48 protein-coding genes (1 of these 48 only partly in view) are annotated in these 57,195 nt (G+C 65.8%); 26 read left to right on the forward strand and 22 right to left on the reverse strand.

The genetic code is table 11. The features are described from left to right. Positions 1-132: 132 nt before the first annotated feature. Positions 133-1,296 carry an MFS transporter gene (locus tag LDO54_RS23510; protein ID WP_224013076.1) on the reverse strand — a complete coding sequence of 388 codons (1,164 nt, stop codon included), beginning with the start codon at positions 1,294-1,296 and terminating at the stop codon, positions 133-135. A gap of 109 nt (positions 1,297-1,405) precedes the next feature. Further along, on the reverse strand, positions 1,406-2,590 hold the full coding sequence (locus LDO54_RS23515) for an MFS transporter (RefSeq protein WP_224013077.1): 1,185 nt from the start codon (positions 2,588-2,590) through the stop codon (positions 1,406-1,408). A 364-nt stretch (positions 2,591-2,954) separates the two neighbouring features. Here LDO54_RS23515 and LDO54_RS23520 point away from each other — a divergent pair, with 364 nt between their 5' ends. Beyond that, positions 2,955-3,215 (forward strand): hypothetical protein, encoded by a 261-nt coding sequence (locus tag LDO54_RS23520; RefSeq protein WP_224013078.1) that lies wholly within the window; start codon positions 2,955-2,957, stop codon positions 3,213-3,215. Between the two features lie 175 nt (positions 3,216-3,390). Here the strand turns inward: LDO54_RS23520 and LDO54_RS23525 are convergent, their stop codons facing one another. Next, positions 3,391-5,175, reverse strand: a complete 1,785-nt coding sequence (locus LDO54_RS23525; protein ID WP_224013079.1) for a winged helix-turn-helix domain-containing protein — start codon at positions 5,173-5,175, stop codon at positions 3,391-3,393. Between the two features lie 208 nt (positions 5,176-5,383). Then, the gene (locus LDO54_RS23530) at positions 5,384-6,235 is read right to left on the reverse strand and encodes a crotonase/enoyl-CoA hydratase family protein (RefSeq protein WP_224013080.1); all 852 of its coding nucleotides are present in this window, start codon (positions 6,233-6,235) and stop codon (positions 5,384-5,386) included. Between the two features lie 116 nt (positions 6,236-6,351). Here LDO54_RS23530 and LDO54_RS23535 point away from each other — a divergent pair, with 116 nt between their 5' ends. Next, a complete protein-coding gene (locus tag LDO54_RS23535; RefSeq protein WP_405044940.1) occupies positions 6,352-6,900 on the forward strand; it encodes a plasmid fertility inhibition factor family protein in 549 nt (182 codons plus the stop codon). A 51-nt stretch (positions 6,901-6,951) separates the two neighbouring features. Here the strand turns inward: LDO54_RS23535 and LDO54_RS23540 are convergent, their stop codons facing one another. Further along, on the reverse strand, positions 6,952-7,986 hold the full coding sequence (locus LDO54_RS23540) for a LysR family transcriptional regulator (protein ID WP_224013081.1): 1,035 nt from the start codon (positions 7,984-7,986) through the stop codon (positions 6,952-6,954). A gap of 586 nt (positions 7,987-8,572) precedes the next feature. Here LDO54_RS23540 and aspT (LDO54_RS23545) point away from each other — a divergent pair. The 3 genes from aspT (LDO54_RS23545) to LDO54_RS23555 all read left to right on the forward strand — a co-directional run bounded on the left by aspT (LDO54_RS23545) (position 8,573) and on the right by LDO54_RS23555 (position 13,874). Beyond that, the gene (gene aspT, locus LDO54_RS23545; RefSeq protein ID WP_224013082.1) at positions 8,573-10,255 is read left to right on the forward strand and encodes an aspartate-alanine antiporter; all 1,683 of its coding nucleotides are present in this window, start codon (positions 8,573-8,575) and stop codon (positions 10,253-10,255) included. Between the two features lie 123 nt (positions 10,256-10,378). Beyond that, positions 10,379-12,064, forward strand: a complete 1,686-nt coding sequence (aspT, locus tag LDO54_RS23550; RefSeq protein WP_224013083.1) for an aspartate-alanine antiporter — start codon at positions 10,379-10,381, stop codon at positions 12,062-12,064. Between the two features lie 142 nt (positions 12,065-12,206). Beyond that, on the forward strand, positions 12,207-13,874 hold the full coding sequence (locus tag LDO54_RS23555; RefSeq protein WP_224013084.1) for a bifunctional aspartate transaminase/aspartate 4-decarboxylase: 1,668 nt from the start codon (positions 12,207-12,209) through the stop codon (positions 13,872-13,874). A 128-nt stretch (positions 13,875-14,002) separates the two neighbouring features. On the opposite strand, the gene LDO54_RS23560 is transcribed toward LDO54_RS23555, so the two are convergent. After that, positions 14,003-15,238: an MFS transporter gene (locus tag LDO54_RS23560; RefSeq protein WP_224013085.1), complete on the reverse strand. Its 1,236-nt coding sequence runs from the start codon at positions 15,236-15,238 to the stop codon at positions 14,003-14,005. Between the two features lie 496 nt (positions 15,239-15,734). On the opposite strand from LDO54_RS23560, the gene xdhA reads away from it, so the two are divergent. From xdhA to xdhC, 3 genes are read left to right on the forward strand one after another with little or no spacing between them, the layout of a single operon-like run. Continuing rightward, complete coding sequence (gene xdhA / locus LDO54_RS23565) at positions 15,735-17,288, forward strand: xanthine dehydrogenase small subunit (protein WP_224013086.1); 1,554 nt, start codon at positions 15,735-15,737, stop codon at positions 17,286-17,288. 38 nt (positions 17,289-17,326) lie between these two features. Continuing rightward, positions 17,327-19,681: a xanthine dehydrogenase molybdopterin binding subunit gene (gene xdhB, locus LDO54_RS23570; protein ID WP_224013087.1), complete on the forward strand. Its 2,355-nt coding sequence runs from the start codon at positions 17,327-17,329 to the stop codon at positions 19,679-19,681. Between the two features lie 39 nt (positions 19,682-19,720). Further along, positions 19,721-20,320, forward strand: a complete 600-nt coding sequence (xdhC, locus tag LDO54_RS23575; RefSeq protein WP_224013088.1) for a xanthine dehydrogenase accessory protein XdhC — start codon at positions 19,721-19,723, stop codon at positions 20,318-20,320. A 73-nt stretch (positions 20,321-20,393) separates the two neighbouring features. Here xdhC and LDO54_RS23580 read toward each other — a convergent pair whose 3' ends face one another. The 3 genes from LDO54_RS23580 to LDO54_RS23590 form a co-directional block, all read right to left on the reverse strand. Continuing rightward, complete coding sequence (locus LDO54_RS23580; RefSeq protein ID WP_224013089.1) at positions 20,394-21,368, reverse strand: LysR family transcriptional regulator; 975 nt, start codon at positions 21,366-21,368, stop codon at positions 20,394-20,396. Positions 21,369-21,561: 193 nt separating this feature from the next. Then, positions 21,562-22,212: a 2-hydroxychromene-2-carboxylate isomerase gene (locus LDO54_RS23585; RefSeq protein ID WP_224013090.1), complete on the reverse strand. Its 651-nt coding sequence runs from the start codon at positions 22,210-22,212 to the stop codon at positions 21,562-21,564. A 107-nt stretch (positions 22,213-22,319) separates the two neighbouring features. Further along, positions 22,320-23,927: a TAXI family TRAP transporter solute-binding subunit gene (locus LDO54_RS23590; protein WP_224013091.1), complete on the reverse strand. Its 1,608-nt coding sequence runs from the start codon at positions 23,925-23,927 to the stop codon at positions 22,320-22,322. 712 nt (positions 23,928-24,639) lie between these two features. On the opposite strand from LDO54_RS23590, the gene LDO54_RS23595 reads away from it, so the two are divergent. Beyond that, positions 24,640-24,996, forward strand: coding sequence for a BON domain-containing protein (locus LDO54_RS23595; protein WP_224013092.1), 357 nt, complete (start codon positions 24,640-24,642; stop codon positions 24,994-24,996). Between the two features lie 313 nt (positions 24,997-25,309). After that, positions 25,310-25,570: a hypothetical protein gene (locus LDO54_RS23600; RefSeq protein ID WP_224013093.1), complete on the forward strand. Its 261-nt coding sequence runs from the start codon at positions 25,310-25,312 to the stop codon at positions 25,568-25,570. Positions 25,571-25,664: 94 nt separating this feature from the next. On the opposite strand, the gene LDO54_RS23605 is transcribed toward LDO54_RS23600, so the two are convergent. Next, on the reverse strand, positions 25,665-26,453 hold the full coding sequence (locus LDO54_RS23605; protein ID WP_224013094.1) for a sulfite exporter TauE/SafE family protein: 789 nt from the start codon (positions 26,451-26,453) through the stop codon (positions 25,665-25,667). A gap of 383 nt (positions 26,454-26,836) precedes the next feature. On the opposite strand from LDO54_RS23605, the gene rarD reads away from it, so the two are divergent. Both rarD and LDO54_RS23615 read left to right on the forward strand, forming a co-directional pair. Then, on the forward strand, positions 26,837-27,730 hold the full coding sequence (gene rarD / locus LDO54_RS23610) for an EamA family transporter RarD (protein ID WP_224013095.1): 894 nt from the start codon (positions 26,837-26,839) through the stop codon (positions 27,728-27,730). Between the two features lie 174 nt (positions 27,731-27,904). Then, a complete protein-coding gene (locus LDO54_RS23615; protein ID WP_224013096.1) occupies positions 27,905-28,285 on the forward strand; it encodes a DUF5594 family protein in 381 nt (126 codons plus the stop codon). Between the two features lie 52 nt (positions 28,286-28,337). On the opposite strand, the gene LDO54_RS23620 is transcribed toward LDO54_RS23615, so the two are convergent. From LDO54_RS23620 to LDO54_RS23640, 5 genes are read right to left on the reverse strand one after another with little or no spacing between them, the layout of a single operon-like run. Further along, positions 28,338-29,228 carry a sulfite exporter TauE/SafE family protein gene (locus tag LDO54_RS23620; protein ID WP_224013097.1) on the reverse strand — a complete coding sequence of 297 codons (891 nt, stop codon included), beginning with the start codon at positions 29,226-29,228 and terminating at the stop codon, positions 28,338-28,340. Between the two features lie 47 nt (positions 29,229-29,275). Further along, on the reverse strand, positions 29,276-30,907 hold the full coding sequence (locus LDO54_RS23625; RefSeq protein WP_224013098.1) for a bifunctional protein tyrosine phosphatase family protein/NAD(P)/FAD-dependent oxidoreductase: 1,632 nt from the start codon (positions 30,905-30,907) through the stop codon (positions 29,276-29,278). Positions 30,908-30,936: 29 nt separating this feature from the next. After that, complete coding sequence (locus tag LDO54_RS23630; protein WP_224013099.1) at positions 30,937-31,386, reverse strand: YeeE/YedE family protein; 450 nt, start codon at positions 31,384-31,386, stop codon at positions 30,937-30,939. Between the two features lie 4 nt (positions 31,387-31,390). Next, positions 31,391-31,897 (reverse strand): YeeE/YedE family protein, encoded by a 507-nt coding sequence (locus LDO54_RS23635; RefSeq protein WP_224013100.1) that lies wholly within the window; start codon positions 31,895-31,897, stop codon positions 31,391-31,393. A gap of 13 nt (positions 31,898-31,910) precedes the next feature. Further along, complete coding sequence (locus tag LDO54_RS23640; protein WP_065057220.1) at positions 31,911-32,246, reverse strand: ArsR/SmtB family transcription factor; 336 nt, start codon at positions 32,244-32,246, stop codon at positions 31,911-31,913. Between the two features lie 348 nt (positions 32,247-32,594). Here LDO54_RS23640 and LDO54_RS23645 point away from each other — a divergent pair, with 348 nt between their 5' ends. The 3 genes from LDO54_RS23645 to LDO54_RS23655 all read left to right on the forward strand — a co-directional run bounded on the left by LDO54_RS23645 (position 32,595) and on the right by LDO54_RS23655 (position 34,860). Beyond that, a complete protein-coding gene (locus tag LDO54_RS23645; protein WP_224013101.1) occupies positions 32,595-33,500 on the forward strand; it encodes an MBL fold metallo-hydrolase in 906 nt (301 codons plus the stop codon). Positions 33,501-33,683: 183 nt separating this feature from the next. Further along, a complete protein-coding gene (locus LDO54_RS23650) occupies positions 33,684-34,652 on the forward strand; it encodes a quinone oxidoreductase family protein (RefSeq protein ID WP_224013102.1) in 969 nt (322 codons plus the stop codon). 31 nt (positions 34,653-34,683) lie between these two features. Continuing rightward, positions 34,684-34,860 carry a DUF1427 family protein gene (locus LDO54_RS23655; protein ID WP_224013103.1) on the forward strand — a complete coding sequence of 59 codons (177 nt, stop codon included), beginning with the start codon at positions 34,684-34,686 and terminating at the stop codon, positions 34,858-34,860. Positions 34,861-34,925: 65 nt separating this feature from the next. On the opposite strand, the gene LDO54_RS23660 is transcribed toward LDO54_RS23655, so the two are convergent. Beyond that, complete coding sequence (locus LDO54_RS23660) at positions 34,926-35,381, reverse strand: host attachment protein (RefSeq protein WP_224013104.1); 456 nt, start codon at positions 35,379-35,381, stop codon at positions 34,926-34,928. Positions 35,382-35,665: 284 nt separating this feature from the next. Here LDO54_RS23660 and LDO54_RS23665 point away from each other — a divergent pair, with 284 nt between their 5' ends. Further along, entirely contained in the window at positions 35,666-36,286 is a 621-nt protein-coding gene (locus LDO54_RS23665; protein ID WP_224013105.1) for a pyridoxamine 5'-phosphate oxidase family protein, read from the forward strand. Positions 36,287-36,406: 120 nt separating this feature from the next. Here LDO54_RS23665 and LDO54_RS23670 read toward each other — a convergent pair whose 3' ends face one another. Together LDO54_RS23670 and LDO54_RS23675 are read right to left on the reverse strand one after the other, a co-directional pair. Beyond that, entirely contained in the window at positions 36,407-36,541 is a 135-nt protein-coding gene (locus tag LDO54_RS23670; RefSeq protein ID WP_065057226.1) for an entericidin A/B family lipoprotein, read from the reverse strand. Between the two features lie 210 nt (positions 36,542-36,751). Beyond that, a complete protein-coding gene (locus tag LDO54_RS23675; RefSeq protein WP_224013106.1) occupies positions 36,752-37,858 on the reverse strand; it encodes an MraY family glycosyltransferase in 1,107 nt (368 codons plus the stop codon). A gap of 341 nt (positions 37,859-38,199) precedes the next feature. On the opposite strand from LDO54_RS23675, the gene LDO54_RS23680 reads away from it, so the two are divergent. Next, positions 38,200-38,940 (forward strand): GntR family transcriptional regulator, encoded by a 741-nt coding sequence (locus tag LDO54_RS23680; RefSeq protein WP_224013133.1) that lies wholly within the window; start codon positions 38,200-38,202, stop codon positions 38,938-38,940. A gap of 105 nt (positions 38,941-39,045) precedes the next feature. Here the strand turns inward: LDO54_RS23680 and LDO54_RS23685 are convergent, their stop codons facing one another. After that, on the reverse strand, positions 39,046-40,362 hold the full coding sequence (locus LDO54_RS23685; protein WP_224013107.1) for a calcium-binding protein: 1,317 nt from the start codon (positions 40,360-40,362) through the stop codon (positions 39,046-39,048). A 509-nt stretch (positions 40,363-40,871) separates the two neighbouring features. On the opposite strand from LDO54_RS23685, the gene LDO54_RS23690 reads away from it, so the two are divergent. From LDO54_RS23690 to LDO54_RS23700, 3 genes are all read left to right on the forward strand, one after another. After that, positions 40,872-41,987: a sugar transferase gene (locus tag LDO54_RS23690; RefSeq protein ID WP_224013108.1), complete on the forward strand. Its 1,116-nt coding sequence runs from the start codon at positions 40,872-40,874 to the stop codon at positions 41,985-41,987. Positions 41,988-42,161: 174 nt separating this feature from the next. After that, on the forward strand, positions 42,162-43,382 hold the full coding sequence (locus LDO54_RS23695) for a polysaccharide biosynthesis/export family protein (protein ID WP_224013109.1): 1,221 nt from the start codon (positions 42,162-42,164) through the stop codon (positions 43,380-43,382). 56 nt (positions 43,383-43,438) lie between these two features. Next, complete coding sequence (locus tag LDO54_RS23700; RefSeq protein WP_224013110.1) at positions 43,439-45,679, forward strand: polysaccharide biosynthesis tyrosine autokinase; 2,241 nt, start codon at positions 43,439-43,441, stop codon at positions 45,677-45,679. 422 nt (positions 45,680-46,101) lie between these two features. Here the strand turns inward: LDO54_RS23700 and LDO54_RS23705 are convergent, their stop codons facing one another. Further along, positions 46,102-47,172, reverse strand: a complete 1,071-nt coding sequence (locus tag LDO54_RS23705; protein WP_224013111.1) for an acyltransferase family protein — start codon at positions 47,170-47,172, stop codon at positions 46,102-46,104. 369 nt (positions 47,173-47,541) lie between these two features. On the opposite strand from LDO54_RS23705, the gene LDO54_RS23710 reads away from it, so the two are divergent. From LDO54_RS23710 to LDO54_RS23735, 6 genes are all read left to right on the forward strand, one after another. Next, entirely contained in the window at positions 47,542-48,645 is a 1,104-nt protein-coding gene (locus LDO54_RS23710) for a glycosyltransferase family 4 protein (protein WP_224013112.1), read from the forward strand. After that, the gene (locus tag LDO54_RS23715; protein WP_224013113.1) at positions 48,633-49,850 is read left to right on the forward strand and encodes a glycosyltransferase family 4 protein; all 1,218 of its coding nucleotides are present in this window, start codon (positions 48,633-48,635) and stop codon (positions 49,848-49,850) included. The genes LDO54_RS23710 and LDO54_RS23715 overlap by 13 nt, the downstream gene beginning before the upstream one ends. Before the next feature lie 99 nt (positions 49,851-49,949). Next, positions 49,950-51,347 (forward strand): hypothetical protein, encoded by a 1,398-nt coding sequence (locus tag LDO54_RS23720; RefSeq protein ID WP_224013114.1) that lies wholly within the window; start codon positions 49,950-49,952, stop codon positions 51,345-51,347. Then, positions 51,344-52,642: a polysaccharide biosynthesis protein gene (locus tag LDO54_RS23725; protein ID WP_224013115.1), complete on the forward strand. Its 1,299-nt coding sequence runs from the start codon at positions 51,344-51,346 to the stop codon at positions 52,640-52,642. The genes LDO54_RS23720 and LDO54_RS23725 overlap by 4 nt, the downstream gene beginning before the upstream one ends. An 18-nt stretch (positions 52,643-52,660) precedes the next feature. Then, positions 52,661-53,560, forward strand: coding sequence for a glycosyltransferase family 2 protein (locus tag LDO54_RS23730; RefSeq protein ID WP_224013116.1), 900 nt, complete (start codon positions 52,661-52,663; stop codon positions 53,558-53,560). Further along, positions 53,557-54,657 (forward strand): glycosyltransferase family 4 protein, encoded by a 1,101-nt coding sequence (locus tag LDO54_RS23735; RefSeq protein ID WP_224013117.1) that lies wholly within the window; start codon positions 53,557-53,559, stop codon positions 54,655-54,657. Before LDO54_RS23730 ends, LDO54_RS23735 begins: the two co-directional genes overlap by 4 nt. Positions 54,658-54,738: 81 nt before the next feature. Here LDO54_RS23735 and LDO54_RS23740 read toward each other — a convergent pair whose 3' ends face one another. After that, positions 54,739-55,908 (reverse strand): SGNH/GDSL hydrolase family protein, encoded by a 1,170-nt coding sequence (locus LDO54_RS23740; protein WP_224013118.1) that lies wholly within the window; start codon positions 55,906-55,908, stop codon positions 54,739-54,741. 63 nt (positions 55,909-55,971) lie between these two features. Continuing rightward, a protein-coding gene (locus LDO54_RS23745; RefSeq protein ID WP_224013119.1) for a condensation domain-containing protein crosses the window boundary here: on the reverse strand, positions 55,972-57,195 show its 3' portion. The gene runs 1,131 nt beyond the window's last position; the window shows 1,224 of its 2,355 coding nt (coding positions 1,132-2,355); its start codon lies off the right edge, out of view; the stop codon is at positions 55,972-55,974.

Below are 57,195 nucleotides of genomic sequence, written 5' to 3' on the forward strand. Positions count from 1 at the left end.
GGTGTGAGCGGCTTTCTTTTGCCTACTTTTCTTTGCCGCTGCAAAGAAAAGTAGGTGCCGCCCCGCACAGGGGCAACGCATGCAGACCGACATGAAAACAAGGAAAGGCCAACAAAACAGCAAAAAAACCGATCAAGCAATATGCGAAGCCTTAGCGATCCCACGCACACGCTCCCACCTCAAAGCCCCAAGAAACACAATCGCAGCGCCAAACAAAACCCAAAGCATGGCATCGCGCCCAGCATGCTCCATCAAAGCCCCAGTAATCATGGGCCCACCAAAACTAGCGACACTCCACGAAGCACTCACCAGCGCGCTAGCAGAAACCAGCGCCCCGCCTTCAAACCGCTCGCCGCAGGCGACAATCGCCAACGTATAAATCGACCCCGCAGCCGCCCCCAAAACAAACAACAAAGGCCACCGCAACCACGGCGTAGCAACAGCAAACGGCAGCAAGGGCAACAACACAACCACAATCAAGCCCATCAACCCATGCACGCGCTCGCGCCCAAGCCGATCCGCGAGCCACCCAATCGGAAATTGCATCGTCGTATCGCCGAGCAACACGACAGAAGCAAACAGCAAGGCCAACTCACTCCCGATCCCATGCCCCATCGCGAATAACGGCAGCAACGAAAGCGCCAGCGTATCGAACAACGCAAAAAAACCGGTCGCGATAATCAGCGCAGGCATCTTCGGCAACACATGCCGCCAACTGCCGTGCGGCTCGTGCAGATCCGTCGTATGCGGACTCGACCGAATGGCAAACAGCATCGGCAACGCGATCAAAAAAATCGCCCCGCAGATCGCAAATCGCCACGCCGCATAGCCCGCGATCTGGCTGACCAGCACGGGCCCCGACATCTGAAACAGGGTGAAAGTCGTCGCGTAGATGGCGACCACGCGTCCGCGATTGGAATCGTCCGCGAGTTCGTTGACCCACGCCTCGCCGATCGTGAACAGCAGCATGAGCGCCGCGCCGCACACCATCCGCAGCAGCGCCCATATCCACAGATCCGCGCAGGTCTGCATCAGCGCAGTGGCCGCCGCCACGGCTACGACCGAGCCGACGATCACCTGCCGCGAGCCGACGCGCGACGCGATCCACGCCGTGAGCGGCACGACGATCAGCCCGCCGAGCGCCTGCGCGGCGGTCAGCAGGCCGACGATGGCGGTGCCGTAGCCGGCGTCGGTGAGTGCGAGGGCGGTGAGCGGAAGGGTCGCGCCGGAGCCCAGGCCGACTACGGCCACGCTCAGGATCAGCGCGAGGAAATCGCGGGTCAGGACGGTTTTCATCGGGCGCCATCCTACCCTGGGCGCGCGAAAAAAGCGGCTGGGCGTGCCTTGCCGAACGTCATCGATTCATCGAGTCAGCGCATCGGGGCGAGGAGGCGAGGGACCTCGCTCAAACCACCGACGTCGGCCCCGAAACCGCCACGCGGCGCCGCGCGCGCCGGTCGAGCTGCGCCGAGACGAAGGTGAGCCCGAGCGCCGCGAGGGCCATCGCGAGCCCGACCCACGGCAGCGACGTCAGCGGCGCGCCCGCGCTGATCGCTACGCCGCCGATCCACGCGCCGCTCGCATTGCCGAGATTGAACGCGCCCTGGTTCAGCGTGGAAGCGAGGTTCGGCGCATGGCTCGCGCGGTTGACGATAAGGATCTGCAGCGGCGGCACGATCGCAAACGCCAGCACGCCCCACACGAAAATGGTCGCCATCGCGGCGATTTGATCGTGCATCGTGAACGCGAACACGGCGAGCAGCACGCCGATCATCGCGAGCAGGCTCAGCAGCGAGCGCATCAGCTTCCAGTCGGCGAGCTTGCCGCCGAGCGTGCTGCCCACCGTCAGCCCGAGGCCGAACAGCAGCAGCACGAAGGTCACTTCGTGCGGCGAGAATCCGCTCACGTCTTCGAGAATCGGCGTGATGTAGGTGAACACCGAGAACAGGCTCGCCGACGCCAGCACGCTCATGCCCAGCACCATCAGCACCTGCGGATTCTTGAGCACGCTGAATTCGTGCACGAGGCTCGCCTTCTGCATCTCGATGTGCTTCGGCAGGCACACCTGTAGCGCGAGCGCCGCGAACAGGCCGATCACCGTCACGGCCCAGAACGTCGTGCGCCAGCCCGCGAGTTGGCCGAGCGCGGTGCCGAGCGGCACGCCCAGCACGTTCGCGAGCGTGAGGCCCGTGAACATCAGCGCGATCGCCTGGGCGCGCCGGTTGGGCGCGACGAGGCCCGCCGCGACCACCGAGCCGATGCCGAAAAACGCGCCGTGGCAGAACGCGGTGACGATGCGCGCGGCCATCAGGATCGAATAGGTCGGTGCGAGTGCGCACAGCAGATTGCCGACGATGAAGATGCCGATCAGCCGCATCAGCGCCGCCTTGCGCGGCACGTTGGCAATCGCGATCGCGACGATGGGCGCGCCGATCGTCACGCCCAGCGCGTAGGCCGAGACCAGCATGCCGGCGGCCGGAATCGACACCGCGAGATCGCGCGCGACGTCGGGCAGCAGCCCCATGATGACGAATTCGGTGGTACCGATACCAAACGCGGCGACGGCAAGGGCGAGCAGGGGCAAGGGCATGGACGTGTGAACGGCGTGGTCGTTTCGGTTCGCGAGGCCCTGGGCGCGGCTCGCGTGCTTGTTTTCGTGCGGGTGTCGTGCTGACTTTGGCCTACTGATTAAGCCAATGCCGAATTGTACTGAAATGCGCCTCGCTGCATCCGGCACGCTTTTCTTGCGTTCTTCTTACGCAACACCGTCCGCGCGGGTGATGTCTTGACGATTTCTTCAGGTTACGTCGATGGTGCGTCACACGCGCGGGCCGCACCATCGTCTAACGATCCCATCCGCGCTAGCCGGCACGCCAGTTTTCGCGCGGATTGCCTCGTCCGCGACGCGCATCGCGGGCCGTATGGGGATGCGCGACACTTCCTGGAGCGATGACATGAACACCTTGAACACCGTACGCATCGCGGTGGCCTGCTCGGCCGCCTTGTTCGCAGGACTCGCATGGGCCGATTCGTCGACCGATACGGCGTCGACCTCGCCGTCGGCATCGCAGGACGTGGGCGGCATGCCCATGAGCAGCAGCGCTTCGGGCGGACCCGCAACGCTCACGCACGCACAGGTCTATCAGGATCTGGTGCGCTCCGAGCAGACCGGCGAACGCGCGCGTCTGAACAACGATATTTATCACGGCAACTGAGCGCCAGCCCGCAGGCGCGTTAGCAAACGCAAAGGCACACTCAAGGGCAAACTCGAACACGAACACACAAGAATCATCAGGGAGACCGGCAAGATTTCATCGACGCATGACTCGCCAGGACGTCCGCCCGAATCGAACGCGGGCGGCCAATCGGCGGCGGCCCGGCGCACGGCGTTCAGCGCGGCGGGCCGCCGCCGATGTGCTTTTCGATCAGGCGCATGCGTCCGCCCGGACGATAGGGCGCGAACCACGGATTCGAGCGCAGCTCGCATAGCCGCGAACTGCGTTCGGCGAGCGCGGCGTCGAGCCAGTGATACATCGGCTCGGGCTGCGCGAGCCGCGCGTAGAGTTCGGCGATCAGCAGCGGCGAGGTGTACTGGCAGCGCCGCCGCTCCAGCAGATCGTCGAGATACCAGTGCAGCACCGCGTCGTAGCCGCCCGCGTCCCATTGCGCGCGGATCGCCGCCGCGCGCGCGTGCTGATCGCAGCGCACCAGCGCTTCCTCGGTCGCGTCCACGGCCTGCGCGTAGAGCTTCTTCACTTCGAACGCCGTCGCCAGCACCTGGTAGACCAGCGGCGCGTGCTCGCGATGTCCCGGCGACAGATACTCGCTCGCCACTTCCGCATGCTTGCCCGCGAGCACCATGCCGAACGCGCGCGAGCCCTGAAACGCCAGCGGATCGATCTTCTCGGCGCGTTCGAGCGCCGCGTCGCCTTCCGCGCGCCGGCCCGCCGCGAGTAGCAGACGCGCATAGAGCCGGTGCGCCTCCGGGTAGCTCGGATTGCGCTTGAGCGCTTCCTTGCAGCCAGCCTCGGCGCGCGTCCAGTCCCACTCGAAAAAGTAGCGCACGGCCGCGAGCGCCTGATGCGCCTCGGGCAGATCGGGGTCGAGTTCGAGCGCGCTGTGCGCGAGCGCGCGCGCGAGCGGCCAGCCGTCGTCGGGGGCGTAGAGGCCGTGCACGACCGTCGATCCGTAATAGTTCGAGAGCCCTGCGTAGCCGAGCGCGTAGTTCGGATCGTGTTCGACGGCCGCTTCGAAATAGGCGCGGCTGCGCGAGAAGTCCTCGCCGTCGATGTTGTGATGCGCGCAGAACGCGGCGTCGAAATGCACGCGCCTGTACCAGAAGTAGCGGCCGCGCACGTAGGCGTCGTGCGCCGCCGGATCGACGGGCAGGCGGCGCGCGAGCAGCGAGCGCTGCTGGTCGGAGAGCGTGGAGGCGAGATCGTCGGCGAGCGCGGCGGCCACTTCCTTGGGCAGATCGAGCGCGCGCGGCGAAACCGGCTCGTGCGCGCGGCTCCAGATCTGCACTTCGTCGGCGCAACGGATCAGGCGCGCGAGGATGCGCGCGCGCTGCGCCTCGCGCGTGAGCGAGCCTTCGAGCACGTAATCGAGCTTCAATTCGCGCGCGATCTCGCCGATGCTCTTGGCCGTGTCGCGATAACGCGCCGCCGTCGTGCGCGCGATCAGGCGCAGCCGGTCGGCGCCCAGCGCGCCGAGCGTGGCGGAGATCTCGTCGGCGAGCGCGCTGCACAGACAGGCCTCGCGGCCGTCGCCGGTGAGGTTGGCAAACGGCAGCACCAGCACGCGCACAGCCGCGCGCGCGGCGGGCTCGCCGGACTCGCTGGGCGGCACGCCCGCGAAGCGCGCGCCGTCGAGCCGGTAGCCCTTGCCCTTCACGGTCACGAGATGGCGCGGCTTGAGCGGATCGTCGGCGAGCGCGATGCGGATCTTGCGGATCGCCGTGTTGATGCCGTTCTCGGTGTCGCGATAGGGATTGCCTTGCCACAGACGCTCGACGATATCGGCGCGCGAGATCAGCTCGCCGTGACGCGACGCGAGCAGGATCAGCAGGTCCATCGGCAGACGTTCGAGCCGCACGGCCTCGCCGTCGCGTCGAAGCTGATATCGCTCGACGTCGAGTTCGAAATCCGCGAACCGGATGACGCGATCCGACGACATGGGATCACTCCCTGATGCGCGTTCGGGGTTGTTGTTCGCGTCGGCGTCTCGTCTGAGGATTGCCCGCGGGGCAGCGGGCTGATGCAGTGGGGCGGGCGGCGCGGGCGGTGCATCGTGGCCACTGACAGATTCAATTTAGCGCCTTGAACCAGGGCCTTCAAGAATCCTGTGAAGCGTAGTTCAGCGCGCGACGATGCGCGCCGCGCGCTCAGAGCGGTTCGCCGTGCCGTCCCGCGCCCGCCGCGAAACGCGCGGCCATCGGCAGTCCTTCGTCGAGCGCCGCGCGATAGCCGCCCGCGCCTTCGCGGCGCAGCGCTTCGGCGAGATCGTCGAGCACGCTGTTTTCGTAGGCCGAGCGCCGGTCCGCGAGCAGCGCGCCTTGCGGAAACGCGGCGAGCGTGGCCGCGAGCGCTTCGGCTTCGGCGCGCGCGCGGCCTGTGGCGACGACGCGATTCGCGAGACCGAAGTCGAGCGCCTCGCGCGCATCGACGGCGCGGCCCGTGAGGATCAGATCGAGCGCGCGCGACAGGCCGATCAGGCGCGGCAGACGCACCGTGCCGCCGTCGATCAGCGGCACGCCCACGCGGCGGCAGAACACGCCGAGCACGGCGTCCTCTTCGACGATGCGCAGATCGCAGAGCAGCGCGAGTTCGAGCCCGCCCGCGACCGCGTGGCCCGTCACGGCGGCGATGAACGGCTTGGCGAGCGCCATGCGCGTGGGCCCGAGCGGACCGGGACCGCCGCCGTCCTCGCGCAACGCGTTGCGGCGCGTGTCGTCGTTGAGCGCGCCGAGGTCGGCGCCCGCGCAGAAGGTGCCGCCCGCGCCGAACAGCACGCCCGCGCGCCAGCGCGGATGCGACTCGACGCGCGCGAACGCGGCGGCGAGCGCATCGGCGGTCGGCCGGTCGATGGCGTTGCGCTGTGCGGGTCGATCGAGCACGATCGTCGCGACCTGAGCGTGCGCTTCGATGCGCACGGCGTCGCCAAACGTCTCTGTTATGACGGCGCCTGGCGTGTCTTCGCGAAGGCCTTCGTCATCGCGCTTGTCACCGTTGCTCATCGGTTTTTCCTCGCGCGCACGCGGCGTGCGCATCCATGCTGCATAGGTCACGAAACCGTCACGATACCCTCGTAGCGTAGGCCGCTTTTCCTCCCCGCGAGAGGCGCCTCACCCGCATGTCCCCGATGTCCCTGCCTACGCCCGACGGGCATTCTCCGAATCCGCCGGCACCGCTGCAATCCGCGTGCGGACAGCACTGGATCGTGTCCTTGCCCGATCATCAGGCTTACGACCACGTGCGCTTCAAGCGCGTCTTCACGACCGATGGCACGCGCCACGAAGTGGTGATCGTCGATCTGCACAAGCTGCTGCTCTGCGCCGACCGCGACGACACCGACTACGTGCTCAAGCCCGTCGACGACTGGCATGTCGGCAAGGTGCGCGGCATCCGCGAATTTCTCGATCCTGAAAACGAACGCGTGCCGCAGATGCCTTACGTGACGATCTCGAAGCGTCGCGCGGGGGGCGTTGCAGGCTGGCTCGGGCTCGCGCACGTGGGCGTGGTGGCGTTCCGCAACGGCCAGCATCGCGCGCGCTATCTGGCGTGGGCGGGCGCGCAGTGGATGCCCGTCGAGGTGCACGAGCGCGAGGTCGCGCTGCTGCGCGAGCTGTGCGGGGCCGCCGGTCTCGAAGGCGAGCCGGCGGAATACGGCGCGCCGGGCTGAGCGCTATCAGTGCGTGCGTCGATGTATCGATGCATCGACGCGCCGGTGAAATCAGCGCTCGTTCCTCGCCTGCAACACGGCGCTGGTGCCGGGCGCGCCGCTCATCGGCCGCCACGCCGATCCGCCTGACGCCGCTGCGTTCGGCATGTTCGGCAGGTTCGCAGCGGCCATGCCGCCGTGCGCGTGCTCGAAATGCTCGACCGCGTGATCGACGAAGCGCCGTGTCTTGGCGGACAAATACTGGCGGCTCGGATAGACGATCGACATGCGCGCCTCGGGCGCGTCGATCTCGTAGTCGGGCAAGAGACGCTTGAGCGTGCCCGCCGAGAAATCGTCGGCGACCAGCGGCGCGGGCACGATCGCCACGCCCATCCCCGCGAGCGCGGCGAGCCGCACCATCAGCATGTTGTTGACCGCGTAGGCCGGTTGCAGCGTGACCGGCTGCGCGTGCTCGCCGGCCTTCGCGAAGCGCCACGTCGCGCTGCGCTCCTCGGGCGGCAGCGTGACGGCCGCGTGCTCCGCGAGCGCGTCGGGCGTATTCGGCTCGCCGTGCTCCGCGAGCCACGCGGGCGAGGCGCAGGGCACGAACGAAGTGGTGCCGAGCGAGCGTTCGACCAGATCGCCGTTGGCTTCGGCGCGTTCCGGCGACGCCGCCACGATGCCCACGTCGAAACCGTCCTCGGCCAGATCGACGGGCCGCTCGGCGAGCGTGAGGCGCACGTGCACGCGCGGATAACGCCGCCGGTAACCGTCGATCAGCGGCGTGAGCGTGGCGAGCGAGAGCGCGCCCGCGGCCACCACGCGCAGCGTGCCGCTCGGCTCGCGTTCGGTGTGCGCGAGCGTGTGTTCGAGATGATCGAGTTCTTCCAGCACGCTGCGGCAGCCGTCGAGGTAACGCTGACCTGCTTCGGTAAGCGAAAGATTACGCGTGGTGCGGTTGATGAGCCGCGTGTGCAGATGCGCTTCGAGCATCGCGACCGAACGCGTGACGAGCGCGTTCGACACGTCGAGTTGCTGCGCGGCGCGGCGAAAGCTCTGTGATTCCGCAACCCTGACGAAGACGCGCATGGCGTGTATCTGGTTCATGGAAATTCGCCTCGCATGCTGAATGCATTTACCGGTTAAGGGGCGCGGCCCTCGAACGGAGCGGCCGGATGGGATTGAAATGCGCTTGCGGGTACTGCGGGACTGCGATGTTGAATGAAAATCATATTGACAGTCCTTCGAAATTACAATATCTATCGTAAAAAGCGGCATCGTTTCATCGTTGTAAAAGATTCAATATCGATGCTGGCATGGGTATTGAATGAGGCGGGAAAAAGAGGCGTGCTGCGTCAGCCGTTTGAGCATTTGAATTACACTCAGGCGGCACTCATCCAGCGGATAGCGGTTTTCCGGGTCTTGTACAAGCTTGCGAGGAATCGATGTCTGTCATGTCTACGGGGATTTCCCGGCGAAAAACGTTTGTTGTCAATGTATTGCGGACAATGATGTTATGCCGGTTTACGGCCTTTACATAAATAGCGAATAAAAGCGGTTTTCCGGTTTTATTGCGTATCGAGCAAATATCCGATACGGCCGGAAATAAAGGCGCACAGGCAAATGTGTACATGCCGTGTGCATGTTTTTTATGCGCTTTTGAGCAAAAAGAACGTAAATCGGCAGACCAGACATGATCGTCGAATTGCTGAAGTCGCAACCCGAGATTGCGCTGTTTATCAGCCTTGCGCTCGGTTATCTGATTGGCTCGGTCCGGTTTGGGCCGATATCGCTCGGCGGCGTGTGCGGCACGCTGATTGTCGCGCTCGTGCTCGGCCAGACCGGCGCGCGCATCGCGCCCGACCTCAAGAACATCGCGTTCGCGCTGTTCATCTTCGCGCTCGGCTTCACGGGCGGTCCGCAGTTCTTCGCGAACATCGGCAAGGGCTGGCGTTACGGGCTGCTGTCGATTGTCGAAATCGTCTCGGTGATGTCGCTCATCATGATTGCAGTCGTCCTGATGAAGCTCGACGCGGGCACCGCCGCGGGTCTGCTGGCGGGCGCGGCGACCGAGTCGGCGGTGATCGGCACGGCTTCCGAGGCGATCGCGCGGCTCGGCCTCAGCGCGGACCAGGTCAGCACGCTGCAGGCGCACGTGGTGACCGCCTATAGCGTGAGCTACCTGTTCGGCCTGATCACCATCGTGCTGTTCACGAGCCAGGTCGCGCCGCTGATCCTGCGCGTGAATCTGCGCGAGGAGGCCGCGCGGCTCTTTCGCAAGCTCGGCGGCGACGGCGTGCTCGACGAAGGCCAGCGTCTCGCGCTGCCGCCGCTGGTGGGCCGCGCGTTCATGGCCGGTCCGGCCGCCGGTCTTCAGGTCGCGCAGTTCGAGGCGCGCTACGGCAACAACATCACGGTCGAGCGCGTGCTGCGCGAGCAGCGCGAGATCGAGGCGGACGGCCAGCTCGTGCTGCAGACCGGCGACGTGATCTTCATCGCGGGTCGCCGCGAAAGCATGGTCGATGCGTCCGTCCACCTCGGCCACGAAGTCTCGGGCGAGGGCTTCACGAAGCTGCTCGCGCAGCGCGTGGACGTGATGCTCACGCGCCGCGACGCCGACGGCCTCACGCTCGCGCAGATGCGCGAACGCGTCTCGCCGGAAGCGGGGCGCGGCATCTACGTGGGCGCGATCACGCGGCTGGACACCACGGTGCCCGCGCTGCCCGGCACGGTGGTGCGGCGCGGCGACGTGCTCACGCTGCTCGGCGCGCCCAGCGACGTCAAACGCGGCGCGCAGCGCCTCGGCTACGTGATCCAGCAGACCACCAAGACCGACTTCGTCTATCTCGGGCTCGGCGTGCTCGTGGGCATGCTGATCGGCCGCTTCGGGCTGAAGGTGGGCGGCGTCTCGCTGGTGCTCGGCACGGGCGGCGGCTGTCTGCTCTCGGGTCTGCTGTTCGGCTGGGCGCGCTCGCATTTTCCCGTGGTCGGTTCGCTCCCCTCGGCGGCGGCGCAGGTGCTCAAGGACTTCGGCCTCGCGACCTTTATCGCCGCCGTGGGTTTGTCCGCCGGACCGGACGCCATCAAGCTCGTGCGCGAGTACGGTCTCGCGCTGCCGCTCGCCGGCATCCTGATGGTGCTGATTCCGGGCCTCCTCTCACTCTGGATCGGGCGCATGTTTCTCAAGCTCGATGCGCCGATGCTGCTCGGCGCGATTGCAGGGCAGCAGTGCAGCACGCCGGCGATCAGTGCGCTCGTGGGCGTCACCGGCAATTCCACTCCCGTGATCGGCTACACGATCACCTATGCGTTGTCGAACATCCTGTTGCCGCTGATGGGGCCCGTGGTGGTCGGGCTCGCGGCGAAATTCGGCTGACCCGCGCGGCGTTTCGCCGAAGGGACCGCGGCGCGGTTTCAGCCGCGGCTTCGTCGGCGGCGCGTTACGTCGGGTCGTACCGTACCGGCTTCAGGCTGTCACTTCTATCCAAGCGAGGGCACGATGGAATGGCTACATGACATCTTTCACAAATCTCCTGAAATCGCCTTGTTTCTCTCGCTGGCCGTCGGTTACTGGATCGGCCAGATCAATTTCGGCAAGTTCCAGTTAGGCGGCGTGGGCGGGTCGCTGCTGGCGGCCGTGGTCATCAGCCAGGCGGGCGTGACCATCGACAACGGCGTGAAGTCGGTGATGTTCGCGGTGTTCATCTACGCCGTGGGCTACGACTCCGGGCCGGGCTTCTTCAACTCGCTCAACCGCAAGACGCTGCGCGAGATCGCCATGGCCGTGTTCATGGCCGTCGCGGGCCTCGTCACGGTGGTGATCTGCGCGAAGCTCTTTCACCTCAACAAGGGTCTCGCGGCCGGTCTCGCGGCGGGCGGCATGACGCAGTCGGCGATCATCGGCACGGCCGGCGACGCCATCGCGCGTCTGGGTCTGCCCGCCGATCAGGTCAAGGCGATGCAGGCCGACGTGGCGATCGGCTATGCCGTGACCTACGTGTTCGGTTCGCTCGGCGCGATCATCGTCTGCGTGAACATCCTGCCGAAGTTCATGGGCCGCAGCCTCAAGGACGCGTCGATGGACGCCGAGCGCGAAATGGCCGGCGGCTCGACGGCGAGCGGGCCGGGCCAGATCACGGCGCTGCCCGAACTGTTCGGCCGCGTGTTCCGCGTGGAAGCGGGCGCGGGCCAGACGGTCAGGCAGCTCGAAGCGGCGGAGAAGGATTTCGTCGCGATCGAGAAGATCCGGCGCGCGGGCAAGGTGCTCGATTCGACGCCCGACTTCGTGCTGAGCCGCGACGACATCGTGCTGGTGGTCGGGCGCCGCGAGCAGATGGTCGAAGTGGGCGCGCTGATCGGGCCGGAAGTGCCGGACTCGGGCGGCATGAGCCTCGTGATGCAGACGCGCCAGCTCGTCTTCACGAAGAAGGGCATGAATCACACGACGATCGCCGACGTGCGCAAGAACGTCGATCGCGACATGCGCCACGGCGTCTATATCGAGAAGATCGAACGCGCGGGCCAGCCGCTGCCGGTGCTGCCGCAGACAAAGCTCGAACACGGCGACGTCATCACGATCTACGGCACGGCCACGGACACGAAGCGTGCGGTGAAGGAAGCCGGTTATGAGCTCGCGTACAGCAACAAGACCGACTTCATCTATATGGGCGTCGGCCTCGTGCTCGGTCTGCTGATCGGCCTGATCGTCGTGAACGTGGCGGGCATTCCGCTCACGCTCGGCTCGGGCGGCGGCTGCCTGCTCGCGGGTCTGCTGTTCGGCTGGATGCGCGGCAAGCATCCGATGTACGGCGTGATGCCGCCCGCGGCGTCGCAACTGCTCAAGGACTTCGGGCTCGCGGCGTTCGTCGCCGTGGTCGGCCTGAATTCCGGCTTGCAGGCCGTGGTGACGGTCAAGCAGAGCGGCATCACGATCTTCCTGCTCGGCGTGGTGGTGACCATCGTGCCGCTGATCCTCACCATGCTGTTTGGCCGCTACGTCCTGAAGTACAACAACGCGGCGATTCTCGCGGGCGCGCTGTCCGGCTCGCGCAGTGCGAACCCGGCGTTCGGCGGCATTCTCGACAAGGCCGAGAGCGCGGTGCCGACGGTGCCGTTCGCCATCACCTACGCGATCGCCAACGTGCTGCTCACGCTGCTCGGGCCGCTCGTGGTCGGTCTCGCATGACATGAAGCCAAAACGGGCCGCGCGAGGAGCGCAGGCCCGTCCTTAACGATCTGTCGCAACGCGGGCCGCTTGCGGCGCCCACCGCACACGGTGAGCACAACGAACGAAGCGGCGCGCACCACGTCTTCCAATGGAGAGCACCATGGCAAAAGGTAAAGGCAACGGCAACGAAGCGAAGGAAAAGTCGGCCCTCGACGCGCTGAGCCCGTTCGAGCTCAAGGACGAGCTGATCAAGGCGGCCGGCGGCGGCGCGGCCGAGCGTCCGGCCAACTTCTCGATGCTCAACGCGGGGCGCGGCAATCCGAACTTCCTCGCCACCATTCCGCGCCACGGCTTCTGGCAACTGGGCCTCTTCGCGATGCGCGAATCGGAGCGCTCGTTCGCCTATCTGCCCGAAGGCGTGGGCGGCTTCCCGCAGCGCGCGGGCATCGTCGAGCGCTTCGATCTGTTCGTGCGCGAGAACAAGGGCGAGCCGGGCATCGACTTCCTCTCGGGCGCCGTGTCGTATGTGCGCGATCAGCTCGGCCTCTCGGCCGGCGACTTCCTCTACGAGATGTGCGAAGGCATCCTCGCCTGCAACTATCCCGTGCCGGACCGCATGCTGAAGCTTTCGGAGATCATCGTCGGGCAATATCTGCGCCGCGAGATGATCGGCAAGCATCCGTTCGTCGGCGAGTTCGACGTGTTCGCGGTGGAAGGCGGCACCGCGGCCATGACGTACATCTTCAACACGATGCGCGAGAATTTCCTGATCAAGGCGGGCGACACCATCGCGCTCGGCATGCCGATCTTCACGCCGTACATCGAGATTCCCGAACTCAACGATTACCAGCTCAACGTCGTGCATCTCGATGCCAACGTGGAGAGCAACTGGCAATACTCGAAGAAGGAACTCGACAAGCTGCGCGATCCGAAGGTCAAGGCGTTCTTCCTCGTGAATCCGAGCAATCCGCCTTCGGTGAAGATCGACGACGCGAGCCTCGAATACATCGCCGATATCGTCAAGGAGCGCCCGGACCTCATCATCCTGACCGACGACGTGTACGGCACCTTCGCCGACAACTTCGTCTCGCTGTTCGCGCTCGCGCCGAAGAACACGATTCTCGTGTACTCCTATTCGAAGTATTTCGGCGCGACGGGCTGGCGTCTGGGCGCGATCGCGACGCATCGCGACAACGTGCTCGACGCCACGCTCGCGAAGCTGCCGAAGGACGAGAAGAAGATTCTGCACAAGCGCTACGAGTCGATCACGACCGAGCCGGACAAGCTCAAGTTCATCGACCGTCTGGTGGCCGACAGCCGCACCGTCGCGCTCAATCACACGGCCGGCCTGTCGACGCCGCAGCAGGTGCAGATGGTGTTGTTCTCGCTGTTCTCGCTGATGGACACGCCCGACGCGTACAAGAACGCGCTCAAGCGCCTGATCCGCAACCGCAAGCGCGCGCTGTTCGAGGAGATGGGCATCGCCTACGACGAGAGCGATCCGAACCAGGTCGACTACTACACGATTCTCGACATGGAGTATCTGGGCGAGAAACTGTACGGGCGCGACTTCGTCGATTGGCTGCTCAAGCAGACGCAGCCCAACGAGCTGCTGTTCCGTCTGGCGAGCGAGGCGCGCGTGGTGCTGCTGCCGGGCAAGGGCTTCGGCACGCCGCATCCGTCGGGCCGCGTGTCGCTCGCGAACCTCAACGAGTCCGATTACCGCAAGATCGGCCGCGCGGTGCGCAAGCTGACCGAGGAGTACGTCCACCGCTACAACGAGGCCACGGGCAAGAAGCTCGCGCTCGATACGGTGCAGAAGAAGTAAGTTCTCGGCGCGGATGAAAAAAACCGCCCGCGGCGCGAAGCGCGCTGCGGGCGGTTTTTTGTCTGGGCGCGAAACAGCGGGCGCCTTGTGTGGTTGAGGCTGCGGTTCAGTCGGCGCTCAGTCCGCGCTCAGTCCGCGCGTTGTGCGGCGCTGGCCGTGGCCTTCGCCTCGGCCGCCGCCTTCACGCTCTTGCGATGCAGCGAGACCGACAGCGCCACGGCCGCCGCCGACGCGATCGCCGCGAACAGATACACCGAGCCATAGCCGAACAGATTCGCCACATAGCCCGCGAGCGGGCCGGTGATGCCGAGCGACAGATCGAGGAACACCGAGTACGCCGAGAGCGCCGCGCCGCGGCTGGCCGCCGGCACGAGACCGACCGCTTCGACGCCGAGCGCCGGGAACACCAGCGCGAAGCCGAAGCCCGTGAGCGCCGCGCCCGCGAGCGCGAAATGCGGCGTCGGCGCGAGCCACAGCAGCAAGAGGCCCGCGCATTCGCACGAGAACGAAGCGATGGCGACGCGGAAGCCGCCGAAGGTCTTGATCGTGTTCGCGAACAGCAGGCGCGCGCCGATGAACATCAGGCCGAACAGCGTCAGCGAGAACGCCGCGTTGTCCCAGTGGCGCGCCGCGTAGAACAGCGTGATGAAGGTGGCGATCGAGCCGAAGCCCGCCGAGCCGAGCGCGAGGCCGAGGCCGTGCGGCAGCACGCGCGTGAACACGCTGCGGTACGACATGCGCTCGCCGTGCACGACCGGCACCGGCGCGATCGGGCGCGCGAGCCAGAAGCCGAGCGCGGCCAGCGCGATCACCGACACGCCGAGCGTCCAGTAGCCGACGAAGTGCACCATCTCCACGCCGAGCGGCGCGCCCAGCGCGAGCGCGCCGTAGGTCGCGATGCCGTTCCACGAAATCACCTTGGCGTTGTGCGCCGTGCCCACGCGGCCGATGCCCCAGAGGATCGCGCCCGTGCCGCAGAGGCTTTCGCCGCAGCCGAGCAGCAGGCGGCCCATCACGAGCAGCGTCAGCGAGAGGCCCGGCCAGTGATCGACCAGCGTGCCGAGCAGCAGCAGCACGCCGCTCGCGCCGCAGATCGTCAGGCCGATCGAGACGGTTTTCTTCGGGCCGAGCGTGTCCGCCGAGCGGCCGGCGAGGGCGCGCGAGCAGAGCGTCGCGATGTACTGCACGCTGATCGCCGCGCCCGCCACCACGGTGCTGAAGCCGAGGTCGTTGTGCACGTAGCCCGGCAGCACGGCGAGCGGAATGCCGATCGTCAGGTAGCAGAGGAAGGTGAAAAAGACGACCGGAATGATCTGCAGGGTCGTCGATGCGGCGGAGCGCGGGGGCGCCAAATCAGCGGACATGGGGAAAACGCGGATGGATAACGGCGGGAAAGGCGTGATTGTACGTTGGAACCGGTTCTTATGCAGATGTTGAAAAAGCGTTTCGGTGAGCGGAACAACACGTTTTTCGCGTGTTTCGCCGCTTAAACGTCTTGTCATCTGCGTGCACGGAAATGGGCGAGGTTGCGCGACGTTGGTGCTATTTGGCGTCTGCGGGCACGCGCGCGGCAAGGAGGGAGTTAGAAAGCGGGGCGCGAGCATCAGGATGAGGCATCGGCTGGCACCTGGCGATGTCCGGTTCGCGGGATTCGTAGAGGAAATCGCGCGATCAGGACGCGCCGACATACGCACGGCGTGCGCGGATTCCATCGATTTATCGCCGCAACGATATATCCCCCATGCACCTGCGCCTATGGGATCTCAATATTGGTGGTGATAGCTTTGAAACTGTCCACGGATGCGTGGCGAGCCGGAGACGCTTGCCGCGCACTCTGCATTCAACGACGAGCCAGAAACCATGAATCAGCCGATCCGCTTCTATCACCGCAACGCGATCCGCGAAGTCAGCGACGCGGGCGTGACCCGCACCGTCCTCCAATACCTGCGCGAAGACGCGCGCTGCACCGGCACGAAGGAAGGCTGCGCCGAGGGCGACTGCGGCGCGTGCACGGTCGTCGTGGGCGAGCGCACCGCCGAGGGCGGCGTGAGCTTCAAGGCCGTCAACGCCTGCATCCAGTTCCTGCCGACGCTCGACGGCAAGGCGCTGTTCACGGTCGAGGACCTGCGCCAGCCCGACGGCTCGCTGCATCCGGTCCAGCAGGCGATGGTCGACTGTCACGGCTCGCAGTGCGGCTTCTGTACGCCCGGTTTCGTCATGTCGATGTGGTCGCTCTACGAGAAGCACGGCCACGAACACGCGCCGCAAGGCTGCGCGGGCAAGGCGCAATGCAGCGTGCCGTCGCGCGACGAGATCGCCAATGCGCTCACGGGCAATCTGTGCCGCTGCACCGGCTATCGGCCGATCCTCGACGCGGCGGAGCAGATGTTCAGGCTCGATGCGCCCAAGGCGCCTGTCGACGTGAAGGCGCTCGCGGCCTCGCTCGCGACGATCGAGCGCGGCGAGACCTTCCACTACGAGCACCGCGGCCAGCAGTTCGACGCGCCGCGCACCGTCGAGGCGCTCGCCGCGATCAAGGCCGCGCGCCCGAACACGCGCATTCTCGCGGGCAGCACCGACATCGGCCTGTGGGTCACGAAGCAGATGCGCGATCTCGGCGACATCGTCTACGTGGGCCAGGTCGAGGCGATGCGTGAAATCGACGTCAGCGACGAATGGATTCGCATCGGCGCGGGCGTGACGGTCGAGCGCGGCTATGCCGAACTCGTGAAGCACTATCCCGAACTCGAAGAAATGTGGCTGCGCTTCGCGTCGCTGCCGATCCGCAATGCGGGCACGCTCGGCGGCAACATCGCGAACGGCTCGCCGATCGGCGACTCGATGCCGGGCCTGATCGCGCTGGGCGCGCGCGTGGTGCTGCGCGGCGGCGAGGTCGAGCGCGAGCTGCCGCTCGAAGACCTCTATGTCGCGTACCAGAAGAAGGACATGGCCGAGCACGAGTTCGTGTTGGCGCTCAAGGTGCCGACGCGCAGCGGCGCGCGCGCGAATCTGAAGTTCCGCACCTACAAGATCTCGAAGCGTTTCGATTCCGATATTTCGGCCGTGTGCGCCGCGTTTTCGTATATCGCCGACGGTGAACATGGCGAGACGATCCGCGAGCCGCGTATCGCGTTCGGCGGCATGGCGGCTACGCCAAAGCGCGCGAGCCACGCCGAAGCCGTGCTCGCCGATGCGCAATGGCACGAAGCCACCGCGCAGGCCGCGATGATCGCGCTCGGCAAGGACTACGCGCCGCTCTCGGACATGCGCGCGACGAGCGAGTATCGCCTCGAATCGGCGAAGAACACCTTGTATCGATTCTGGCTCGAAACGCGCCCGCACAATCCGCTCTTGCCGCAGGCGCTGAACGTGCGCGCGGTGGCAGCGGAAAGCGCTGAAAGCAGCGCGGTCTGATCGAACAGGAAACGGAACAAGATACGGAGAACGAAACCATGAACCAGCAAGCTGAACCGTTCCTGGACGAAGTGAAAGCGCGCGAACCCTTCGCGCAGGTGCACGTCTCGCGGCCGCACGAATCGGCGCATCTGCACGTGAGCGGGCGCGCCACCTACACCGACGACATTCCGGTCGTGGCGGGCACGCTGCACGCGGCGCTCGGTCTTTCGCAGAAGGCGCACGCGCGCATCGTCGCGATGAATCTCGCCAAGGTGCGCGCGACGCCGGGTGTCGTGGCCGTGCTGACCGCCGAGGACATTCCGGGCGTGAACGACTGCGGCCCGATCATCCACGACGATCCGGTGCTTGCGGACGGCATCGTGCAATACGTGGGCCAGCCGATGTTCGTCGTCGTGGCGACGTCGCACGATACGGCGCGCCTCGCCGCGCGCCGCGCCGAAATCGAATACGAGGAATTGCCGCCGATCCTCACGGCGCAACAGGCGCGCGCCGCGCAGCAATACGTGTTGCCGCCGATGAAGCTCGCGCGCGGCGACGCCTCCACGCGCGCCGCGCGGGCCGCGCATCGTCACGAAGGCGAGATGCTGCTCGGCGGGCAGGAACAGTTCTATCTGGAAGGCCAGATCGCCTACGCCGTGCCGAAGGACGACGACGGCATGCACGTCTGGTGCTCGACGCAGCACCCGAGCGAAATGCAGCATCTCGTCGCGCACGTGCTGGGCGTGCAGTCGCACAACGTGCTCGTGGAATGCCGGCGCATGGGCGGCGGCTTCGGCGGCAAGGAATCGCAATCGGGTCTGTTCGCGTGCTGCGCGGCGCTCGCGGCGTGGAAGCTGCTGTGCCCCGTGAAGCTGCGCCCCGACCGCGACGACGACATGATGGTGACGGGCAAGCGTCACGACTTCCACTACACCTACGAAGTGGGCTACGACGATCAGGGCACCCTCGAAGGCGTGAGCGTCGACATGACCTCGCGCTGCGGCTTCTCGGCGGACCTCTCCGGCCCGGTGATGACGCGCGCCGTCTGCCACTTCGACAACGCCTACTGGCTGCCCGACGTGTCGATCGCGGGCTTCTGCGGCAAGACCAACACGCAGTCGAACACCGCGTTTCGCGGCTTCGGCGGCCCGCAGGGCGCGTTCGCGATCGAGTACATCATGGACGACGTCGCGCGCTCGCTCGGCCTCGATCCGCTCGACGTGCGCAAGCGCAATCTCTACGGCAAGACGGAGAACAACGAAACGCCGTACGGTCAGACCATCGAAGACAACGTGATTCACGAGTTGATCGACGAGCTGGCGCAAACGAGCGGTTATCGCGCGCGCCGCGCCGCGGTCCGCGAGTTCAATGCGAACAACGAAGTGCTGAAGAAGGGCATCGCGATCACGCCGGTCAAGTTCGGCATCGCGTTCAACGTCACGCACTTCAACCAGGCGGGCGCGCTGGTGCACATCTACACCGACGGCTCGGTGCTCGTGAACCACGGCGGCACCGAAATGGGCCAGGGGCTGAACACCAAGGTCGCGCAGGTCGTGGCGCACGAACTCGGCATCGAGTTCGGCCGCGTGCGCGTGACGGCGACCGATACGAGCAAGGTCGCGAACACCTCGGCCACGGCCGCTTCGACGGGCAGCGACCTGAACGGCAAGGCCGCGCAGGACGCCGCGCGCCAGTTGCGCGAGCGGCTCGCGGTGCTCGCGGCCACCACCTGGGGCAAGGGCGAGGTGAGCGCGGCGGACGTGCGTTTCGCGAACGACTGCGCGATCGTCGGCGACGAAGTGGTGCCGTTCGGCACGCTGGTGCAGAAGGCTTATCTCGCGCGCGTGCAGTTGTGGTCCGATGGTTTTTACGCCACGCCCAAGCTCTACTGGGATCAGGCGGCGCTGCGCGGCCGGCCGTTCTACTACTACTCGTATGGCGCGGCGGTGTCCGAAGTCGTGATCGACACGCTCACGGGCGAAATGCGCGTGCTGCGCGCCGATGCGCTGCACGATGTGGGCGATTCGCTGAATCCGGCGCTCGACGTGGGGCAGGTGGAAGGCGGCTTCATTCAGGGCATGGGCTGGCTCACGACCGAGGAACTCTGGTGGAAGCCGGACGGCAAGCTCATGACGCACGCGCCGTCCACCTACAAGATCCCGACCGTGAACGATACGCCGCCCGAGTTCAGCGTGAAGCTGTTCAAGAACCGCAACGCCGAGGACAGCATTCATCGTTCGAAGGCCGTGGGCGAGCCGCCGTTGCTGCTGCCGTTCTCGGTGTTCTTCGCGATCCGCGACGCGGTGGCGAGCGTGGCCGATTACCGCTTCAATCCGCCGATGAACGCGCCCGCGACCGCCGAGGAAATCCTCAAGGGCGTGCGTGCGGTGCGCGCGATGGCGCAGGCTTGAATCCACGGAATCGATCGGTCATCGAAGGGGAATCGCAATATGATCAGTCATCCGAATCATTGTGTGCGCGTCGATGCGACGGGCCGCGTTGTGATCGGCCGCCGGAGCACGCCGGTGCCGCACTATGGGCCGATGCATGTCGTGCTGTTCGGCGCGGGCCACGTGGGGCACGCGCTGGTGACGCTGCTCGGCATGCTGCCGTGCGTGGTGCAATGGGTGGACGAGCGCGACGAGCTGTTCCCCGACGAAGTGTCCGCGAACGTGCAGATCGAGGCCACCGACACGCCCGCCGCGATCGTCGATACTGCGCCGCCGGGCGCGTACTTCATCGTCATGACGCACAATCACGCGCTCGATTTCGAGCTGTCGCTGCGCATCATGAAGCGGCGTGACTTCGCGTGGTTCGGGCTGATCGGCTCGAAGACGAAGCGCGTGAAGTTCGAGCGGCGTCTGGTTGAGCGCGGCGTCGCGCGCGAACGCATGGACGAGATCACGTGCCCGATCGGCGTGACGGGCATCGTCGACAAGGCGCCTTCGTCGATTGCGGTGGCGGTGGCTGCGCAGTTGATGCAGATGCGCGTGGCGATGTCGGCGAATGTCGAGCGTCACGCGGATGAGGGCGTGTTCGCGCGGGCGTAGCGTTCGAACGCTTCCAAAGAAAAAGGCCGGACGATGCTGTCCGGCCTTTTTCTTTTCGCGACCTCATGCCATCTCAGGCGGCTTCTTTCGGCGCTTCGACCGGCTTCGCGCGGCGCTTGCGCGCGGGCACCGTCAACGACACCGACACCGCATCGATCAACGCGCGCAGCCAGCCCACGTCGCTGGGCCGGTCGGGGTGCGGATGCCACATCTGATAGCAGCGGATGCGCGGAAACGCGAACGGCGGCTCCACCACCGCGAGCGGCAGCATGCCCGCGTAGTGCAGCGCGAAGCGGCGCGTGGTCGTGAAGATCAGATCCGATTGCAGCAGCACTTGCGGCACGAGCCCGAAATACGGCAGCGTCGCGACGATATGACGATGCGCGCGCGCCTTCGCGAAACCGAGATCGACGGGGCTCGCGTTCGCGCCGGTGTAGGGCGTGGGCGCGAGATGCCCCGCCGCCAGATAGTCCTCGCGTGAAAGCGGCGCGCGCGCGAGCGGATGGTCGGCGCGCATCAGGCAGACGATCTTGTCGGTGAAGAGGTCGCTGCGCGCGAAACGCGCGTCGGGCTTCGGCCAGTTGCCGATCACGATATCGAGTTCGCCCGCGTCGAGCGCGGCGTGATGATCGAGCGTCGGCGACAGCGAGAGAATCTCCAGCCGCGCGGCGGGCGCCGCCTCGCGAAAACGCGCGATCAGCGTCGGCATGAAGAAGTCGTTGAGATAGTCGGGCGCGGCGACGCGAAACGTGCGCTTCGAGCGCACCGGATCGAATTCGCCGTGCGGCGTGGCGACGAAATCGACGTCGCGCAGCACGCGCTGGGCGTATTGGAGCAGCGACTCGCCGTATTCGGTCGGCACCATGCCGGCCTTGCCGCGCACGAGGATCGGGTCGCCGAGCACTTCGCGCAGCCGCCGCAGCGCGGTGCTGATGGCCGGCTGCGTCTGATTCAGCCGCAGCGCGGCCTGGGTGACGCTGCGCTCGACCAGCAGCGTGCGCAGTACGCGCACGAGCCAGATGTCGAGGGAAAGGGCAGAGTCGTCCATGGCGATGAAGGCGGGAACGCGGGGGGGCTCGGTGATAGCGCGCCGCGCTCCGTGCGCACGGCGTCAGCCATAACCTTAAGCCGCCGCGCGCGTGCTTGCCATAGGGCGCGCGGTATGACGAGGATCAGCGCGGGCGCGGTGCGCCGGTTGCCCGGCGCCCGCCCGCCTGTTTCACACGCCTTTTAGGCTATTTTCAGACGTTTTCCGTTTTCGCGAGACCCGAAGACAGCGAGCTGATGCGCTTCACCTCGCGCGAGTCGAGCCAGTTCGGCGTGCGTGCGCAGTAGAGCACCATCGGCAGCGCGTCCTCGCCCCAGAACAGTTGCTGGTTCATCCAGAACGTGGGCACGCCGAACACGCCCATCGAGATCGCGTCGTTGGTGTTGCGGCGCAGTTGCGCGCGCACCGCTTCTTCCTCGATCAGCGCCTCGCCGTGCGCGATGCCCACGCGCTCGCACAACTGCTCGAAGCCTTCTTCGCTCGACGGGTCGCGGCCCTCGCGCCAGATGAAGCGGAAAATCTCGCGCACGCAGGCGAAGTCGCCGCCCGCCGCGATGGCGAGCAGCATCGGCTTGACCGAATCGAACGGATGCGCGGGCGGCATCTTGAACGGAATGCCCAGCTGCTCGGCGCGGAACAGCGCGTGGCGGTACGTGAAGATGCGCTTGGCCGGAATCGTGCCGAGCGGCTGGCCCCAATGGCGGTACAGGTCGCTGAGCAGGACCGGCGTCGGCACGAAGTCGAAGCCCGGCCACTTGTCGTACTGCTCCAGCAGCAGATACGAAAACGGCGACACGAAGTCGTAGAACCAGGCTGGCTGGCTGGCGTCGATGCCGCTGATCATGCTGTTCCTCCGCTATGGGCTTTCATGCGGGCCGCAGCGGCGACCCGTCGTTTGAGTATCGATGGTATTCGGTGCTGCGTGCTGCAATTTTTTCGCGTCGGCCGATGTCAGGCGCCGCGTGTCTCGTCCCGGGTCCCGGCGCTGGCTTCTGGTCCGGCTTGCGCGTGTGTCTCTGCGTCGGCTTTTGCGTCTGCCTCTGCTTGTGTCTCTTTGTCTGCGTGCGTGCCTGCGTTCGCTTCATCCGCGGCGGGCGCTTCGTCGGCGACGCGTTCGTCCATCGCGTCGCCCGTATCGAGTTCGGCGTTCGCGGGCGCGCCACCCATGCCGCCACCACTACCCAAACCGCCCGCGCCGTTCGCCTCGCGCTGTTCGCCGCCGTCACGCGCGGGCGACAGCCGCGAGCGCACGAAGCCGATATGCTCGCGCAGCACGTAGAACTGATCCGCATACGCAAGCGGCATTTTCATGCCGTTGACCGATTCCTCGATGGTGTCGAGCTGGCGCAACAGCGTGCGCCGCTCGGCGGCCGAGTTCTCGGCGAGCGCGGCGCGCTCCAGCGCGATCAGCGAACCATACCAGCGGTAGATGCGCGATTTTACCCGCCAGGCGTAGAGGCCGGGCACGAGCCGCAGGCCCGGAATCAGCACGACGATGATCGGCACCAGCACCACCAGCAGGCGGTCGGCGAGGCTCGCGAGCCAGAACGGCAGCACGCGGTAGAGGAAGCCCTTGCCCGATTTGTAGTAGCGCGCGGCGTCGTCGCTGATCGGGAAGTCCTGGGCGCGCGGCGCCGGGAATTCGCCCGCGCGCTGCAGCAGCGTCGACCGTCCATGCACTTCCTTGGCGGCATCGACGAGCAGGTCGGACAGCGCCGGATGCAGCGAGTCGCGCGCGACCAGCTCGGCCGTCGGCGCGATGAATTGCAGCGGATGCGGCGGCAGGTTGCGGCCGAAATCGAACGCGCCCATCGGGATCGTGATCGCCGTGAGGTAGGGGAAGCGGCGCGCGTAGGCGTCGGCCTGGGTGAAGTCGAAGAAGCGCACGCCCGGCATGCGCATCAGGCGGCCCATGACGGGCGGCTGCGCGGAATCGCCGGTGAGGAAAGCGGCGTCGATCTTGCCCTCGGTCAGCGCGCGCGCGGCGTCGTCGCCGGACAGCGGCAGCAGTTGCGTCTTGCCGCCGGGCTCGATGCCGTTGGCCTTGAGCAGCGTGAGCGCGAGCTCGCGCGTGCCGCTGCCTTCCGCGCCGATGGCGAGCCGCTCGCCCGCGAATTGCGACAGCCGCGTGACGGGCGGGCCGTGATAGAAGACTGCGAGCGGCACGTAGGCGACGCTGCCGAGCGAGACGAGCCGCTCCGGCACCTTGCTGGCGAGGCCGTCCTGCACGAAGGCGACGTCGACGTGCGAGGCTGGATCGGCGAGGCGCTGGAGATTCTGCGCGGAGCCTTCGGACTCCAGCACGTTCAGCGTGATGCGGTTGCGCGCGAGGATCGCCTTGTACTTCTGCGCGGCGTTCCAGTAGGTGCTGCCCTTGGGGCCGGCGCTCAGGGTGAGCGTGCTGGGCGGCGCGGGCTGGATCAGGCGCACGGCGAGCCAGATGGCGGCCACGCTCACGAGCAGGATAGGACCGAAGGAGACGGCCAGGTCGCGCCACGAAATCGCCACGAAACGCGCGACGAGACGGGGAGGAGGTTTGCGGCCGGTGGGGGACTTCATCGGGGAAAGGCGGGCCTCGGAGGTTCGTGTGCGGTTCGTGCGCGGTTCGTGTGATACGTGCGGTCTTTGCCGGGTGGATGCGGCGCCGTGCCGGGCGCAGGCGCCATGCGCGGCGCGGAGGAATCGCACGAGCGGTCGGCATCGGCTATCGGCATCGGCGCGCGCGGCCGGTCCGCCGATGGTACATGAGATTCGCCGTTGCGGCGGCTAGCGGGCGGCCGTGGCGCGCAAGCCGCGCCGAGGCGCTAAATCCTTTGCGCTCGCGCTGCGCCCAGGCTAAATTGTGGAGCGCCGTGGCCGGCCTTGCCGCCCGCGCGCGACCCTCGCCCGGCAGGCGCGCAATCGAGCGCGCGTCAGGCGGCGGTACGCGACAAAACAAACAACAAGACAACACCGTGGCACGGCGCCCGGGCGAACCAGGGCGGATTCACGGATCACGCCGCCGCCCGCCGCAATGTGCCGATTTCAGCCTCTCGCAATCTCTCGCAGCAGCGTGGCCAGACCACGGCTGTGCCGTCGCGCGCCTTCGAAGGCGTGGACGGCGGCTGCCCGCGGGTGTCGTAACGAAGCCGCCGCAGCGCGCCGGCGGACGGCGCAAGAGCCGTCCGGCGGTGCGCCAGGCGATTTATCCTCGCTACGGAGCTAAGCATTGGGCGAAGCAACGGGCGAAGCAACGAGAGAAGTACTTACGCGATAGCAACAAGGAGAGAACATGAAATCGGTCGCTATTCTGAAGACCCTGGCCGCAGTCGCCTGTGTGACGGTGGCGTGCAGCGTGTATGCGCAGGACAATTCGGCGGCGAGCGGCGCAGCTGCCGCCCCGGCCGCGAAGGCCGCTCCGACCTCGGGCAAGAAGGCCGACCGCAAGCTGGGCTACACGGTGCGCAAGGCGCTCTCGAAGGCGCAGGGCATCGACGTGTCGAACATCACGGTGCGCTCGCACGGCGGCGCGGTCACGCTGACCGGCTCGGTGCCGTCGCAGGACCAGATCGATCAGGCCGGCCAGGTCGCGCAAGGCGTGGCGGGCGTGAAGTCGGTGTCGAACAAGCTGACGGTCATGCAGCAGTAAGCCGCGTGTCCGCGCGCCCGGCAGCACCGCCGGGCGCGAGGGCGGCACGAACGGGCTCCGGCATTGCGCCGGGGCCCGTTTTTTTTGGTTCATCGCGGATTGCCGGGGAATGCGGCGCGCATTTATCGGGCTCGTTATCGGGCTCGTTATGGGACTCGCATTGATCGGACTATTTCCAGCGTTTATGGAAATCGGCGCGCGCTAGTGCGGCCTGACACACTGCGGTCCCGCAATTGGGGGTATATGTTGAGAGTGTGCAGGTCCCGATCATGCTATTCGTGGATCGTGCGCGGACTCATTGCAGGTAACTGTCATGACTATCCATACCTATACCGATTTGCCTCTCGTCGACCGGGCCGCTTTCGAGCTGGCCTGCGCGCGGCACGGCTTTGCGCCGATCCACTTCGACGTGCGCGGCGAAACCGATCCCGACGATCCCGAGCACGGCGAACTCCTCGTCGTGCGGCGCGGCGCATGGGCCCAGGCGTATCGCATCGATGCGCGCGGGCAATGGCTGCGTCAATTCGAGGTCGATCTGAACGGGCGGTTTTTCCGGCAGGCGCCGTATCTCTGACGGCGCTTGAAGCCGCCCGCATCGGCTTGAATCTGCTTCAACCGGGGATCGCACCGGCGCGCGCCTGAGCGCGCGCCGTCGCGGCGTGGCGCGCTCAGGCCAGCACGAGCCGCACGCCGACCAGCGTCAGCGTGGCCGCGAGCAGCACGCGCAGCAGCTTTTCGGGCGCGCGCGACGACAGCATGCTGCCGATCGCGATACCCGGCAGCGAGCCGCACAGCAGCGAGATCAGCATCGACCAGTCGATCGAGCCGAGCAGCCAGTGCCCCGCGCCTGCGAGCAGCGTCAGCGGCACGGCATGCGCGACGTCGGAACCGACGATGCGCACCGTCGGCAGCGTGGGATAGAGCAGCAGCAGCACCGTCACGCCGATCGCGCCGGCGCCCACCGAGGTCAGCGACACCAATACGCCGAGCACCGCGCCCGTGAGCACGGTGAAGAACAGCGTGCGCGCCTCGCCCGGCGCATGGCGATGCCGCGAGGCGAAGGCCGCGAGCTGCGGCCGGAAGATCAGCGCGACCGCCGTGATGAGCAGCGCCGCCCCGAGCACCGACTGGATCAGATGCCCGGCGCGCGGCGTATCCATGCCGAAGCGGTGCAGCAGGATCAGCGTGATGGTCGCGGCGGGCACGCTGCCGGCCGCGAGCCGCAGGGTCACGCGCCAGTCGACCGATCCCTTGAGCCCGTGCACGAGCGTGCCCGCCGACTTGGTCGCCGCCGCGTAGAGCAGGTCGGTGCCGACGGCGGTCGCCGGGTGCACGTTGAACAGCAGGACGAGGATCGGCGTCATCAGCGAGCCGCCGCCCACGCCGGTCAGGCCGACCAGAAAGCCAACCGCGAGGCCGGAGACGGAATACAGCAGATCGATATGGGGTAGGGTCATCGCGGACGGCGCGGACTATCGCGGACTAAAGTGGCCTGACTGCCTGGGGCTATGACGCTTCGCACCGTGTCGCGACTGCGTCTGGACTGGCGCGGCGGCGTCGATCGCGTGGGGATCGTAAGCGCGTCGTCAGGCTGGACAGCGGCAAGGGCTGGCGGCGAAAATCCGCTATTGTCGCAAAACCGGCGGTTCGGCGCAGGGTTGGCCGAAATTTTGCTCGCTTCGGGCCTCGCGTGTCAGCCTTTCGTCAGCACGCGCGCGGCCTTGAAACGCCCGCGAGCCAGTTCGATATCGGTCGTCACCGGCCGCCACCGGCCCTCCCGCAGCGCGGTCGATCCGTCGTCAGAACGTCGTCCTAGCGCAGTCAGACACAAGAACGAATCATGAATCCCGGCATCGCGTACGCATTCTCCGCCTTCACCCTCTGGGGGCTGTTCCCGGTCTACTTCAAGACGCTGCATCAGATTCCCGCGCTCGAAATGCTCGCGCACCGCATGGCGTGGTCGCTCGTGTTCGTGCTGGCCGTGCTGCTGGTGCGCCATCACTGGGCGTGGCTGCGGCCCGCGCTGCGCGACCGCCGCCTGCTCGCGCGTTTCGTCGCCAGCGCCGCGCTGCTGTCGGCCAACTGGGGCCTCTATATCTGGGCGGTGAACGCGGGGCATATCGTCGAGGCGAGTCTCGGCTACTTCATCAATCCGCTCATCAACGTGGTGTTCGGCTATCTGTTTCTGCGCGAGCGGCTGCGGCCGCTGCAATGGTGCGCCGTGGCGATCGCGACGCTCGCCGTCGCCTGGCTCACCTGGCAGAACGGCACGCCGCCGTGGATCAGTCTCGCGCTGGCCGTGACCTTCGGCGGCTATGGCTTGCTGCGCAAGACCGCGCAGCTCGGCGCGCTCGAAGGGCTCGCGCTCGAGACCGTGCTGCTGTTTCCCGTTGCGCTCGTCTATCTGACGATCATCGGCCTCGCGGGCGCGAGCCATTTCGCGCGCGCGCCGCTCGGGCTGCAATTGCTGCTGGTCGCTGCCGGGCCGATCACGGCTGTGCCGCTGTTGCTGTTCGCGGCGGCCGCACGGCGCATTCCGCTTTCGATGCTCGGACTGATTCAGTACGTCACGCCGACGCTCCAGCTGCTCACCGGCGTGCTGATCTACAACGAGCCGTTCGGCTCGGTGCGCGCGCTCGGCTACGGCGCGATCTGGGTCGCGCTCGTGATCTATTCGTTCGAGGGGCTGCGCGCCACGCTGCTGAGCGCGCGGCGCATGCGCGAGGTGGATTAAGCGTGGATTGAATGCGGTGTTGTTGATCAGCCGCAAATCTGACGCCGCCCCTGACGACGATTGGCTGCTGCGCTGACCTCGCGGTAGGATGCTTCGGCAAGCTGCGAACACACGAAGGACAGGCCCCGCACCAGGCGGCATCCGCAGTTCGCCGAACAGGGGAGACAAGCGCGCATGAGCAACGAAGCCGTCCATCGCTTCGAGGAAGAATTCGCGCCGCGCATCGCCGCGCGGCTCGCGACGCAGTTCGGGCCGGACGTGCACGTGGAAGTCGTGCCGAACGCGGGACGCGGCCATCCCACGCGCGTGCGGCTATCGGGTGTGTCGAGCGAGAGCCGCCATCCGTATGCGTATCCGCTGAACGTGTTCCTGACGTGGGACGTCGACGAGATCGAGCGCCTCATGGAGCCGGGCGGCGAGGCGCGCTTCGCGCACTATCTCGACGCGACGACGCGCAAGATGGCGTCGTGGGAAACGGCGCGTCCGGTGAATTTTTCGACGCGCACGCAAGGCGAGCGGGAAGTGCTGATCGGCGGTCTCGACTTCGAGGGCTGAATTTCGCGGACTTTCGGTGACTTTCGCTGATCGGGTTGCCCGAACGCGCGCGTTACACCACGCCCGCCGCCATCATCGCGTGGACGGCCTTCACGGCCATGCCCACGGCCACGCATCCCGCGAACGCCGCGAACGACTGCTGCAGACGCGCGCCGCTTACATGGCGCGCGAACACGCGGCCGATGAGCATGCCCGCGAGCGCGCCGGCCGCGAACGGCACGGCGTTGATCCAGAGCATGTGGCCGCTCGCGGCCGACGCGGCGACGCCAGCCGCCGACACCAGTGCGATCACGGCCAGCGAAGTCGCGACGATGCCCTGCATCGGAATGTCCGAGGCGCGCTTGAGCGCGGGCACGATCACGAAGCCGCCGCCCACGCCGAGCAAGCCCGAGAGGAATCCCGCCATCGCGCCCGAAAGCGCGAGCGCCCGCGCGCAGGGCGCGGTCCAGTCGAGCTTGCCGCGATCGGCGTTCAGACGGCAGGGCAGATCGGACGGACAGAGTTCGGCGCCGCCTTGCAGATCGAGCGCGTCATCCGCCGGATGAGCCTCTGCCTGCGCGCCCGCCATCGCGCGCTGCTGATGAAACATGCGCCACGCCACGCGCGCCAGCACGAGCGCGAACACCAGCATGAGCGGCGCATCGGGCAAGCGATGCGCGACCCAGAGACCGGCGGGCGAGATTACCGCGCCCGCGACCGCCATCAGCGCGGCGGCCTTGTAGCGCACCTTGCCCTCGCGCAGCGCCAGCAGCGCGCCGATGCCCGCCGCGAGCGCCACCGCGAACAGGCCGATCGGCGCGGCCTGCGCCACGTCGAGCCCGAGCCCGAACACCAGCAGCGGCACCGCGACGATCGCGCCGCCCGCGCCCGTCAGCGCCAGGATGAGGCCGACGACCGAACCGAGCGCGGCGCTGACCAGCGTGACCATCTCCATGTGCGCCATGTGCGCGTTCTCCGAAGTGACGTCAGATTCAGCAGCCCGCGAGACGCTTACTCATGCGTCGCGCCGGTGAACCACTCGCGGCCCTTGAGAATGCCGCTCCAGTAAAAGCGCGGCAGCACGCTGGCCTTGAGGAACCACATCAGGCGGCGCGGACGCGTGGGATCGAGCGGGAAGGTCGGCAGCAGCTTGCCGCCGTAACCGAACTCCGCGAGCACGACCTTGCCCTTTTCGACCGTCAGCGGACACGAGCCGTAGCCGTCGTAGCGATAGCGCAGCGGCTGGCTCGCACGCGCGGCCAGCAGGTTTTCGGCGACGATCACGGCCTGCTTGCGCGCCGCCGCGCCGGTCTTCGCGTTCGGCGCCGAGCAGACGTCGCCGAGCGAGAACACGTTGGGCCAGCGCGGATGCTGCAAGGTCGCGTGGTCGACTTCGCACCAGCCCGCGGCGTCGGCGAGTTCGCTGTCGCGGATGAAGTCGGGCGGCACCTGCGGCGGCACCACATGGATCATGTCGAAGCGCTTTTCCACGCGCGTGACGTTGCCGTCGGCGTCCTTCACTTCGAAGGTGGCCTTGCGCGCCGGGCCGTCGATCGCGACCAGATTCGAGTTGAATTCGAGCCTGGCGTCGTAGCGCTTCACGTATTCCATCAGCGGCGGCACGAAGGTCGCCACGCCGAACAGCGCCGCGCCCGCGAGATCGAATTCGACCTTGATCTTCGACAGCAGGCCGCGCTTGAGCCAGTGATCGCAGGCCAGATACATCGCCTTTTGCGGCGCGCCCGCGCACTTGATCGGCATGCCCGGCTGCGTGAACAGCGCGGTGCCGCCCTGCATGCGCTGCACGAGTTCCCACGTGTACGGCGCGAGGTCGTAGCGATAGTTCGAGGTGACGTTGTTCTTGCCGAGCGTTTCCTGCAGACCGGCGATGCGCTCCCACGCGAGCCGCAGACCCGGCGCGACGATCAGCTGGCGGTACGCCACGGATTCGCCGTTGGCGAGGCGCACGAGATTCGCGTGCGGCTCGACGCGTTCGGCGGCGGCGCGAATCCACGTCACGCCGCGCGGCATCACGCTCGCCATCGGGCGGCGCGTTTTCTTCACGTCGTAGGCGCCGCCGCCGACGAGCGTCCACGCGGGCTGATAGTCGTGGTGATCGTTCGGCTCGACGATGGCGATCTTCAGACCGGGCTGGCGGCGCAGCAGGCTCGACGTCACGGTGATGCCCGCGAGGCCGCCGCCGATCACGACGACGTCCCAGGCCCGGTCGCCGCCGTTCGTGGTCCAGTCGCAGGCGGGCGTGGCCGTGACGGCGGGCGCGACGGGTTCGGCGACCGGCTGCGCGGCGGCGCTGGCCTGCGCGAACTGCCACAGGTTGGTCGCGCGGTTGCCGGTGCGGCAGTAGGCGAGCACGGGCGCGGGCAGGTCGGCGAGCAGTTGCGCGAATTGCGCGACTTCAGCGGGGCCGATCTTGCCGGGCGTGACGGGCAGATACGCGAATTGCAGACCGAGCTGCTGCGCGGCTTCGCGGATCTCGGCCGACGCGGGCTGCGTCGGGCCGCCTTCGCCGTCGGGCCGGTTGCAGATGACCGAGCGAAAGCCCGCCGCGGCGATCTCGGCGAGGTCGGCGGGCGAGATCTGATCGGCGCTCGCGAAGCGCGCGTCGTGTTGCACGATTTGCATGGACTCGAAAACTCCTGACTTGGGGCAGATTAAGAACGGCGGGCGCGCCGCTCGAGCACGGCGAAGATCGCCATGCCCGCGAGCATCGCGGCCACGAAAAGCCATGCGCGCGGCTGACCGCTCGCGGCGCTCACGAGCGCGGGGCCGGGGCAGAAGCCCGCGAGGCCCCAGCCCGCGCCGAACAGCAGCGCGCCGAGGGCGAGGCGCAGGTCGATGCGCGAGGCGGTGGGCAGTTGCATGGGCGCGCCGAGCAGGCTCGCGGTGCGCGTGCGCGCGAAACGAAAAGCGGGCGCGGCGATGAGGATCGCGCCCGCCATCACGAAGGCCAGCGACGGGTCCCAGCGGCCCGCGAGGTCGAGGAAGGCTAGCACCTTGGCCGGGTTCGCCATACCCGAGAGGATCAAGCCGAGGCCGAACAGCAGGCCGCAGGCGAAGGCGGAAAACGTGCGGATGGTGCGGATGTTGTGGAAATGGCCCATGTTTTCAGGCTCCCGCGAGGTGGCGCGCCACGTACACCGTGACGAAACCGGCGGCCATGAACAGCCCGGTTGCGGCGAAAGAGCGCAGCGAGCCGCGCGCGATGCCGCAGACGCCGTGGCCGCTCGTGCAACCCGACGCGTAACGCGTGCCGACGCCCACGAGCAGCCCCGCGACGATCAGCGTGAGCGGCGACGCGGTGATGACCGCGGCGATGGCTGAGGCGGGCGGGGCGGCGGTGCCCGGCGTGGCGTTCGGCGTCGCGTTCGAACTCGCGTTCGACATCAACCGCGCAAGCCACCAAAGCCACGGCGCGGCACACAACCCCGCGACGAACGCGAGCCGCCACGCGCGCTCGCCGGACGCATCGCGCCCGCGCAGCAAGCCGCCGACGATGCCGCTGATGCCCGCCACGCGCCCGTTGCCGAGCACGAGCCACGCGGTGGCCGCACCGATCATGAGACCGCCCGCGAGCGACGCGAACGGCGTGAAATGGGCGAGATCGACGTTCATGGGCGTCGCCGGTTCAAGCGGGGCGCGCCTTGAGGCGGCCGCAGTAGAGGCTCGACAGCGTCTGCATCACCTGGATGACTTCGTGGCTGGCAAGCCGGTAATAGATGTACTTGCCCTCGCGGCGCGTCTCGACCAGACCTTCCTCGCGCAGCACGCCCAGATGCTGCGACAGACTCGGCTGATGCACGCCGACCAGCGCTTCGAGCTCGCCCACGTTGCGCTCGCCCTCGGTGAGCTGGCAGAGCAGCAGCAGACGGTCTTCGTGCGCGAGCGCCTTGAGCAGCGCGCAGCATTTTTCGGCGGATTCGCGCAGGGCGCCGAGCGCTTCGGGAGTGATCGGTGAGTTCATGGTCGTGCGGCGAATGGGCGCCGTGGAGCGCCGGGTGAAGGTTCTGTCAGCGCGGGGAGTTCCGCGGTAGCGTCAAACACCCGCTGACAGTTTGTTGACAAACATTATATCGATTCATAATATGTGTTTCAATAAAGCATCGTGCTGATCGCCGCTGAACGTCGCAGATCGCCACTCACCGTCGCCGATCACGCCTCGCCGCGTTCGCGCGATGCCCGACTGCGCCGCGCTGTGCGCCGCCGCGCAGTCAAACGCGAATTTTTGCCGCACTTTTCGAAAAGTCATGCCACGCAGCGCGTCCCCGGTGCGTTTGCGCGTCGCTGTCCGAAGTTGTTGTCTGGAGCCCCCATGTCCGAGTCCCCCCTCCGTTCCGCCGAAGTCGCGGACCCCGCCCGCGCGGCGCTCGTCGAGCCGTTCTTCGATCCCGCCACGTCCACGGTCACCTACGTCGTGCATACGGGGCGCGGCTCGGTGTGCGCGATCGTCGACCCCGTGCTCGACTACGATCCGAAATCGGGGCGCACGTCCACCGCGTCCGCCGACCGCGTGATCGCCTTCGTGCGCGAGTACGGGCTCACCGTGCAGTGGCTGCTCGAAACCCACGCGCACGCCGACCATCTCTCGGCCGCGCCGTATCTGAAGCAGCAGCTCGGCGGCAAGATCGCCATCGGCGAACACATCCGCACGGTGCAGGGCGTGTTCCGCGCGGTCTTCAATCTCGGCGACACCGTGGCCGCCGACGGCAGCGAGTTCGATCATCTGTTCAAGGACGACGAGACCTTCCACGTCGGTCCGCTCATGGCGCGCGCGCTGCACGTGCCCGGCCACACGCCCGCCGATCTCGCCTACCGGATCGGCGACGCGGTGTTTGTCGGCGACACGATGTTCATGCCCGACGTCGGTTCGGCGCGCTGCGACTTCCCGGGCGGCGACGCACACACGCTCTATCGCTCGGTGCGCCGTCTGCTCGACCTGCCCGGCGAAACGCGCCTGTTCATGTGCCACGACTATCCGCCCGAGTCGCGCGGCCCGAGCTTCGAAACCACGGTCAACGCGCAGCGCCGCGGCAACATCCATCTGAACGACAGCGTGACCGAGGACGCCTTCGTGCAGATGCGCACCGAGCGCGACCGCACGCTGTCGATGCCGAATCTGATCCTGCCGTCGATCCAGGTGAATATCCGCGCGGGCCGCATGCCCGAGCCCGAAGCGAACGGCGTGCGCTATCTGAAGATTCCGTTGAACGCGCTTTGATTGGCGCTGATCGATCGTGAAAAATCGGCCCGCTTTCACGCGGGCCGATTTTCATTGCGCATCCGATTCGTCGATGTCCCGCGCGCCGCGCCTTGTCCGAAATTCGAAAGCATCTGTCCACACCACGGCATCCCGGCAATCTAGACTCCTTCTCACGCTAGAACGCACTCACGGAGTCACGCCATGAAAGCCATCCAGTTCTCGACCTTCGGCACGCCCGACGTCCTCGAATTCGTCGATCTGCCGACGCCGCAGCCCGCCGCCGGCCAGGCGCTCGTGCAGGTGAAAAGCGCCTCGGTCAATCCGAGCGACGTGAAGAACGTCTCGGGCCATTTCGATCACACCGTGCCGCCGCGCGTGCCGGGCCGCGACTTCAGCGGCGTGGTGGTCGCCGGTCCCGACGAATGGATCGGCGCCGAAGTCTGGGGCACGGGCGGCGACATCGGCTTCACGCGCGATGGCACGCACGCCGAGTTCATCGAGATTCCGGTGGCCGCGCTCGCGAAAAAACCCGCTTCGCTCACGCATGCGCAGGCCGCCTCGATCGGCGTGAATTTCGTGGTGGGCTGGCTCGGCACGGTGGATTACGCGCAGCTGGCGGCGGGCGAGACGATTGCCGTGATCGGCGTGTCGGGCGGCGTCGGCGGCGCGGTCACGCAGATCGCCAAGGCGCGCGGCGCGCGCGTGATCGGCATCGGGCGCGAGGCGCCGGACGTGGATTCGCCGGCGGCGCGTCTGATCGACGCCTTCGTGCCGATGGACGCCGACACCGCCCAACGCGTGCGCGAACTCACGGGCGGCGCGGGCGCGGACGTGGTCTACGACGCCGTGGGCGGCGTGGCCTTCGAACTGGCGCTGTCGCTCGTCAAGCGGCGCGGCCGCGTGGTGGAGATCAGCGCGACGGGCAAGCGCCGCGTGGAGTTCGACCTGATCGACTTCTATCACAACGAAACGCAGCTTTTGGGCGCCGACAGCGCCAAGCTCGGCGTCGCCGACGCCGCGCCGATCATGCGCGCGCTGGCCGAAGCCTTCGACGCGGGCCGTTTCGCCGCGCCCGTGGTGGCCGCGCACTATCCGCTCGCACGCGCGAAGGACGCCTATGCGGCGGTGGCCGCGGGCACGCGCGGGCGCGTCGTGATCGACATGGCCTGATGGACCGGACGCAAAAGCGGGGAGCGCAACGATGAAGGCTTATCTGGTTTCGCTCGCGGTGGGCGCGCTCGCGGGCCTGCTCTACAGCGTGCTCGACGTGAAGTCGCCGGCGCCGCCCACGATCGCGCTCGTCGGCCTGCTGGGGATGCTGGCCGGCGAGCACGCGATCGGCTTCGTGCGCAGCTGTCTCGCGCACCTCGCGGGTTAGGCGGGGACAGGCGGGGACTGTTGCTGACCCTGCGCGGATCTTGCGCGAAGTATTACGCGGGTGGGTTAGGTTTCGGCGCGCACGAGCCGCTCGGGCAGATGCGTGCGCAGCGTGCGCGGATCGAGCAGGGCGAGATCCTTGTCGAGTTCGAGCGTGACGAGATTGCGCGTCTGCGCATCGAGCGCCTTGCGCAGCGCGCCCAGAAACGCGGGCGGCGCGATCAGCGCGAGCGTGCCGTAACGCGCGTCGTTGCGTGCCTTCGCGAGCGTGGTCGCGACCTGCGCCGCGAACAGCGTGGTCTCGCGCTCGTGATGCTGCGTGTCGGGGTCGCTCGACTGGCGGCCGGAACCGCCCGAGCGCTCGGTGCGGCCCGAGCGGTCCGTGACGAGGCTCTGCTCCGGCACGCGGCTTTCGGGATGCAGCAGCGTTTCGACTTCCTCGATGGCGCCGAGCGGATTTTCCGTCGCGAAAATGCGTGCGGTGACGCGGTTGGCGACGACGACCCAGATCGTTTTCGACATGCTTTCCTCCCGGCCTGAAACAGGCGAAGCGCTGCGGCCGATGGGGCAAACGCCCCGGCCGAAGCGATGAGTGGACTCGCGCGGCGCAGCGCGAGCTACAAGGGTAGCGCTTCGTGAAGCGCAAGGGAGCCACAATGCACGCGGGATATTTTCCGCGTCGGCCATCCTCCCGAAAAACAAGAGGATCATTCCCGCGCTGGCGGGATTCTCTTTCATGCCGGTAGGACCTATCTTGATGTCTCCAGGGCGCGCTGCCGCGCAGCCACAAGGAACAAGGAGCCAGGATGGCCTCGACCGTTCACCGTTATTCGAGCGACATCGCTTTCACGCCGACCGTGAAGGCCATGCAGTCGCGTCTCGGGTCGCGCGAAATCTATGCCCGCGTGGAAGCGCAGCGCGGTTTCGGCACCGATCTCACCCCCGACGTGCAGGCGTTCATCGAGGCGCAGCGCAGTGTGTTCCTCGCCACCGCGAACGCCGAGGGCCAGCCGTATATCCAGCATCGCGGCGGCCCGCCGGGGTTTCTGCGCGTGCTCGACGCGCGCACGATCGCGTTCGCGGATTTCATCGGCAATCAGCAATACATCACGCTCGGCAATCTGACCGACAACGCGAAGGCGTATCTGTTCCTGATCGATTACGCGCACAGGCGGCGCGTCAAGGTCTGGGGCGAGGCGCGCGTCGTCGACGATGACGCGGCGCTGGTCGAGCGGCTCATGCCGCCCGGCTACAAGGCGCGCGCCGAACGGGCGATCGTGTTCACGGTGACGGCGTGGGACATGAACTGTCCGCAGCATATTCCGCAGCGCTTCGAGGCGGCGGACGTGAAGGCGGCGCTGGAGGAGCGCGACGCGCGCATCCGCGAGCTGGAGGCCGAGGTGGCGAAGTTGCGCGCGCAGCATTGAGCGCGCGGGGCGTTCGCGTCAGGCGCATGCGAACGGCGGCGATGCCAGTGCGCGCAAAGGCCCGCGCAAAAAAGAAACGGCCCCGCGCGAAGGCGGGGCCGAGGGCAGGCATCAATCGTGTTACTTGGCCTTGTCCGCTGAATTGGTGATGGCGTTGCCGCCCTTCGAGATGTCTTCGCCCGCTCCGGCGATGGTGTTGCAGGCGGCGAGGGTGACGGCGAACAGCGCAAGGGCAAAGGCAAGGTAACGGCTCATGTCGGCTCTCCTTGTGATGGATTCCCTGATCGCGGTGCAGAGCGCGCGGTCCAATCCGGCACGCGGCGCGGCGATGGCCGGCACCGGAGGCCATCCGGTAAATTGTACGCGCGCCGCGCCAACCCATGCGCACAGCGTGTGCGTCAGATGCGCGACAGATGCGCGCTCCGCCGTGCGTCTTTCAGGCGCGCGCTGTCTGTCCCGGCGATATCAGGAGCGGCGCTGGTGCTTGCGCACCACGAGCCACTTCGGCGAGCGGAACCGCACGATGCTCACGTAGAGCCAGACATAGGTGCAGGCGAACACGACCACGAAGCAGAACAGATGCAGCGTGTGGCGCCAGAACAGCGTGGCCGGAATCACGGCGATCAGGCACAGCAGCCACAGATACGGCGAGGTCAGCGAATTGCGGCGCGTCAGCTCGCGCGCGGTGTGCGCGCCGACGGCCCAGCGCATCAGACGCTTGTAGACCAGCATGTGCAGATGCACACCGTCGGGAATGCCGGGCGACATGCCGCGCACGAACTTCTTCCGGTAAATCGAGAAACAGGTCTCGAAGATCGGGTACATGAACAGCAGCACCGGATACCACGCCGACACGTCGCGGTTGCGCATGACGAGCAGGATCGCCAGTTCGGCGAGCATGAAGCCGATGAAGTACGCGCCGCCGTCGCCGAGAAAGATCAGGCCCGCCGGGAAGTTCCAGATGAAGAAGCCCATCACCGCGCCCATCATGATCAGCGAGGCCGAGAGCACGACCGGGTCGTGCACCTGGAACGCCACGTAGGCGAGCGAGGCGAACATCATGAAGGCGACCATCGAGGCGAGGCCGTTGAAGCCGTCGATGATGTTGACGGCGTTCGCGAGCGCCGCGACGGCCAGCACGGTGATCGCGCACGATATGGCCGCGTAGGAAAGCAGGAAGTCGAGCGGCGGCACGCTGATGCGCGTAACCGCGATGCCGAGCACGAAATACGCGAGTGCGGCGGCGGCCATCGTGCAGACGAGGCGCGCGAGCGGCGAGACTTTCTTGGTCAGATCCTCGACGAGCCCAGAGCCGAACGCGGGCAGCCCGCAGGCGACGATGCCGAGAATGCCGCCCGAAACCGTCGGCCACGCGTGATGCAGCTGCGCGGCCGCCACGACGAGGCCCGCCAGAATGCCGGTTCCGCCGATGCGCGGCACGGGCCGCACGTGGAATTTCTGCACGCCCGCGAGATCGGAATCGACCGAAAACCTTTCATGCAGATGCGCGTATCGCACGATCAGCAGCGTGACCAGCAGTGAAACGATAAAGCCGAGGGCGAAACTGAGCATGAAAGGTGAACGCCGGTCAAAAAGGTTGAATGCGAGATCGAGCGCGGACGGAAAGCGGGCCGAATCCGCGATTATACAAAGGCGCCGAGGCGGCTCCGCGGGCGCCGGGAGGCCGGTGCACTGACAGACGCACTATTGGAGCGAGGTCAATACGCAGGCGTGCCGCACTGCCGATAATTTCGCCGATCATGCGCGAAACCAAACTGCTCACTCCTTCTTCGCCGTCAACGCTTGCGAGCGCCGATGTGCAAACAAACGCACAGCCCGCCGCGCCGTTGACGCCGCCGCTCGCTTCGTCTGCGCCGCCTGCCGCAGTTTCCGGGTTCTCCTCGTTCTCCACGCTGTCGCCGACGCCGCTGCGCGCCGCGCCTGGCGGCGCCTCGCGCGCCGATCGCGTCTACGAGAATCTGCGCGAGGACATCTTCGAACTGCGCCTGCTGCCGGGCGTCTGGCTGACCGAAGCGGCCGTGGCCGCGCGCTTCGCGGTCTCGCGCACGCCTGCGCGCGAAGCGCTGCAACGGCTGCAAGGCGACGGCCTGATGCGCGGCTACGTGCGCGGCGGGTGGGAAGTCGCGCCCATCGACTTCAGCCGCTTCGACGATCTCTACGAAATGCGCGAGCTGATCGAGACCTTCGCGATCCGCCGCCTCTGCGAGCGCCACGCGCGCGGCGAGCGTGCGGCGATGCAGGCGCTCGACGCGCTGGGCGCGATCTGGCTCGTGCCGGAGGCGGCGCGTCTGACCGATGCGCGGCGCGTGGCGGCGCTCGACGAGGCGTTTCATCTCGCGCTCGTCGACGCCGTGGGCAACGCCGAACTCTCGGCGGCGCTGCGTCGCGTGACCGACCGCATCCACGTGGTGCACCGGCTGGGCTTTGTGTACGGCGAGCGCGTCGGCGAAACCTATGCGGAGCACGCCGAACTGCTCGACGCGATCCGCGCGGGGCGCGCCGGAGCCGCCGTCGAGCTGGCCGAGCGCCACGTGCGGCGCTGCCGTGCCGAGATCTGCCGCCTCGGCGCGCAGCGTCTCGAACTCGCGCGCGACGCGCTGGCTTACCCGGAAGGGGAAACTGCACAGGGGTGAGCGCGCGATGCGTGTCAAACGTATCAAAGCCCACGCACCGCGTCAGCGAATTTCAATTTAGTTTGCCATCCGAACTAATGAATTAGGCTGACGAATTGAGCGCATTCAGGTTCCCGGCCGATCGGCGGGCGTAATCTCCAGCAGGATCACGTGGTCGGGCACATTCACCGTGAGTTGCCGCTGATCGCGATGCGTGGTCAGCGGTTCCGCCGACACCATCGGATCGTACACATCCACGCGGCGCGCGTTCGCTCCGAAATCCAGTTTCACCGGCGCGGGCGGACTCTCCAGCGGCGTGCCATTCGCGCGGTCCCAGATCAGCGTTTCATTCCAGAGCGCGAGCACGAAGCGGCCGTCCTTTTTCTTCAGCAGAAAGCTGTTCGCCGAAACCGGCATATCGCTGAGCGTATAGGTCAGCGTATCGCGCGCGGCCGCACTCGCGCGATGCGGCGTAGTCGTGTTGAGAATCGTCGTGAGATTGCGGATTGAATGCGCGACCCGTTTCGGGCTGTTGTCGTTGCGGAACATGCCGTAATGCATTTCGGCATTCTTGTTTTGCGGATCGGGTTTCTGGTCGAGCAATTCGTAGACGAAAAGCCGCTTCACGCCGGCCGCCGCCGCATCCATATAGCCGTTGAGCACGCCTTTGGCCTGCGTCGGTTCGTCCACGCCCAGCATGTACCAGCCCGATTGCGGCATCGAAAAATAACCGAACTCGGTGACGACGACCGGCAATTCGAACTTCTTGACCGAGCCGAGCGCGGCGGGCAGCCAGCGATCGCCGTTCGCGTTGTAGCTCGGCTGTTCGCCGTTTTGCGGATAGAAGTGGGTATTCGAATAATCGGCGGAACTCGCGCGCGTGTCGACCAGCTTCGGGTCATAACCGGTCAGGTCGTAGACCGGTACGCCCGCGAGCGCGGACGCGTTGCGCACGCGCGAGTAGATCTCGCGCTGCAAGGCGAGTCCGGCGGCAGCGCCCTTCAGGCCGTTGTAAGTCACGGGAAAGTTATCGACCTCGTTGAAGCCCTCGATCGACACGACGCTGCCCGGCACGGCCGTATTCAAGGCCACCGCCTGGTCGATCGCCTGGTCGATGTTCGTGCGCATGAGGAAATTGAATTTGACGCCGCGGCGCGCGAGATACACATAGTTGTCGAACGGCGGTGTGCCGGTCGGCATCATGTCGCGAACGTGGCGAATGCCGAGCCAGGCGAGATCGTCGGCGACGTTGTGCACGTTCACGTACGCGCCATCGGTGTAATTGACGTGCGTGTTGACCGCGAGCGTGTCGATGAAATCCTGCGCGGGCATGGCGCGCACCGCGTCGGCGTGCGCGGCCGATCCGCCGAGGCTCGCGGCAAGGCCGGCAACGAGACTGAAGGCGGCGAGCGGCGGGCGGGCGGCGGCCAGAGAGAGCTTCACGGCGGATTCCTCGCAGGATGCGGTTTGCCGACATTCTGCTGCGCAATGGCCGCCTGAGTGTGTGCGTCGGCGAACGGATCGGCATTCCGCAGAGGATTGAATCGCGCGCGTCGTTCGATGTGTCGTCAAGCGAACGGCACGCGGAAATAATTGCGTCGCGAATAATACGGATTCCTATTAAATGGAATAAACCGGACTGAACGATCGCAGCGGGGCGCGAAAACACGCGGCGATATGTGCGAGACCGTACATATCGCATTGGCTGCGCGTGGCGTGCTACAGGGCATGGGCGCGTCGCGATGACGAGGCAGCCACGATCACAAATCGTTGGTGGGATTGCGCACGGTTTGGCGGTTGTACACACCTTAATGTGTTGTCGTGGCCAGGCGGGGTGGGCGAGGTACGCGCCTGCAATACCCGGGGCACAGAGAGAGCGTGCGTTCGCTCTCCGAGGACGACCACGTCAGACCCAAAACGTCTGATGAACACGACACGCACTGGGGTAGGACATGTCAGATCTAACGCAAGGGCCTCAGCTGACACAAGGATCACAGCTGACGCAACGGTCGCAACTGACGCAACGCACGGTCGACGTGGTGCTGATCGTGCTGGGCGCCGTTTGCGCCGTACACCTGAACCTGAATTTCACGCAGATCGGCGCGGCGCATCATCCCGATCCGACGTTGGTGGCGTTCTGCGCGGCGCTTGCGCTTTCGGTGTTTCCGGCTTGCGGCACGTATGGCTCGCGTGGCAGCCGCTCGATTTTCAGCGTCGCGGGACGCACGGCGCTCGCGTGGCTCGCCGTGCAGCTCTGCGGCCTCGTGCTGCTTTACGCGATTCATCACGATCATCTGCTGCAATTGCCGTGGTTTATTTACTGGACGCTGACGACCGGCATTTCGCTGATGGCGTCGCACACGCTGTTCTTTTCGGAGTTCAGCGTGCTGCGTCTCACGCGCGCCTGGTGGCATCGCGAACCGATCGAACTGGAAATGGGCTCGGTGCGCGCCGCCGTGGTCGGCCACGCGCTCAAGCGCATGTTCGACATCGTGGCCGCGCTGAGCGCGCTGATTCTGCTGTCGCCGCTGCTGCTCGGCGTGGCGCTGCTGGTCAAGCGCGATGGCGGCAAGGCGCTCTATGGCCATATGCGCGTGGGGCGTCATGGCAAGAAGTTCCGATGCCTGAAATTCCGCTCGATGGTGATGAATTCCGAGCAGGTGCTCAAGGATCTGCTCGAACGCGATCCCGAAGCGCGCGCCGAATGGGAACGCGAATTCAAACTCAAGAACGATATTCGCGTGACGCGCATCGGCCGCTTTCTGCGCCATTCGAGTCTCGACGAATTGCCGCAACTCTGGAACGTACTGCGCGGCGAAATGAGTTTCGTCGGTCCGCGCCCGATCATCGATCAGGAACTCGAACGCTACGGCGACGCGCGCAAGTATTACCTGATGGCGACGCCGGGCATCACGGGACTCTGGCAGGTGAGCGGCCGCAACGATATCGATTACGCGACGCGCGTCTCGCTCGATGTCTTTTACGTCATGAACTGGACCTTCCGCCGCGATATCGGAATTCTGTTTAAAACGTTTTTCGTCGTGATTCGCGGCAGTGGCGCGTATTGAGCCTGGTATCGAGATTGATATCGAGCGGGATTGAAGCGCATATCGACATTGGGAACACCGGCTTCGGGAAACGGCTTCAGCAGGGGAAATGAGTGGCGCGCTTGCGCCAGGCGGACCAGGTATCCGCGTCACACGGAATGACGCGGAACATGGGCAACGGATGGGGGTAGGTCAATGGAAACGAACGCGAAGAAATCGATCGCCGCGGGCGCGTTGCGTCGCGCGGGCTTATGGGTTGCCTGCCTGACGATGGCCGGGCTGGGCGGCTGCGCGCTTGCGCCGGGCATGACGTACGCGCCCGCGGCCGGCGCGTCGACTGTGGCGGACACGGGCGCCGCGCACACCGGCGCAGCGCCGGGCTCGGGCGTGCCCGACAGCGTGGTGGCCAAGGGCATCGCGGGCGCGCCGTCCGGCACGCTCGTCGAGATCACGCGCGACCTGGTGACGAAGGAAGCGGCAGCGCGTCCCACGGGCATTCCCGACGACGTGCACAAGCTGTTCTCCAAAGCCACGCCGTACCAGATCGGCCCAGGCGACATTCTCAGCATCGTGGTCTGGGACCACCCCGAACTCAATCTGCCCATGTCGGGCGGCGGCGGCGACGGCAGCGGTACCGGCGCGAGTTCGGTGTCGTCGGGTTATACCGTCGATACCGATGGCTTCATTCAGTACGCGTATATCGGGCCGCTGAAAGTCGAGGGCCTGTCCGAAATGGGCGTGCGCGATGCGCTCGCGGACAAGCTCACGAAATACGTGCGCAAGCCGCAGGTCACGGTGCGGATCCAGACCTATCGCAGCAAGCGCGTCTATCTGGACGGCGAGGTGAAAACGCCGGGCGTCGAAGTGCTCAACGACCGGCCGATGACGCTGCCCGAAGCGATCAATCGCGCGGGCGGCTTCACGAGTAATGCCGATCGCTCGCAGGTCGCGGTCACGCGCGGCGATTCGACGGTGGTCGTCGACATGCCGGAAATGATCCGCAAGGGCTTCAATCCCGACCGCATCATTCTGCGCGACGGCGATCTCGTGCGCGTCTTCGGGCAGGCCGACAGCAAGGTATTCGTGGTGGGCGAAGTCGAGCGCCCCGGCGGCGTGATGTTCAATAACGGCCACATGTCGCTCAACGAAGCGCTCGGCAACGCAGGGGGGATCAACCAGTCGTCGGGCGACGCGTCGCAGGTCTATGTCGTGCGCGGGCGCGACACGAGCCAGCCGACGGTGTTCCATCTCGACGCGAGCAGTGCGTCGGCGATGGCGACGGCCGACTCGTTCCAGCTCAAGCCGAACGATGTGGTGTTCGTCGATACGTCTTCACTCGTGAAGTGGAGCCGTGTCATCAGCCTGATATTGCCGACGACGCAGGCCGCGGCGGCAACCCGCGCGGTCGGCTACTGATCCCCGCATGAATGCGAAGCGCGCCATTGGGCGCCTTCGTCACGGAGAGGATAAAAATGAATCAGCGTGACTATTTGCTTGACGGGCCGGCCGACGCGATGATGCCGATCGCGCCCGAAAGCGGGCATATGGGCAATCTGCTCGATACGCTCTATGCGGGCCGCAAAACGATCCTCGCTGCCACGATCGTGTGCACGCTCGTCGGTTGCGTGTATGCGTTGCTGGCGGCGCCGGTCTATGAATCGGACATGCTGATCCAGGTGGAGCAAAATCCGAACGCCGCGAAGTCGGCGCTGGCCGATTTGTCTTCGCAATTCGCGGTCAAGACCGAGGCGTCGGCGGAAATGGAAGTGTTGCGTTCGCGGATGGTCGTGTCGGCCGCCGTCGACGCGACCAAGCTGTATATTCATGCGTCGCCGCGCTATTTTCCGGTCGTGGGCCGCTGGGCCGCGCAGCATCTGAATCTGTCGGGCTGGTCCGGCTGGGGCGGCTACGCATGGGGTGACGAAGCGATCGACGTGCCCCGTTTCGACGTGCCGGCGCGCCTGCAAGGCCGGCCTTTCGTGCTGACCTACCAGGGCGAAGGCGCGTACACGCTGACCTTCGGCGGCAACACGCTCGAAGGCAAGGTGGGCCAGCCGCTGCACGCGGAGGTGGTGGGCGGCACGATCGATCTGCTCGTGAACCGCATCGAAGGCCAGACCGGCACGGTTTTCAGTCTCTCGCGCAGTTCCGAGCTGAGCGCGATCCAGCAACTCCAGACGTCGCTGGCCATTTCGGAAAAAGGTAAGGAATCCGACGTGATCGGCGTCGCGCTCGATGGCGACGATCCGGTGCTGACGAGCACGATTCTCAACGCGATCGGCAACGAGTACATCCGGCAGAACGCGCAGCGCACCCAGGAAGAAGCGCAAAAGTCGATCGCCTTTCTCGACAAGCAATTGCCGCAACTGAAAGACCAGCTCGAAAAAGCCGAGAACGAATACAACACGTTCCGCTCCGAGCATGGCGCCGTGAATCTGGGCGCCGAAGCGACGTCGCTGCTGCAGAGTTCGGCGCTGGCACAGAGCCGCCTCGCCGATCTGCGCCAGCAGCGCGCGCAATTGCTGGCCCGTTTTACCGACGACAACCCCGCCGTGGTCGCCATCAACGGGCAAATCTCGGAAGCCGAAAAGGCGATGGTCGAACTCGCGGGACAGACGCGCGCCTTGCCGCCGCTCGAACAGCATCTCGTGCGGCTGCAACGCGAAGTGACCGTCGACACCAACATCTACACGAACCTGCTGAACAATCGCGAGCAGATGCGTCTGCTCAAGGCGGGTCGCGTGTCGAACGTGCGCATGATCGACGCGGCGGTGCCGTCGGAAGGCCCGATTCGCCCGAAGCGTGCGGTGCTGGTGATCGCGGCGTTCTTCACGGGGCTGTTCGTGGGCGCGGCGATCGTGCTGGTGCGTCATCGCCTCAAGCGCGGCGTGTCGATGGTCGACGAAATCGAAGTGGGCACGGGTCTCGCGGTGTTCGCGGCGGTGCCGCGCAGCCGACTGCAACACACGCTCACGCGCCGCGTGCCGAACGGCGCGCCCGGCGCGAACACCGTGCTCGCGCATACGGCGGCCTTCGATGCCGCGGTCGAAAGCCTGCGCAGTTTCCGCAGCGCGCTCGAATATTCGCTCGCGAATGCGTCGAATCATGTCGTGCTGCTCGCGGGACCGACGCCGATGGTCGGCAAGTCGTTCGTCTCGGTGAATCTCGCGGCCGTGTTCGGCGCCTCGGGCAAGCGCGTGCTGCTGATCGACGCCGACTTGCGGCGCGGCTCGCTGAATCTGCACACGGGCGTGCCGAGCAGCCCCGGCCTGACCGATGTCGTCGATTACCTGCAGGACTACGATCAGGTCGTGCATCGCCAGGTGATGCCGGGCGTCGACTTCGTGGCGACGGGCGGCTATGTGACCAACGCCAGCGAACTGCTGCGCCAGGACAGCTTCAAGGATTTCGTGGACTGGGCCAACGAGGCCTACGACCTCGTGCTGATCGACGCGCCGCCGGTATTGCCGGTCGCGGACGCGGGCATCATCGGCCAGCTCGCGGGCACGGTGTTCGTGATCGCGCGCCAGGGCACCACCAGCGTGGCGGAATTGCGCGAGTCCGTGCGCCGCTTCGAGCAGGTTGGCGTGCCGATTCGCGGCGTGATCTTCAACGACATGACGGCGCGTCCTGGCCGCTACGGCGATGCGTATGCGTCATACGGTTATTCGAGCCACGGCTTCGCGAAGGATGCGGGGATGACGCAGCGTTGAGAGGGGATTCAAGGCCGGCGTGATGCGCCGGTCGTGAACGTTAGACGAACAAGCCCACCACGGTTAGCCGGGTGGGCTTTTTCTATTGGGTGAATGCGGTGATGAGTTTGAAAGCGCAGAACGCATCGTCACGCCCTGTGTGTCCGACTTTCGCCTGGCGCGCGCTTATCGATATGAAGAATCGCTTCGCGAACTGATGCGTCGTTGACCGCACGATTCAACGACTGACGCGTTGTATTGCGATGTGCAGCACGTCGACTCGTCCGCACAAAGCGTCGCTCGACAATTCGCGTCGATCGCTTCTGAACATCGCACGCGAACGTAAAAAAGCCCGACGTACAACACGTCGGGCTTTTCAAAACGGACCTATCGTCGGATTAAATTGCGGCTTTCCGCTACGCCAATACGCTGTGCGAAAAGCTTCAGCTCAGCGCCGTTCCGCGCATCTGCGAACGCTTGCCTTCGAGTTTCGAAAGCAGCGGTTTCTCCAGATACCAGTGAACGCCCAGCGCGAATATCACAGCGAACATCGCGACAAAAGCGCCAGCCAGATAAAGGCTCAATGTCGTATGAAACGCACCGGCCTTGATCGCCTTGGCAAATACGTTCATCCAGAACAGGTGCGTGAGATAAAGCACATACGAGGCATTGCCCAGCGTCGTCAGCGCGCGCCCGATGAAGCTGCGATCGTCCTGCACGTGCAGGAACAGCGCAACGAGCAACATGGACGGCAGGCCCCACGCCCACCATCTGAACGAGGGCGGCAGGCCGAAGGTGGCGCTATCGGGCGAAGCCGCAGACGCCCACCAGAACAGCGCGACGCACGCCGCCAGCAGCGCTTGCCACGTACGCCGGCCCGGCGCAGGCAGATGCGTGCTGATCGCGCCCAATGCAATGCCAAAAATAAACTCGACGACAAGCGGGCTGCCGTAATACTGCGCCTGCGCCGTCGCGCCGGCTTTTTCAAGCACGAATGGCACAGCGGCGAGCAGCGCGACGATCGACAACGCGCGCAAGCGCTGCCACGGCAGACATAACACCGCGGTGCAGACGAGATAAAAATAAAGCTCGTAAATCAGCGTCCACGCCACGCCGAGAATCAAACCCGACGATGTCGTGGGCGGCAGCAGGAATATCGACTCGATCATGCCGACGGCGTCCAGCTCGACGTGTTTAAACGCGAGCCCGCTGCCGGCCAGCGTCACCAGAATCGCGAGGCAAGCCCAATAAGACGGGAAAATGCGCGTGAGACGCCGCGAGAGGAATCGGCGCGCCGACGTTCGCGCGGAAAAGCCGCCCGTCGTGTGCCACATCACCAATCCGCTAATGACGAAAAAGATATCGACGCCGCACGCGCCGACGCGCGTCGCCGAAGCGGAAGCGATGGCCAGTGGACTGCCCATGGCCTCTTCGAGAATGTGATGGGCCAACACAGCGAAAGCGGCGTAGAAACGCAGATGCTGGAGGCCTTGAAGTCGGGTATGACGTCCCATGAATGTCGTCGGTGAGTTCAGCCGGGAATGGAAGGCGTCGCCCGGAATGGAAGGGGACGCTTTTACGCATTCGTCCAACTCGGAAACCGGCGGCGTAACGGAAATCTGCAGAGCAATTATAGAAATGTCGATATTTAAACAATCGAATTAACTGTTCCGCTACGTGGTGCGCGTCACATTGCGCAAACAATGTAAACCGTGCTTCGCGAAATAGCACGACATGAGCGTAGCCGAACATTCGACGATGGGAAGATCGTCCACACTCGCACTCATACCAATTGCATGGTGTGGCTTGTCGAATCCGGTCGTGTTGCGGTGGCTGCGTGCACGGATGATGCCGGGACATGAGCGATGCCCTGGACCGATCCAATGAAAGACCTGCTTGTTCCCAATCTGCTGATCAACGGCCGTTTTCTCGGGCGGCGCGCAACCGGTGTCGATCGCTTTGCGTTCGAAACCATTCGCGCGCTCGATCAGATGATCGAGTCGCGCGACCCGCGTGTGGCCGGATTGCGCACCGAGATTATCGTGCCCGAGGCGCTGGCAGAAATGGCGAATCCATTCAGGCACGTTGGATTGCGTGCGAGCGGCAAAGGCGGCGGTTTGCGTTGGGAACAGATTGCGTTGCTCCACGCCGCGCGTGGCCGGTTGCTGCTCAACCTCTGCAATTCCGGGCCGCTGCTGTATCGCCGCCAGGTCACGGTGCTGCACGACGCTGCGCCCGCGCGCGTGCCCGAGAGTTACAGCCGCTCGTTCGTCGCCTGGTATCGGCTGATGGCGCCGCGTATCGGTCAGGTCTCGCAGCGCGTGATTACGGTGTCCGAATTCTCGCGGCGCGAATTGTCCGATGCGTACCGGATTCCGGCGGGCAAGATCGGCGTGGTGTACGAAAGCGGCGAGCACATGCTGCGCGTGCAACAGGACGAAAGTACGGTGACGTCCGCGCTCGGTGCGCGGCCTTTCGTGCTCGCGGTGGGCAGCCTCAATCGTCACAAGAATTTTCAGCTCGTGGCCGACGCCGCGCGTCTGATTCGCGACGCGCAATTCGACATCGTCGTGGTGGGCGGCGGCGATGCCAAAGTTTATGGAAGCGGTCAGGACGCGTTGCCCGAGTTCGTCAAGCATCTCGGCTATGTGAGCGACGGCGAACTGGCGGCCTTGTATCGGCGCGCGGCGTGTTTCGTGTATCCGTCGCGTTACGAGGGCTTTGGGTTGCCGCCGGTCGAGGCGCTGGCGCTCGGCTGCCCGGTGATCGCCTCGCGTTTGCCCGCCGTGCAGGAAGCGTGCGGCGATGCCGTGCTGTACACGTCGCCGGACGATCCGGTGGAGCTCGCGCGCCTGCTCGAACGCATCACAGCCGATGCCGCGCTGCGCGCGAACCTGCGCGAACGCGGCCGCGCACGCACGGCGGAGCTGACGTGGCACGCCACCGCCGTCAAGCTGATCGAGGAGATTTCGCCGTGGCTAATGTAACGCTTGCCTCCACTCTCGCGAACGACCCGCGCCGCTTTGGCCGCGTCGCGCTCGTGCATGAATGGCTGGTCACCTATGCGGGCTCGGAGAAAGTCGTCGAGCAGATTCTTCAGCTGTTTCCGCAAGCCGATTTGTTCAGCGTGGTCGACTTCTTTCCCGAAGCGCAACGCAGCGTGCTCGGCGGACGTCACGCGAAGACCTCGTTCATTCAACATCTGCCGCGCGCGCGTTCGTCGTTTCGCAGCTATTTGCCGCTGATGCCGCTCGCGATCGAGCAATTCGATCTGTCTTCGTACGATCTCGTGATTTCGTCGAGCCATGCCGTGGCCAAAGGCATTTTGACGGGACCGAATCAGGTGCACGTGAGCTACGTGCATTCGCCGATTCGCTATGCGTGGGATCTACAGCATCAATATCTTTCCGAAGCCGGTTTGCAGCGCGGCATGAAAAGCTGGGTCGTGCGCATGCTGCTGCATTACATGCGCATCTGGGATCAGCGCACGGCGCATGGCGTCGATGCCTTCGTCGCCAATTCGGCCTTCGTCGGGCGGCGCATTCGCAAAGCGTATGGCACCGAAGCGACCGTGGTGTATCCGCCCGTCGACGTGGAGCGTTTCGAATTGTGCGAGCAGCACGAGGACTTTTATCTGATCGCCTCGCGCATGGTGCCGTATAAGCGCATTCCGCTGATCGTCGAGGCGTTTGCGGCGATGCCGTCGAAGCGGCTCGTGGTGATCGGCGACGGCGCGGATTTCGACCGGGTCAAAGCCTGCGCCGCGCCGAACGTGACCTTGCTCGGCTATCAACCCGATTCGGTGCTCGTCGATCACATGCAGCGCGCGCGCGCGTTCGTCGTGGCGGCGGAAGAGGACTTCGGCATTTCGGTGGTCGAAGCGCAGGCGTGCGGCACGCCGGTCATCGCGTTCGGACGCGGCGGCTCGCGCGAAATCGTGGTGGATTCGGCGGACCCGGATCGCGGCACGGGGCTGTTCTTCGGCGAGCAGAGCGTCGAAGCGATCGTCGATGCGGTCGAGCGTTTCGAACGCCAGCCCGCGCTTAGACCAGACGTGTGCCGCCGCAACGCCTTGCGCTTTACGGAGGAGCGATTCAAGCAGGAGTTTCTCAGCGTGGTCGAGCGCGCGATGGATGCGGGCAAGGGCTTCACGGATACGCCTCAAGTCGTGCGGCGTTGGCAGTCGGCTTGACAACGTGTCGACGCGCGCAACGCAGGTGAATTCGGGCAGATGCGATAACGACATCGCGCGTGCGCGACCGGCGAGCGAACGCATTTTGGGGGCAGGGAAGTGGAACTGTCGATATACGGTTTGATCGTGTTCGTCACGGGACTGGTGGCGCTTTATGTGTCGCATCGCTGCGCCATTTACGCGATGGCGGTGTTTGCGCTGTTCGGCAGCACGCTCGCGCTCGGTCTGGGCGGCGTCGGGATTTTGCCTGCGCAACTGTTCCTGGCGTTCTTCGCGATCCGCGCGTTCAATCTCGCCGGCGGCAAGACGCTCGCCGATGCGGTCTCACTCGACAAGCCCGGCTTCTGGCTGCTGTGTACCTGCCTGTGGGGCGTCGTCGGCGCGATCCTGCTGCCGCGTCTGCTGCTCGGCTCGACGCTCGTGTATCCCGTCGACCGCAGCAGCCAGGAAGTGCTGCTTCGGCCGCTTGCGCCGGTGTCGGGCAATCTGTCCCAGTCGGTCTATTGCGTCAGCGACGTCATCGTGTATTGCGCGACCTACGCGTTCCTGAAATATCGCGGCGTGTATTGGACGCTGGCGAGCGCGATCTTCGTGCTGGCGTTTCTCGACGTGATTGCCGGTTGCCTCGACATCGTTTTTCATACGGCCGGTATCGATGCGATGTCCGCGATCAAAACTGCGCAATTCGCCGATCTGACCGGCGAGGAAATGGGCGGTCTCGTGCGCATCAGCGGCACCTTCAGCGAGACGTCCGCCTATTCGGGCTTTACGCTGCCGCTGTTTATCTTTTGCCTGAATCTCTGGCTCGTGGGTTACCGCACGAAAATCTCGGGCGCGCTCTCGCTGGCCACGGGCATCCTGCTGCTGTTGTCGACGTCGGGCACGGCCTATGTCGGGCTGGCCGCCTACTCGGGCGTGCTCGTGTTCAGCCGTCCCGGCGTGATCTCGCGCGCGGCCATCGTGCGCAAACAGCGGCTCTGGGTCATCGGGGCCTGCGCGGGACTGCTCGTCGTGCTCTACGTGATTTTGTTCCTGCCGAGCGTCGCCAATGCAATCACCGATTTCTTCGACACGGCGGTGTTCAGCAAAGCGGGCAGTTCCTCGGGTGTGGAGCGGATGGGCTGGAACGCGCAGGGCATCACCAACTTCCTCGACACCTATGGCCTCGGCGTCGGGCTCGGCAGCATTCGCACTTCCAGCTTTCTGATCGTCGTGCTCGCGAATCTCGGCGTGGTGGGCGTGGTGTGCTACGGCATGTTTCTCGGCACGTCCTTGCTGACGCCGATTCCCACCGCGTATGGCTTCACCGAACGCGCGGTCTGCTACGCGGCGCGTCACGGCATGATCGCAACCTTGATCGTGGCCTCGGCGTCCGCAGGCGTATTCGAACTGGGCGCGCCTTTCTATATTTTCGCGGCGGCGGCGGGCGCGCTTTCGCCACGTATGACGCGTCGCGCGATCGCACGCGGACGATGGGTCTCTCAGGGGGGATCATGAAAAAGCTCGACACATCGCTGTCGAAACTCGATCTGTTCGCCGTCTATCTGTCCTATGCGTTCCGCTATCTTTATCCGCTCGTCCTGATTCCTTACTACGGGCGCGTGCTGGGCGCGAACGGCTACGGCGCGGTGCTGGCCGGCATGTCGCTGTCCAATTCGCTCTGGCTGCTCGTCAACTTCGGCCTGGCGACCGTCGGCGGACGCGAGCTGGTGCAATCCGATCACCCCGGCAAAAACGACCGGATTTTTCGCGAGCATTTCACGGCGCGCCTGTTGATCGGCGTGCCTGCGGCCGTGATCGGATTGATTGCGGCCTTTCGCTCCGAAGTGATTTCCAGCGTGCCCGGCGCGCCGTATTTTATTGTCGTCGGCGGGATTCTCGCGGCGTTCAATCTCGGCTGGTATTTCGCCAGCACGGGCCGCGTGCGCACGAGCATGATGATCGAAGTGATGGGCCTCGTGATGTCGCTCACGCTGCTGATCGTATTTATTCGCAAGCCTGCGGATCTCTCGCTGGTGTTTCCGCTGACCTTCGCGTCCGGCGTCGTTCAAAACGGAGTGGCTTACTGGCTGGTGCGCAGGGAGTCGACAGGATTTCTCGCGCCGGTGCGCGCGGCTTTCGCGGTGATCAAAAGCTCGACCACGATCTTTCTCTATAACGGCACGGCGGTGCTGATACTCGCCGCGTCGACCTATATTTTGTCGCTGATGGCTTCACCCGCGGAGGTCAGCGCGTTCGGCATATCGGAGCGTTTGATCGCTGCCGCCATGGGCATCATGGTGCCCGCCGCGCAGGTGCTCACGCCGAAAGTCATGTTTCTGGTCGCGCACGACGAGGCCAGGGCCAACTGGCTCGCGCGGCGCATTCTGGCCGTTTTCCTGTTCGGCGCGATTGTCGGCGTGATCGTCACGAGGACCTTGTCGGAATGGATCGTGCCGCTCGCATTCGGCCATGAATTCCGCCCCGCCGTGCCGATTCTCAACGTGTTGGTATTCGTGCTGCCGATCAGCGTGTGCACGCGCGTATTGGGCCTCTATTTCATTCTGCCGCGCAAGCTCGAAAGACTGCTGTTGTGGACGGGCTTCGCGAGCGCGCTCCTGAATCTGGTCGTGGCAATTCCGCTGGCGAATTATCGCGGTGCGGAAGGCATGGCCGAAGCGCGCTTGATCGGCGAAACGGCTTTGCTGGCGATGCTGATATTCGGGGTCTGGCGTGCGGGGCTGCTCGGCGGATTTTTCGGCAACGGCAATGCGGTGTCATTGGATGCGCGATTGGCGCGCTCGCGCGATTAAGCTCTCAACGGGAAAAAAATGAATTCGGTACCCTTCGACAAGAAGCCAAAAGTCTGCGTGATCTTCCCGACGCTCGGGCGTGCGGAAATTCTGCCGCAAGTCGTCGGTTTCGTGAGCCTGCAAACGGTGAAGCCCGATCTGGTTATCGTGTCCTGCGTCTCGGATGCGGACATCGGCGATTTGCAGGCGCAGCAGCCTGGCTTACTTGTCATCAAGGGGCGAGCTGGCAGTTCGGTGCAACGCAATCACGCGTTGAATCACGTGCCGGCCGATTTCGACGTGGTGATTATCCTCGACGACGATTTCCTCATGCACGAGCGCTGGATCGCCGAGACGCTGAAAGCGCTCGAAACCGATGCGTCGATTGCCTGCGTGACCGGCACGGTGCTCGCGGACGGCATCCACGGTCCGGGCTACTCGTATGACGAAGCGCGCGCGATTGTCGCGACGACCGACGATCTGCCCGCGTCGATGCGTATCACGCCGACGGGCGGTCCCTATGGCTGCAACATGGCGTTCCGTTGCAGCAGCATCGCGGGCCTGCGTTTCGACGAACGTCTGGTGCTTTACGGCTGGCAGGAGGATCGCGATTTCGGCGGCCAGATCTGGAATCGTGGCGGGCGCGTCGTGCGGATCAATACGGCCGTGGGCGTGCATATGGGCGTGAAGCGCGGACGCGTGTCCGGGCGCAAATTCGGCTATTCGCAGGTGATCAATCCGCTTTATCTGGTGAAAAAGAAAACCATGCCGTTGCGCGACGCGCTGCGTCACGTGCTGCGCAATGTGGTGAGCAACGTCCTGCGCAGTTTCGTGCCGGAGCCGTGGGTCGACCGGCGCGGCCGTTTGCGCGGCAACTGGATCGGCGTCTGCGATTTCGTGCGTGGCCGCCTGACGCCGGAGCGTGCGGAAAAACTATGAAGACGATTGCATTCAACGGCAAATTCTTCGGCGCGGCGCCCACGGGCGTGCATCGGGTCGCCGAGCAGCTCGTGGCGGCCACGGACGCCTTGATCGCCGCGCATGCGGGCGGCGATGTCGATTACGCGCTCGTGGTGAGAGATCATGTCGACGTTCCGCGCTACCGCAATATCGCGTGCATTCGCGAAAGCCGCTGGGCGCGCAAAATGCATCGCATCGCGTGGGAGCAGTGCTATTTTCCGTTGGCGCGCCGACGCGATTTCATTCTCAATCTATGCAATCTCGGGCCGCTGCTGCATCGCGATTCGGCGACGATGATTCACGACGCGCAGGTGTATTCGTCGCCGGATTCCTATTCGCTGCCTTTCCGGCTTTGGTACAAGTTTCAATATTTCTTTATCGGCAAGCGTCACAAGATCATTTTTACGGTTTCGGAATTTTCGAAACAGGAACTCGTGCGTTACGGCATTGCCAGCGCGGACAAGATCGTCGTGGTGCATAACGGTTGCGATCACGTTTTTCAGGTGCGTCCCGACGATACGCAGATCGCGGCGCTGAAACTCACGCCCCGGCGTTACGTGCTCGCGCTCGCGAATACGCAGCCGCACAAGAATATCGGCGTGTTGCTGAAGGCGTTTGCCGATCCGGCATTGAGCGATTTCGAACTCGTCCTGTTCGGCGTCGCGACGCGCGCCGATTTCGAAGCGCTCGGGCATCGGGTGCCGTCTAACGTGCGATTCGCGGGCCGCGTGAGCGACGCGCAACTCGTCGCGCTCATGATGCAGGCGGGCGCGCTGGCGTTTCCTTCGCTCACCGAAGGATTCGGCTTGCCGCCGCTGGAGGCGATGGCGCTCGGTTGTCCGGTGATCGCTGCGCCGCTGGGCGCGCTGCCGGAAGTGTGCGGCGACGCGGCGAGCTATGCCAATCCCTTCAGCGCACCGGCATGGCGCACGCAGATTCTCGCGGCGCTCGACGACGAATCGGCGCGGCAAGCGATGATCGCGGCCGGATACCGGCAGGCGGAGAGCTTCACCTGGCAGGCGGCGGCGCGCCATCTCGTGGACTCGCTGAAAGCCGTGACCGGCGCGACGCGTTGAAGCCATGCGCGGGGCGTGAGTCCGGTCGGTCGATGGCAAATTTGCGCCTGCGCTGAGCGGGCGCACCGGTAAAGGCCGCGATTAGGGATTCGTCGCGGAGGAGAGCGGCGGCGCCGAACCGGGCTGGCCGCCCGTCGTGTTGAGCGCGGCTGCGCGTGTTGTCGTCGTGTCCGCAAAACCCGGCTGCAAAAAGCCGATGACCTGCGCATCCGTGATCGGCTCGATATGCAGCCCGAACGCGGCGTTCAGCGTCCCGACCAGGTGTTGCGCCCACAGCGTATTCCAGACCACGCCCGCGTGGCCGTCGGCCAGCACGGCATTGTGCGGATCGTCGCCGTCGGTATTCGTGATGGCCCAGCCCGGCGCGAGCCGCACGGTCTTGTACACCGGGCGGCCCTGGTCGTCGCGTTCGCCCCAAAGACTTCTGAACCAGGCGCGGTCGTCGAGGAAGACGACGTTGTCGTTCGCCGCGGCCAGCTTGCGCAAGCCGTTGTCGTAGCGATCGAGGCCGGCGTCGATGTTGGCGATCTCCGCGGCCGATTGCCAGTGATCGAATTCCACCGACCAGTCCGCATTGCTGAGCACGCCCACGAGGACGATGCGCGTTTGCGGATGATGGCTGCGAATGAGCCCGACCGCCTCGCCGACCGCGCTAATGCACGCGTCGGTCACCGCTGCGGGACGCGCGGCGTTGCGATCGTGCGCCCACGCGTCGAGGATGTCATGCTGACCGATATCGTTCACGCCGATGCGGATCAGCACGACGGCATGGCTCCACGCCTGCGGGTCCGTGTCCATCAAGGCGACGAGACGGCGTGCCTGACGCTGCGAACGGCCCATCAATTGTTCGCACGACGCGCCGCTCACGGCGAAGTTGTACTGATAGTCGGTCTTGCGCGGCGAGCGCGCGCCAAGGCCGAGTTTGTCCGCGACGTACGCCTCGTACTTGTTGCTGCCCCATACGCCCCATTTGCCGAAGTCGATCTGGTCGCCGCGCAGCCGCGCGAGCACCTCGGTCCATTGCCACGTGGTCGCGCGCCATGCACCGCCGCGCTGGCCGTCGTAATAGGACTGGCTGTCCGAGTCGCCGAGCACCGCGATATTCACGCGGCCGGCGGACGCGGGCGAGCCGCTGACGGCGTCGGCGGATTGCTGCGCCGTCACGGTGGCTTTCGCGAACAGGATGCCGCCGAGCGCCAGCGCGCCGCACGCGGCGGCGACCAGGATCGTTCGCAAGGAAGCATGGGTCATTTCATCTCGCCGGGGCCGGTGTGAATCCTGGACAGGAATCCTGAATAACGGCCTATGCAGGTTTCAGGAATGCAGCGCCGCGTCGTCCGATGCCTGCGCAGCGGCTTCGACGCCGCTCGCTCCGATACCCGCAAGCCGCTCGCGCAACTGTTTGCCGATCACAGCCGTGCCCGCGGCCCGGAAGATCTGGTCGTGCATGCCTGGCACTTCGGTCACGATCGCCTTGCCCTTCAGCGCGGACTGCCAGCCGAGGTCCCACGCGAACAGACGTCCCTTGAGCACCTGCGCGCTGCGGAAAATCTGCACTTCGCCGTCGTAAGGCGCAGGACGGTAACGCGCTTGCTGGGCCAGCAGATACTCGATGTACCAGCGGTTCTCGGCCACCTTGTGCTCGGAAGCGTCACCCTTGATCAAGCCGAGTTTGAGCGCGAAACGCGCAATGCCGAGCGTGCGCACGATCCGATATTGTTCGAGAAACGACACCATCGAGATTTCGCCGCGCATCGCCTTGCGGAAGTCGCGCGGAATGTTGTCGGCGCGCACCTGCATTTTGCGGATCTGGCGATCGAGCCAGCCCATGCCTTCGCGATAGCCGGGGCACCACGAGTCGTTGAGCACGACCAGCTCCACGGTTTCGCCTTCGCGCCGGAGTTGATGCGCCGCTTCGAGCGACAGCGCGCCCAGCACGCAGTGGCCCATCAGGATGTATGGGCCGTGGGGCCGCGCGAGGCGGATCAGTCGCACGGCATCCGCCGCGAGATCCTGGAAGGCGCGCGGCGGGAACTCGCGCGGCGGGCCTTCCGGCACCATCGGAATGTCGAAAAACGGCCGGTCCGTGCCGATCTGCTGCGCGAGGCCGTACAGCACGGCGGTGTTGTTCAGCGCGATCACGGGCGTGCCCGCCGCGTCTTCGTTGAAGCGGACGATGTTACGCGCCTTCGCTTCCATCTCCGCCTGGCTCATGAAGCCGCTGTTGCCGACGCCCGCCGCGAGCGGCGCGGGCGCCTGAACGGCAGCGGTTTTCGAAACCGGCACCGGCGCCGAGATCTGCACGCGCTCCAGCATCTCGCGCCATGTTGCGAGATGCGCGTCGATGGTCTCGACATCGTAGAGATCGAGATCGCCTTCGCACGAGATGCGCCAGCCTTCGGGCCGACGCACCATGAAGAAGTTGAGGTCGTAGAGCGCGCCCGCGTTGAACGACGGCGAGGTGGTCGCGGCGAACGCATCGCGGCGCACCTCGTCGCCCATGCCGACGAAGCTCTGCTGCAACGCGAAGTTCACCGA

The organism is Paraburkholderia tropica, assembly GCF_914484835.1.
Taxonomy (GTDB): Bacteria; Pseudomonadota; Gammaproteobacteria; order Burkholderiales; family Burkholderiaceae; genus Paraburkholderia; species Paraburkholderia tropica_A.

Coding starts and splice junctions, on each gene's coding strand:
- LDO54_RS23510 (WP_224013076.1), bottom strand. CDS start 1,296: ATGAAAACCGTCCTGACCCGCGATTTCCTCGCGCTGATCCTGAGCGTG.
- LDO54_RS23515 (WP_224013077.1), bottom strand. CDS start 2,590: ATGCCCTTGCCCCTGCTCGCCCTTGCCGTCGCCGCGTTTGGTATCGGT.
- LDO54_RS23520 (WP_224013078.1), top strand. CDS start 2,955: ATGAACACCTTGAACACCGTACGCATCGCGGTGGCCTGCTCGGCCGCC.
- LDO54_RS23525 (WP_224013079.1), bottom strand. CDS start 5,175: ATGTCGTCGGATCGCGTCATCCGGTTCGCGGATTTCGAACTCGACGTC.
- LDO54_RS23530 (WP_224013080.1), bottom strand. CDS start 6,235: ATGAGCAACGGTGACAAGCGCGATGACGAAGGCCTTCGCGAAGACACG.
- LDO54_RS23535 (WP_405044940.1), top strand. CDS start 6,352: ATGTCCCCGATGTCCCTGCCTACGCCCGACGGGCATTCTCCGAATCCG.
- LDO54_RS23540 (WP_224013081.1), bottom strand. CDS start 7,986: ATGAACCAGATACACGCCATGCGCGTCTTCGTCAGGGTTGCGGAATCA.
- aspT (WP_224013082.1), top strand. CDS start 8,573: ATGATCGTCGAATTGCTGAAGTCGCAACCCGAGATTGCGCTGTTTATC.
- aspT (WP_224013083.1), top strand. CDS start 10,379: ATGGAATGGCTACATGACATCTTTCACAAATCTCCTGAAATCGCCTTG.
- LDO54_RS23555 (WP_224013084.1), top strand. CDS start 12,207: ATGGCAAAAGGTAAAGGCAACGGCAACGAAGCGAAGGAAAAGTCGGCC.
- LDO54_RS23560 (WP_224013085.1), bottom strand. CDS start 15,238: ATGTCCGCTGATTTGGCGCCCCCGCGCTCCGCCGCATCGACGACCCTG.
- xdhA (WP_224013086.1), top strand. CDS start 15,735: ATGAATCAGCCGATCCGCTTCTATCACCGCAACGCGATCCGCGAAGTC.
- xdhB (WP_224013087.1), top strand. CDS start 17,327: ATGAACCAGCAAGCTGAACCGTTCCTGGACGAAGTGAAAGCGCGCGAA.
- xdhC (WP_224013088.1), top strand. CDS start 19,721: ATGATCAGTCATCCGAATCATTGTGTGCGCGTCGATGCGACGGGCCGC.
- LDO54_RS23580 (WP_224013089.1), bottom strand. CDS start 21,368: ATGGACGACTCTGCCCTTTCCCTCGACATCTGGCTCGTGCGCGTACTG.
- LDO54_RS23585 (WP_224013090.1), bottom strand. CDS start 22,212: ATGATCAGCGGCATCGACGCCAGCCAGCCAGCCTGGTTCTACGACTTC.
- LDO54_RS23590 (WP_224013091.1), bottom strand. CDS start 23,927: ATGAAGTCCCCCACCGGCCGCAAACCTCCTCCCCGTCTCGTCGCGCGT.
- LDO54_RS23595 (WP_224013092.1), top strand. CDS start 24,640: ATGAAATCGGTCGCTATTCTGAAGACCCTGGCCGCAGTCGCCTGTGTG.
- LDO54_RS23600 (WP_224013093.1), top strand. CDS start 25,310: ATGACTATCCATACCTATACCGATTTGCCTCTCGTCGACCGGGCCGCT.
- LDO54_RS23605 (WP_224013094.1), bottom strand. CDS start 26,453: ATGACCCTACCCCATATCGATCTGCTGTATTCCGTCTCCGGCCTCGCG.
- rarD (WP_224013095.1), top strand. CDS start 26,837: ATGAATCCCGGCATCGCGTACGCATTCTCCGCCTTCACCCTCTGGGGG.
- LDO54_RS23615 (WP_224013096.1), top strand. CDS start 27,905: ATGAGCAACGAAGCCGTCCATCGCTTCGAGGAAGAATTCGCGCCGCGC.
- LDO54_RS23620 (WP_224013097.1), bottom strand. CDS start 29,228: ATGGCGCACATGGAGATGGTCACGCTGGTCAGCGCCGCGCTCGGTTCG.
- LDO54_RS23625 (WP_224013098.1), bottom strand. CDS start 30,907: ATGCAAATCGTGCAACACGACGCGCGCTTCGCGAGCGCCGATCAGATC.
- LDO54_RS23630 (WP_224013099.1), bottom strand. CDS start 31,386: ATGGGCCATTTCCACAACATCCGCACCATCCGCACGTTTTCCGCCTTC.
- LDO54_RS23635 (WP_224013100.1), bottom strand. CDS start 31,897: ATGAACGTCGATCTCGCCCATTTCACGCCGTTCGCGTCGCTCGCGGGC.
- LDO54_RS23640 (WP_065057220.1), bottom strand. CDS start 32,246: ATGAACTCACCGATCACTCCCGAAGCGCTCGGCGCCCTGCGCGAATCC.
- LDO54_RS23645 (WP_224013101.1), top strand. CDS start 32,595: ATGTCCGAGTCCCCCCTCCGTTCCGCCGAAGTCGCGGACCCCGCCCGC.
- LDO54_RS23650 (WP_224013102.1), top strand. CDS start 33,684: ATGAAAGCCATCCAGTTCTCGACCTTCGGCACGCCCGACGTCCTCGAA.
- LDO54_RS23655 (WP_224013103.1), top strand. CDS start 34,684: ATGAAGGCTTATCTGGTTTCGCTCGCGGTGGGCGCGCTCGCGGGCCTG.
- LDO54_RS23660 (WP_224013104.1), bottom strand. CDS start 35,381: ATGTCGAAAACGATCTGGGTCGTCGTCGCCAACCGCGTCACCGCACGC.
- LDO54_RS23665 (WP_224013105.1), top strand. CDS start 35,666: ATGGCCTCGACCGTTCACCGTTATTCGAGCGACATCGCTTTCACGCCG.
- LDO54_RS23670 (WP_065057226.1), bottom strand. CDS start 36,541: ATGAGCCGTTACCTTGCCTTTGCCCTTGCGCTGTTCGCCGTCACCCTC.
- LDO54_RS23675 (WP_224013106.1), bottom strand. CDS start 37,858: ATGCTCAGTTTCGCCCTCGGCTTTATCGTTTCACTGCTGGTCACGCTG.
- LDO54_RS23690 (WP_224013108.1), top strand. CDS start 40,872: ATGTCAGATCTAACGCAAGGGCCTCAGCTGACACAAGGATCACAGCTG.
- LDO54_RS23695 (WP_224013109.1), top strand. CDS start 42,162: ATGGAAACGAACGCGAAGAAATCGATCGCCGCGGGCGCGTTGCGTCGC.
- LDO54_RS23700 (WP_224013110.1), top strand. CDS start 43,439: ATGAATCAGCGTGACTATTTGCTTGACGGGCCGGCCGACGCGATGATG.
- LDO54_RS23705 (WP_224013111.1), bottom strand. CDS start 47,172: ATGGGACGTCATACCCGACTTCAAGGCCTCCAGCATCTGCGTTTCTAC.
- LDO54_RS23710 (WP_224013112.1), top strand. CDS start 47,542: ATGAAAGACCTGCTTGTTCCCAATCTGCTGATCAACGGCCGTTTTCTC.
- LDO54_RS23725 (WP_224013115.1), top strand. CDS start 51,344: ATGAAAAAGCTCGACACATCGCTGTCGAAACTCGATCTGTTCGCCGTC.
- LDO54_RS23730 (WP_224013116.1), top strand. CDS start 52,661: ATGAATTCGGTACCCTTCGACAAGAAGCCAAAAGTCTGCGTGATCTTC.
- LDO54_RS23735 (WP_224013117.1), top strand. CDS start 53,557: ATGAAGACGATTGCATTCAACGGCAAATTCTTCGGCGCGGCGCCCACG.
- LDO54_RS23740 (WP_224013118.1), bottom strand. CDS start 55,908: ATGACCCATGCTTCCTTGCGAACGATCCTGGTCGCCGCCGCGTGCGGC.